Raw genomic sequence first — 57,671 nt, forward strand, 5'->3', positions numbered from 1 at the left:
GTGGCAGGAACCCTGCGCGGCGCTTTCGCCATCATCATCTCTCAGTTTTGGAAAAGTACGAAGGCAATGACGAACACGGAACAGGATCGCTGGTCGCGGGTGAAGGGACGTTTGCGGACGAGCGTCGGCGAGGACGTTTACACGAGCTGGTTCGCGCGGATGGATCTCGAGAGCGTGCACGATGAGAGCGTGCATCTGTCGGTTCCGACCCGGTTCCTCAAGAGCTGGATCCAGGCGCATTATGCCGAACGCGTGCTCTCCTGCTGGCAGGCCGAGATGCCCGAAGTGCATCGCATCGACCTCACCGTGCGCTCGGCGATCCGCGCGATGGCGCCCGCGAAGGAAGCGGCCGCGCCGGTCGAAGTGCGTCGTGTCGAGCGCCACGATGGCCGCCCCGCGCCTGAGCTGCGCTCGGTCGCGACCGCGCCGGTTTCCGCCAGCCATGACGCGCTCGGCGGCTCGCCGCTCGATCCGCGCCTGACCTTTGCCAGCTTCGTCGTCGGCCGCTCCAACACGCTGGCTCATGCGGCGGCGCGCCAGGTCGCGGAAGGACGCCGCGGCGATCCCGTGATGTTCAACCCGCTCTACATCCACGCCGGCGTCGGCCTCGGCAAGACGCATCTGCTGCAGGCCGTGACCTGGGCCGGCAATTCCGGCGGCGAGCGCAAGGTGTTGTATCTCACCGCCGAGAAGTTCATGTACGGCTTCGTCGCGGCGCTGAAGACGCAGACGGCGCTGGCGTTCAAGGAAGCGCTGCGCGGCATCGACGTGCTCGTGATCGACGATCTGCAGTTCCTGCAGGGCAAGTCGACGCAGGCCGAGTTCTGCCACACGCTGAATGCGCTGATCGATGCCGGCCGCCAGGTCGTCATCGCCGCCGACCGTCCGCCGTCCGATCTCGAAAGCCTCGACGACCGGGTGCGCTCGCGGCTCGCCGGAGGCCTCGTGGTCGAGATGGGTTCGCTCGGCGAGGAACTGCGGCTCGGCATCCTCAAGTCGCGCGTCGCCGCGGCCCGCGTCCACCACGCCAGCTTCGACGTGCCGGAGGAAGTGCTCGACTATCTGGCGCGCACCATCACCCACAACGGCCGCGACCTCGAAGGCGCGATCAACCGCCTGCTGGCGCACTCCAAGCTCAATAACCAGCCGGTGACGCTGGAGATGGCCGAGCGCGAGGTGCGCGACCTGATCCGCCCGCAGGAGCCGAAGCGGATCAAGATCGAGGACATCCAGCGCGTGGTCGCCCGGCAGTACAATGTCAGCCGCTCCGACTTGCTGTCGTCCCGCCGCACCGCCAACGTGGTGCGTCCGCGCCAGGTTGCGATGTATCTGGCCAAGACGCTGACCCTGCGTTCGCTGCCCGAGATCGGCCGGCGCTTCGGCGGCCGCGACCACACCACGGTGCTGCACGCGGTGCGCAAGATTGAGGCACTGGTCGCCAAGGACACGACGCTGTCGGAGGAAGTCGAATCGCTGAAGCGCCAGCTGCAGGAATAGGACTGCAGGAAAATAAGGCCGCCGCGACAGGCTGGCTCGTTCCATGGCCCTCCCCTTGCCAAAGGGGAGGGCTAAACTTTTTTCCGGCCCAAAACGTGGGGAACGGGGCCCGTTTCGCGCCCGTATCCCTTGCACCAGCGGCCCATCCGCGCCACCTTGCGGTCCCCCCGTGGGTTTGATCAAATCCGGTATTGATCCGGCTTTTCGGGTTTCCAATGCCGTGGTGCTGCCCTGAACGGCCGCCCGGCTTTTCCATCTGAGGGATCTGGCGGGTATTGCAATGAAGGTCACCGTCGAGCGCGCGCAACTCCTGAAATCGCTGGGTCACGTTCACCGCGTGGTCGAGCGCCGCAACACCATCCCGATCCTCGGCAACGTGTTGATCCGCGCCGAGGGCGCCAAATTGTCGCTGAAGGCGACCGACCTCGATCTCGAGGTGACGGAGACCTTGGCGGCCGAGACCGGAACCGCCGGCTCGACCACGGTGCCGGCGCACATGTTCTACGACATCGTCCGCAAGCTACCCGACGGCTCGCAGATCGTACTCGAGGCCGACGGCGACCGCTCGGTGCTCGCGGTGCGCGCCGGCCGCTCGCGGTTCACGCTGCAGACCCTGCCCGAGAGCGACTTCCCGGGCCTTGCCGCCGGCGACATGACGCATTCGTTCTCGCTGCCGGCGTCCGACATCAAGCGCCTGATCGACCGCACCCAGTTTGCGATCTCGACCGAAGAGACCCGCTACTACCTCAACGGCATCTATCTGCACGCCGCCGGCACCGCCAAGGCGGCGACCCTGCGCGGCGTTGCGACCGACGGCCACCGCCTGGCGCAGATCGACCTCGCGCTGCCCAAGGGCGCGACCGGCATGCCCGGCGTGATCGTCCCGCGCAAGACCGTCGGCGAGGTGCAGCGGCTGATCGAGGGCGACGACGCCGAGATCTCGATCGAGCTGTCGGACGGCAAGATCCGCTTCACGCTCGGCAATGTGGTGCTGACCTCGAAGCTGATCGACGGCACCTTCCCGGACTATGGCCGCGTCATTCCGCAGAACAACGACAAGGAACTGGTCGTCGACAAGAAGGATTTTGAGGCCGCCGTCGACCGCGTCTCGACCATCTCCAGCGAACGCGGCCGCGCGGTGAAGCTCGCTTTGTCCGCGGGCAAGCTGGTGCTCTCGGTCACCAACCCGGATTCCGGCAGCGCCACCGAAGAGATCGAGGTCGAGTACGCCTCCGACGCGCTCGATATCGGCTTCAACTCGCGCTATCTGCTCGACATCGCCGCCCAGATCGAGGGCGAGGTCGCGGTGCTCAAGCTCGCCGATCCCGGCTCGCCGACCCTGGTGCAGGACCGCGACAGCAAGGGCGCGCTCTACGTGCTGATGCCGATGCGGGTGTGACGCTACTTCTGTCGTCATGCACAACTGCACCCTCTCCCCTTGTGGGAGAGGGTGGCGCCAAAGGCGCCGGGTGAGGGGTTGGTGCCGCAAACACCTAGCCATCGATCGACCGATGAACGCCTCCGCACCTTCGCAAAGCGGATGCGCCACGCACCGACTGACGCGGAAGCGAAGATGTGGCGCCTGCTCCGCGATCGGCGCCTCTCGCACCTGAAGTTTCGAAGACAGGTCCCTTTTCGAAACTACATTCTCGACTTCGCGTGCTTCGAGAAGCGCCTTGTGATCGAGATCGACGGAGGTCAGCACGCTTCGTCACAAGGAGATGCAGCCAGGACCGACGCCCTTGCGGCGGAAGGCTTCCAGGTCTTGCGCTACTGGAACAATGACGTATTGCGGACGCCAGAGGCGGTGCTGGAAGACATTATCGCCAAGCTTGCCGAGCTGTGAGATACCCCTCACCCGTCGCCTCACTTCGTGAGGCGCCACCCTCTCCCACAGGGGGAGAGGGGAAGGAAGACAGATGACCCCGTCCCGCATTCATCGCCTGTCGCTGACGCATTTCCGCAATTACCGGGCGGCGACGCTGCAGGTCGCGGGCGACATGGTGGTGCTGGTCGGGCCGAACGGCGCGGGCAAGACCAATTGCATGGAGGCGGTCTCGTTCCTGTCGCCGGGCCGCGGCCTGCGCCGCGCGACCCTCGAGGACATCGCCGACAATCAGGGCGACGGCTCCTGGGCCGTCTCCGCCGAGGTCGAGGGCGCGCTGGGCCTCGCCACGCTCGGCACCGGCATTGATCCCCCGACCGGCGAGTCGAGCAACAGCCGGCGCTGCCGCATCGATCGCGAACCGGTGGGTTCCGCGACCGCGTTCGGTGACCACCTGCGCATCGTGTGGCTGACGCCGGCGATGGACGGCCTGTTCATGGGCGCAGCGTCCGAGCGCCGCCGCTTCTTCGACCGACTGGTGCTGGCGATCGATTCCGAGCATTCCAGCCGGGTCTCGGCGCTGGAGCGCTCGCTGCGCTCGCGCAACCGGCTGCTCGAGGTGCGCAACTACGACGACCATTGGTGTGATGCGATCGAGCGCGAGACCGCGGAGCTTGCGGTCGCGGTCGCCGCATCGCGCGGCCAGACCGCCGCCAAGCTCGCCGTGATGCTGCGCGAGCGCGGCGCCGCCTCGGCCTTCCCCTCCGCCGAGATCATGCTCGACGGCTGGATGGAGAATGCGCTGCTGCATGAGCCAGCAACGGCGGTGGAGGATCGCTACCGCGAGATCCTGCGCGCCAGCCGTCCCCGCGACGCCGCCGCCGGGCGCACGCTCGACGGCCCGCATCTGACCGATCTGCAGGTGGTCTACGCGCCGAAGAACATGCCGGCGCGCGACGCCTCGACCGGCGAGCAAAAGGCGCTCCTGATCGGGCTGGTGCTGGCGCATGCCACGATGGTCGCGGAGATGACCGGCATCGTGCCGCTGCTGCTGCTCGACGAGGTCGTCGCCCATCTCGATCCCAACCGCCGCAAGGCGCTGTTCGACGAACTCGCCAAGCTCGGCGCCCAGGTCTGGATGACCGGCGCCGATCCGGCCGCCTTCGTCGACATCGGCCCGCGCGGGGAGATTTTCGACGTCGAATCCGGCCGCGCGACACGGCGCGGCTGAGTACATGAAATCGGCTCGGAGAGGGGTTCGAATCCGCCTTCGAATCGGGCTTTTCAGAGCCTCCGGAATCGGCCCTCGAAAGTCTTGAAAGAGGCCTAAAAAATCCTATTTATTCAATAGTTTGTAGACGGTGACTTTGCGCTAGGCGCAACTCGTCTTTCATGGCACAAATAGCGGAATCAGCGCCTCATTTTGTGCAGCTGATTCGGGACATCCTCGAAGGCCTCACATGACTGAACCTGCCCGGCAGACCCCTGCCGAATCTGAGCATCCCATTCCGGCTGAATATGGTGCGGAATCGATCCGGGTGCTGAAGGGCCTCGACGCCGTCCGCAAGCGGCCCGGCATGTATATCGGCGACACCGATGACGGGTCCGGCCTGCATCACATGGTCTACGAGGTCGTCGACAACGCGATCGACGAGGCACTGGCGGGCCATGCGAGCCGCGTCCTGGTCACCCTCAATGCCGACAACTCCGTCACCGTGTATGACGACGGCCGCGGCATTCCGGTCGACATCCACAAGGGTGAGGGCGTCTCCGCGGCCGAGGTCATCATGACCCAGCTGCACGCCGGCGGAAAGTTCGACCAGAACTCCTACAAGGTCTCCGGCGGCCTGCACGGCGTCGGCGTCTCCGTGGTCAACGCGCTGTCCAGCAAGCTGGGCTTGCGGATCTGGCGCGACGACAAGGAGCACTACATCGAATTCGCGCACGGCGATGCCGTGGCGCCCCTCAAGGTGGTCGGCGATGCCCCGGGCAAGCGCGGCACCGAGGTCACCTTCCTCGCCTCGACCGAGACCTTCAAGAACGTCGAATACGATTTCGCGACGCTCGAGCACCGGCTGCGCGAGCTCGCCTTCCTCAATTCCGGCGTCCACATCGTGCTCTCAGACATGCGCCACGCGGTCGAGAAGCGCGAGGAGATGCACTATTCCGGCGGCGTCGAGGAGTTCGTCAAATATCTCGACCGCAACAAGAAGGCGATCGTGCCGGCGCCGATCATGGTGCGCTCGGAAGCCAACGGCATCGGCGTCGAAGCCGCGCTGTGGTGGAACGATAGCTACCACGAGAACGTGCTGTGCTTCACCAACAACATCCCGCAGCGTGACGGCGGCACCCATTTGGCCGGCTTCCGCGGCGCGCTGACGCGCCAGGTCAACGGCTATGCCGAGGCCAATGCGAAGAAGGAAAAGATCGCGCTGACCGGCGACGATTGCCGGGAAGGCCTCACCGCGGTGCTGTCGGTGAAGGTGCCCGATCCGAAATTCTCGTCGCAGACCAAGGACAAGCTGGTGTCCTCGGAGGTTCGACCGGTGGTCGAGAACGTCCTCAACGAGGCGCTCGCCGCCTGGTTCGAGGAGAATCCGAAGGAAGCCAAGGAAATCGTCGGCAAGGTGATCCAGGCCGCCGCGGCCCGCGAGGCTGCGCGCAAGGCGCGCGAGCTGACCCGCAAGAACCCGCTCAGCGTCTCCTCGCTGCCCGGCAAGCTCGCCGACTGCCAGGAGAAGGATCCGGCGAAGTCCGAACTGTTCATCGTCGAGGGCGACTCGGCAGGCGGCAGCGCCAAGCAGGGCCGCAACCGCGAATTCCAGGCAGTGCTGCCGCTGCGCGGCAAGATCCTCAATGTCGAGCGCGTGCGCCCCGACAAGATGCTGTCGTCGGAGCAGATCGGCACGCTGATCACCGCGCTCGGCACCGGCATCAGCGACGATTTCTCGGTCGACAAGCTGCGCTACCACAAGATCATCGTGATGACCGACGCCGACGTCGACGGCGCCCATATCCGCACGCTGCTGCTCACCTTCTTCTATCGTCAGATGCGCTCGATCATCGACGGCGGCTTTCTCTATATCGCCCAGCCGCCGCTCTATAAGGTCTCGCGCGGCAAGTCCGAGCAGTATCTGAAGGACGAGCGCGCGCTCGAGGATTATCTGATCTCGACCGGGCTCGACGAATGCGTGTTCAAGCCGGCCTCCGGCGAAGACCGCTCGGGCCGAGACCTGCTGTCACTGGTCGAAGACGCAAGGGTAATCCGCTCGGTGCTGCGCAATCTGCACAGCCGCTACAATCGCGCGGTCATCGAACAGGCCGCGATCGCGGGCGTGCTGAGCCCCAGGATCACCGGCGAGATCGCAACCGCCAACTCGGCGGCCGAGTACATCGCCAAGCGGCTGGACGCCGTGGCCGAAGAGGTCGAGCGCGGCTGGGTCGGCACTTTCACGGAGGGCCAGGGCTTCCACTTCGAGCGCACAGTGCGCGGTGTCAAGGAAGTGGCTGTGATCGACGACGCGTTTCTCGGCTCGGCCGACGCACGCAAGCTCGACGAATATGCGACCAGGCTGCAGGAGACTTACGTGCGGGCGGGCAAGCTCCGGCGTAAGGATTCCGAGCAGATCATCCATGGTCCGGTCGACCTGTTCGAGGCGGTGACCGACGCCGCCCGCAAGGGGATCTCGCTGCAACGCTACAAAGGTCTCGGCGAGATGAATCCGGAGCAGTTGTGGGAGACCACGCTGGACACCGAGGCGCGCTCACTGCTTCAGGTGAAGGTCAAGGAGGTCGACGAGGCCGACGACATCTTCACCAAGCTGATGGGCGACGTGGTCGAACCGCGCCGCGACTTCATCCAGGAAAATTCGCTCAGCGCCACCATCGACATCTGAGGACCTGCTCGCGGCGGCCAGGCGGACATGCGCCTTCCGATGCGATGGCCCGGCGAGAGTGACGTGTCCGTGACAAGGCGATCGGCACCGTCGCGCGGCTACCTTTCGGGTGGAAGCTGCGCCGGGAATTGTGTTACGGTGCCGAACAGCCATTGATTCCGTTACGGAATTTCGCGTGGCCAAGTTCGAATCCAAGTCTGAATCCAAGTCTTGATGCGTTAGGGGACATTCCGCGTGCCGCCGATCCAATACATCGTCGAAGGCGGCCGCCGCCTCTCGGGCACCATCGAGCCGTCGGGCAACAAGAACTCCGCGCTGCCGATCATCGCAGCCGCCCTGCTCACCGAGCATCCGGTCACGCTGACCAACGTGCCGCGCATTCGCGACACCGAAACGCTGGTCGAGCTGTGCCGTTCGGTCGGGGCCAGCGCCGAATGGACCGAGCGCAACACGCTGCAGATCCATGCCAAGGAGATCCGCGCCGCCGATCTCGATCCGGCGCTGTGCGCGCGAATCCGCGCCTCGATCCTGCTGGCAGGTCCGCTGCTCGCCCGCTGCGGCGAGGTCGCGTTGCCGCCGCCCGGCGGCGACGTGATCGGCCGTCGCCGGCTCGACACGCACTTTCTGGCCTTCGAGCAGCTCGGCGCCACGGTCACCGCGACGCACCGGCTCGAATTCCGCGCCTCGCGCCTGAAGGGCGCCGACGTGTTCCTCGATGAGCCCAGCGTCACCGCGACGGAGAACGCGCTGGTCGCCGCCGTCGCCGCCCGCGGCACCACCTATCTGCGCAACGCGGCCTCCGAGCCGCACGTGCAGGATCTCGCCAATTTCCTGGTCGCGCTCGGCGCGAAGATCGAAGGCATCGGGACCAATACCATCATCGTGCATGGCCAGGCGACGCTCGGCGGCACGACCTACGCGATCCAGCCCGACCATATCGAGGTCGGATCGCTGATCGGACTTGCCGCGGTGACCCGCTCGCCGCTGCGCATCGCGCGCGCCGGCGTCGAGCATCTGCGCTCGATCCGGATGGGCTTTGAGCGGCTCGGCATCGTCTGCGGCGTCGAGGGCGACGACCTCGTCGTGCCGTCGAACCAGACCATGAAGATCCAGGACGATTTCGGCGGCCACGTGCCGAAGCTCGAAGACCAGCCCTGGCCCGCCTTCCCGGCGGATCTGATGTCGATCGCGATCGTCACCGCGACGCAGTGCGACGGCGTCATCCTGATGCACGAGAAGATGTTCGAGTCGCGGATGTTCTTCGTCGACAATCTGATCGCGATGGGTGGCCGCATCGTGCTCTGCGATCCGCACCGCGCGATCGTGGCCGGTCCGAGCCGGCTGCGCGGCGCACCGATGAATTCGCCCGACATCCGTGCCGGTATGGCAATGCTGCTCGCCGCGGTGTGCGCCAACGGCACCTCCACCATCAACAATGCCGACCAGATCGAGCGCGGCTATGAGCGGATCGATGAGCGGCTCAACGCGCTCGGCGCCAAGATCAAGCGGATTCCCGCGCGATCGTGATCCGCGTCTAATTCGCGCTGGGATGATGCGCGAGCGACAACTCGGGATGCGATGACCTCTGCGTGAGATCGTCGCGTTTGGGCGGTTTAGCCATCCTTCCGGCCGGTTTACCGTGCTAGACGAGCTGTCATGACCTCCATCGACAAGATCGACCCGGCCGCGTCGCGCGCGGCCGTCGCCCCCTCCGGGGCGGTGTTTGCCGTCCCCCGCAAGCTGCTCACGGCCGAGCTCGCCGAAACGCTGAAGCTCGCGGTGCCGCTTGCGCTGACGCAGCTCGGGCAGATCGCGATGATGACGACCGATCTCGCCTTCATCGGCCGGCTCGGCAGCGAGAACGTCGCCGCCGCGGCGCTGGCGCATACCGTGTATTTCGTCAGCTTCACGATCGGCATGGGCATGATGTCCGCGGTCTCGCCGCTGGCCGCGCAGGCGTTCGGCGCCCGCAACCCGCGCGTGATGCGGCGCGCGCTCCGGGTCGGCCTGTGGGCCGGGTTCTTCATGATGCTGCCGCTGATGGCGTTGCCGTTCCAGGGCGAGCGCATCCTGCTCGCGCTTGGCCAGACAAAGGCCACCGCGCATCTTGCGCAGCAGTATCTGTTCGGGCTCGCCTGGGGCATCCTGCCGGCGCTGTGGTTCATCGCGCTCCGCGGCTTCATGAGCGCGGTGAACCGGCCCGAGCCGGTGCTGTGGATCACGCTCGCCGCGATCCCCGCCAATGCGCTGATGGTCTACCTCCTGCTCTACGGCAAATGGGGCATGCCCGAGCTGGGCATGTTCGGCGCCGGGCTTGCGACCACGATCGTCAATCTCGGCACCTTCCTTGCCGGCGTGTGGTTTGCGGCGCGCCGCCGCCCGTTCCGCAAGTACCACGTGTTCAGCCGCGTCTGGCGCATCGACTGGCCGCTGATGGGCAAGCTTGTCGCCGTCGGCGCGCCGATCTCGATCGCCTTCCTCCTGGAGTACGGCCTGTTCGGCGCCGCCGGCCTCTTGATGGGGCTGATCAGCACCACGGCGCTGGCGGCGCATCAGATCGCGCTGCAGATCGCGGCGATCCTGTTCATGGTGCCGTTCGGCGTCAGCATGGCCGCCACCGTGCGGGTCGGCCAGGCGGTCGGCCGCCATGATACCGACGCGGTGCAGCGTGCCGGCTTTGTCGCGGTGGCGCTGTCCGGCGTCTTCATGAGCGTCATGACGCTCGCGGTGATCCTGGCGCGCTTCGAGATCGCCGCGCTGTTCCTCGGCGAGGCCTCCGACACCACCGCGCAGCTCACCGCGGCGCTGCTGTTGATCGGCGCGACCTTCTTCATCGCCGACGGCATCCAGACCACCACCGCCGGCGCGCTGCGCGGCATGAACGACACCCAGGTGCCGCTGCTGTTCGCCGTCATCAGCTATTGGCTGATCGGCTTCGCATCGGCATCTGCGCTGGCCTTCTGGGCCGGGCTCGAGGCGCCCGGCGTCTGGATCGGGCTGTCGCTCGGCACCGCGGTCTATGCGACCCTCCTCATCTTGCGTTTCCGCCTGCTGGCACGCAGACTGGTTGGATGACGGTTGCGGGATGAGGGCCGACGAGGTCACGCCGAACGTGGATTCCGCCGCGCCGCCGTTCCACCCCCTGATCGTACCCGCGCTGCTGCGCAAGGCCGGAGGCTAGTCCATGACCCTGTCGGTCGATCTGTTCTTCTCGTTCCGCAGTCCGTACAGCTACCTGGCGCTGCCGAAGACGTTGAAGATGGTCGCCGACTACGATGTCGCGGTCAATTTGCGGCCGGTTTATCCGCTCGCGGTGCGCGTGCCCGGCTTCTTCAAGAAGACCAATCCGCAATTCGCCCGCTACGTCGTGCTCGACTCCAGCCGCGTCGCCAAGCACGAGAACATCCCGTTCCGCTTCCCGCGGCCGGACCCGATCGTGCAGGACATGACGACGCTCGACGTTGCCGAACACCAGCCCTACATCCACCGCCTGACCCGGCTCGGCGCTGCCGCGCAACTTGAGAGGCGGTCCCTCGCCTTCACTGCCGCGATCAGCCGCGTGCTGTGGGACGGTTCGGTGAAGGGCTGGCACGAGGACGATCATCTGGCGACGGCCGCGACCGCTGCCGGGTTCGACCTCGCCGCGATGGATGCCGCTGTGGCCGCCGACCCCGATCGTTACGAGCAGGTCATCAAGCGCAACGAGGACGCACACGCCGCCTCCGGCCATTGGGGCGTACCGACCTTCGTGTTCGAGAACGAACCGTTCTTCGGTCAGGACCGCATCGATCTCCTGATCTGGCGCATGGAGAGCAAGGGCCTGACGCGCCGCACGGCATAGTCCGGAATCATGCCGCGCTCTTCTCCGGCGTGTCGGCGACGATTTTCTCCGCAGCTTCGGCATTGGTGCACCAATTGCCGTGGCAGCGCTTGAGGTCGTTCAGATTCTGCCGCATCTGGTCGAGCGAAAAGCCAAGCGCGAAGAACCGCTCCATGGCATCGACCGGAAGGCCCCGGGTCAGGCCCTCGCTGCGCACAGCGGCAACCTCCTCGCTGTAGGCATGCAGCGCGGCATCGACCGGCGCCATGTCGGCCGGGCCGCTGCCGGCGCGCAGGGCGGTCGCGACCGCCACCATATAGGTCACGATCGCCTTGCTGACATCGGCCAATGGCCGCGCCAGCCTGGCCTGGATATCGGCCGGCAGCGGCACGACACAGGCCCGCCCGATCATCACGACGTCATGGCGCAGCCGCTGGATGGTCCGCAGCAGAGGGCCGGTGTCGGGCCCGGACGACAGATGCATGGTGCGTTCGCGTTCGGCTTCGAGGCCGGTCGCGTGCAGATTGGTCACCGCGGTGCCGATGCCGTCTTGGATCCGGTGCAGTGCGTCGTTGTCGAGCCCGCGGGTCAGGCCGGCGAGCAATTCGGCGAACGCCGCCGAGAGCAGTTCCAGCAGCTTCGATGCGTTGACCCTGATCTGGCTGACCGCGCGCGACGGCAGCACCAGGAACGAGATCAGAAGTCCGGTGAGCGCGCCCACCGTGACCTCGAGGACGCGGTCGATCGCCGAATCCAGCGGATTGGAGTGATGCATCGTCGGCAGCAGCAGCACGATCACCGCCGTCACCGTCGCCGAGTTCAGGCTGGGATTGAGCGCGGCGATGAAGGCCAGCGGCACGATCGCCAGCACCAGCAGGGCCAGCAGGCTGCCCTCGCCGGAATGCGGAATCAGGACCGCGATCGCGCCGCCATAGATGGCGCCGCCGATGGTGCCGAGCATGTAATCGCGGGTCGCCTTCAGCGAGCGGCCGACGCTCATTTGCGTGACGATCAGCGAAGTTAGCACCGCCCAGAGCGGCAGCATGAGGTTCAGCGCCACCGCGATGACATAGGCTGCGACGCCGGCGGACGCGATCCGGACCGCCAGCGCCAGCTGCGTCTTGCGGGTCCAAAGCTTGTCGAACATGCGTTTTGCGAAGGTCCTCATGCACCCTGATCCGCAATCAATGGAAAGGCCCGTGTTACATGACTTGAAGTCCAGCAACCCGAAGCATGGCTGCTGCCCGCGGCGGCAAGGTGGCTTGAAAGGCAAAACCTGCCCGCCTACCCTGCGCCGCAAAATTGAGGAAACACGATGGCCCACGAAACCGCAACGCTCGCCGCCTATGTCGCCGACCTGAAATACTCCGATATCCCGCCGGAGGTGCTGGAGCGCGCCAAGGTTTTGACGCTGGATTTCCTGGGCAGCACCATCCGCGCCCGCCGCGATGCGGAATCGACGCCCTCGCTGATGAAGATGCTGGAAGCGCTGGCGCTGGACGGCAAGGGCGAGGCCACCGTATTCGGCGACAGCAAGACCTGGACGCCGGCGGTGGCGGCGCTGCTCAACGGCGCGCTCGGCCATTCGCTCGACTTCGACGACACCCACGCCGATTCCTCGCTGCATCCGAGCGCACCGGTGGTGCCCGCCGCATTCGCGGTCGGCGAGATGGTCGGCGCGTCCGGCCGCGACGTGCTGACCGCGATCGTCGCCGGCTATGAAGTGTGCTGCCGGCTCGGCAACGCGCTCGATCCGACCTCGCATTACGCCCGCGGCTTCCACCCGACCGCGACCGCCGGCACCTATGGCGCCGCCGCCGCCGCGGCCAAGCTGTTCGGGCTTTCGAAGGAGCAGATCGTCTCCGCGTTCGGCGTCTCGGGCAGCCAGGCCGCGGGCTCGCTGCAATTTTTGGTCAACGGCGCCTGGAACAAGCGCTACCAGGTCGGCGCCGCCGCGATGAACGGCGTGATCGCCGCGACCCTCGCCCGTAACGACTTCATCGGCTCGAGCGACTCGGTCGAGGGCAAGCACGGCCTCTTGGTCGGCTACACCGATGATGCGCATCCGGACAAGGCGGTGGCGGGCCTCGGCAGCACCTACGAGACCCTGAAGATCGGCGTGAAGCCGTATCCGAGCTGCCGCTATACCCATGCCGCGATCGACGCGCTGATCGCGATGCGGCGCGAGCACAACCTGACGCCGAACCAGATCAGGAAGGTCGAGATCGGCCTGCATCGCAACGGCATCACGCTGACCGGCGACGCCGCCACCAAGCGCCACCCGACCTCGGTGGTCGGCGGCCAGTTCTCGATGTTCTTCACCGGCGCGATCGCACTCGACCAGGGCCATTTCGGCTGGGACGATTACGACCGGCTGGGCGACAAGGCGATCGACGCGCTCGCCGACAAGTTCGACGTGGTACAGGACGACCGCCTCGAGGTCGGCCGTACCCATCCGTTCGGCGCCCGCGTCTCGATTACGACAGATGACGGCACCCATGAGCGCCTCTATGCCGATCCCTCCGGCGAGCCGACCTCGTTCCCCGATGCCAAGGCGATGCAGCAGAAGTTCCTGACACTGGCCCGCCCGGTGCTCGACAAGCGCGCCGACCAGCTTGCGGATGCGATCCTGACGCTGGAGCGGTTCGACCGCGTGGAGAAGGCGACGCAGCTCGGAAGGCAGTAGGCGGGGCGCCACACCCACCACTGTCGTCCGAGCGTTGGAGCAGCACGCGCTGTGTTTAAACCCGTCATCCTGAGGAGCGCGCAGCGCGTCTCGAAGGATCGACGGCCACTGGCCGGGCCGTGCATCCTTCGAGGCTCGCTCCGCTCGCACCTCAGGATGACGGGGGGACGGGGTTGCGCATAGCACCCTCCACGCTTCGTCCGGGCGGCAGGTTCACCTCACTGTCGTTCCGGGGCGCGCGCAGCACGAGCGGCATCACGCGTGGCGAAACGGATTCCTGGCTCCTCCTTCGCATGCCCCGGAATGGCAGCTCACCTACTCCGGCCCATCAATAATCACAAAATCCCCGTCCGAGTATTTCTGCCGGATCGCCTTGGCGGCCTGATAGTCGGGGCAGGTGTAGCACTCCATCGCGGTGGCGCGATCCTTGAACTCGATGACGAAATTGCGCTGGCGCGTCGCGCCTTCCATCACCTCATAGGCGCCGTTGCGCACGATGAAGTTGGCGCCGTATCTGGCGAATACCGGCATCGCGGCGGCGAGATACTCGGGATAGCTGTTTTCATCGTGCACCGTAACGTGCACGATCCAGTAGGCTTTCGGCATGATGGTCTCCGGCTGAGGCGCTTCTTGAAGATCTGTGGCGCACCTCCTGCGAGATGCGCCACGGCATCAGAAAATTCCGGAGGCCGAGATTCAATTCACGATCGCGCGGGCGCTGTGTGACATGACAGTCAATTGCCGCCCGCGAGCCGCGCGCCGGTCGAAGTCGCCGTGACGACATCGCGAACCAGGTCGAACACGCCGTCCGCCTTGGGCGGCGAGTTTGGCGAACGACCGAGCCGCACGATGACGAGGTGCTGCGACGGCACGATGATCACATACTGCCCGATCGTGCCCTTGGCGAAGAACGCATCGCGCGGCATGCCGTGCTCGACGCGGTAGTTGGCGCCAAAACTGTCGCCGAGATTGGTCCAGAAGCCAGCGCCGATGCCGACCCAGGCGTTCGGCGTCGGCGATGCGGAGTACTTCACCCAGCCTTCGGGCAGGATGCGCTTGCCGCCGGCCATTCCGTCATTGAGGTAGAGCTGGCCGAGACGCGCCCAGTCGCGCGCGCTCGCCATCATCGCGCCCGATCCTTCCGGCGTGCCCGCAGCATCGAACTGCATCACGACATGGCGCATGCCGAGCGGATCGAACAGCTCCCGACGCGCGAAGCGCATCACGTCAGCGGCATGGCCGCCGGCCGCGTCGCGGATCAGATGCGAGAGGATGATGAAATTGCCGTCGTGGTAATTCCACGCTGCGCCCGGGGCGGTTTCGAGCGGAATGCTCTCGGCATACGCGGCCATGTCCGGCTCCATGAACTTCATCCGGTTGACCGGCTCGAGCGCGGATGCCAGCGAGGCCTGCAGCGAGCTGCCGAGCGCGAGGCCCGCGGTGTGGCGCAACAGCTGATCGACCGTGATCGCGTGCCGCGGATCGTTCGGCTCCCGCCACGCTGCGATCGGCACGGGCTTGTCGACCGCGAGCTTGCCGTCGCGCACCAGAATTCCGATCAGGGCCGAGATCACCGATTTGGTCGCGGAGAAGCCGAGCAGCGGCGTATCGGTGCCGATGCCGTCGGCGTAGCGTTCGGCGACGATGCGGCCGTCCTTCATCACGACAATTGCGCGGGTGCGCCGGAACGGCGGCTCGGCCGGCTCAGCGAAGGCGCGATCCAGCGCGGCCGCAAGCTGCGGGGTCTGCGGCGCGACAATCGCCGCACCCGCGATCTCGGGCAGCAGTGCGGCCTCCGGCTTCGCCGGCGGCAACGAAATTCCGGCCGACGCCTCGCCGTGTTCGAGCGTGCAGCCGACCCCTTCGCGATAGGCCGCATGGCTGCGGCCGAACCCGAACAGCGTCACGGTGACGTCCTTGCGCTGGCGGTCGACCTCGGTGTCCATCGCCCAGGTGATCAGGCCGGCCCCCGGCATCGCGTCGGTGGTCTCGGCCAGGTTTCGCTTCGGGTCGAGCCCGCTGACGAAGGTCTCCGAACAGATCACATTGGCGACAAACCCGGTCGCGACTTTCGGCACGTCGCGGGCGTGGGCGGCGGTCAGTGCCAGCGCACCGCAGGCGGTGGTGGCAATGAGAATGAAGGCGAGCTTTCGACGAGTCACGGGATCCTCCGGCATGCGAGAGTGCGTGGCGGGAGGAAGCAGGAACGGACGCGGAAAGGCTCACCGGATTTGGAAATCGGGCTAGCTGAAGGTTGAAAGAGGCTCGCCGATTTCGAAATTGTCTAGTGATTACAGGGCCTCATCGTGAGGGGCGCACGCTCGTCAGGCCCCTCTCCCCTTGCGGGGGAGGGTTGGGGAGAGGGGTGAGCCCCGGGGCGAGACAATCAATGCAAGCACCGTCGTCACAACCATCAGCCATCGAACCTCAGATGGAGAGACCACCCGTGGGGTACCCCTCTCCCTAACCCTCCCCCACAAGGGGGGAGGGAACCCTGCCGCCGGTGCGCCCCTCACATCAGCGGTCCCTTACGCCGCCGTCGCCTTCAGCTTCCGGTACTCCGTCGGCGTCACGCCTGTCGTCGCCTTGAAGGCGCGGTTGAAGGGACCGAGCGACTGGAAGCCGGCGTCCATGGCGATGGTGATGACGGGGACTTCGGCCTGCGAAGGATCGGCGAGCGCGGCCTTGGCCTCCTCGATCCGGTGGTTGTTGAGGAAGGCGTTGAAGTTGCGGTAGCCGAGCCGCTGGTTGATCAACCGCCGCAGCCGGTACTCGGGGATTTTCAGCCGGGTCGCCAAGGTCCCGATGGTGATGTTGTCGTGGCGATAGATGCGCTCGTCCGCCATCAGCCGCATCAGCCCGTCGACCAGCCTCTGGTCCGCCGCCTCCTCGGCCGCGGCCGGCTTCGTCAGCACGATGGCCTCCGCCGGCACCGTGAACAGATCGGCGCCGTCGACGCGCATCATCGCCCAGGTGATTGCGGCCACGATCGCGGTGAGCACGGCCGCGTTCAACAGGTTGGCCCATTCCACCGTCACGCGGCTGCCGGCATAGGCAATCTGGAGCAGCGCGTTCAATCCGCCGTACAGCGCAGACGCGGCAACGATGAAGACGCGGACACTGCGTCGACGCTCGACCAGATCTGCCGACCACGATCCGATGGTTTGCGCCACCGCAAGCGCGATGAAGACGAGCGTGAGCAAATTGACCATGGTGATCGCGATCCGCGCGTGACCGGCGGGTGCAATCCACATGCAATTGACGAAGCTGTAGGCCACGACCGCGGCCCAGATCAGGCCGTGCCACCAGCGCAGCACAAACGCATCATCGAACAGCGCGCGCGTGAACAGCCAGAACACCACGATATCGCCGGTCGAGAGCGCGATCAGTGGCGCATGCCAGTCCGAGACCGGCGGCCCGGCACCAATCGACGCGGTCACCGCATGCGCGGCCGAGCCAAGCGCGAAGGCGATCGCGAGCCGCCCAGCGAGCACCTTGCGGAAATCAGAGAACAGCGTCGCCGCAAGTACCAGCAGCAGCGCCACACTGGCGCTGCGCAGGCAAAGCTCTATCATCTCTGACGTCATCGATCCGATCGTTCGGGTTCGAAAGCGGCACACCGAACATCGGCCGATGCGCCGGCTTTTTCAAGAACCATTGCGCCTCCAGCGCCCGCGTGTCGTAACCCAGATATCGACGGCATCGCCTTCGAGCCTGCCCGGCCCCTCGTTCACGGCACCAAGCCGCCGCGCCACGGCCTGCGAGGCCACGTTGGCCGGATCGATGCAATGGATGATGCGGTCGACCGTGAAGTTCGCGAACACAAAGTCGATCGCGGCGCGCGCCGCCTCCACCGCATAGCCCCTGCCGCGGCACTCCTTCGCGATGCCCCAGCCGACCTCGAAGCCGGGCCATTCCGGCGGACAGTACGGCCCGACGCGGCCGATGTAGCGGCCGGAGGATTTCTCCTCGACCGCGAACATGCCGAAACCATACAGCGCCCAGTGGCCGGAGATGACGGCGGCGTTGCGCCAGCCCTTCAGCTCCGAGGTGACCGGCTGATGATCCGGCGTGATGAAGCGCGCCGTCTCGGGATCGGACAGCATCCGCGTATTCTCGGCGATATCAGACGCGCGCCACGGCCGCAGGATGAGCCGCGCGGTTTCGATCACCGGACCGTCGACCTGCAACAGTCTTGCGCCGGGCTTGATCAGAGAAACCATGACTGTCTCCGGTTTCCAAGATTATGCTGTTATCACGCGTACGCACGCGTCAGAAGTATGTCGTCGTCCCTGCGAAAGCAGGGACCCATAACCACCGATGTGTGTTGCTGGTAAGGGCTGGGGCCGCAGCTTTTGCGTATCAACTTGCATTCGTGGTTATGGGTCCCGGCTCGCGCGGAGCCTGTCATCGGGCGGCGCTTCGCGCCGACCCGTTGGCTTGGCCGGGACGGCGGATAGAGTATGATCGCGGCAAACGAGAAGGAGATTTTGCATGAGCTGGCAGCCCTCGACCGATCCCGAACTCGGCGATCCCAAGACCTGCGACGCGCTGGATCTGATCATCGTGCCGCGCACCCGCGATCTCGGCGACGGCTTTGCGGTGCGCCGCGCGCTGCCGCACGGCAAGCGGCAGATGGTCGGGCCCTTCATCTTCTTCGATCATTTCGGCCCGGTGCAATATCTCGCCGGCAAGGGCATGGACGTGCGGCCGCATCCGCATATCGGCCTCGCCACCGTCACCTATCTGTTCGACGGCAGCATCATGCACCGCGACAGCGAGGGCAACATCCAGGAAATCCAGCCCGGCGCGATGAATCTGATGACCGCGGGCCGCGGCATCGCGCATTCCGAGCGCACCCCCGACGTGCAGCGCCGCGACGGCCAGAAGATGCTCGGCCTGCAAAGCTGGATCGCGCTGCCGGCCGGCAAGGAGGAGATCGCGCCCTCGTTCCAGCATTATGGCGCGGGCGACCTGCCGATGATCTCCGAGCGCGACTTCACCGCGCGCGTCATCGCCGGCTCGGCATTCGGCATCTCCTCGCCGGTCAGCATGGTCTCGCCCTGGTTCTATACCGAGGTGACCGCGCAGGCCGGCACTTCGGTGCCGCTCGACCCTGACCATGAGGAGCGCGCGATCTATCTCGTCGACGGCGAGGTCGAGATTGCGGGCGACCGCCATGAGGGGCCGCGGCTCCTGATCTTCCGGCCCGGCGACCGCATCACGGTGAAGACGCTGCGCCCGACCCGCATGATGTTCCTCGGCGGTGACGCCCTGGAAGGGCCGCGCCACATCTGGTGGAATTTCGTCTCGTCGTCCAAGGAGCGGATCGAGCAGGCCAAACAGGACTGGAAAACCGGGCGTTTCGCGCAGGTTCCGCACGAACACGAGTTCATTCCGCTGCCGGAGTGAGCTATTTCCTGTGGCTCTTTGATTTGAGCATGATCTTTTCGGAAAACCGCTGCACACTTTTCCGGATCATGCTCTAGTCTTTCGCGCCCGCACGCCTCGTGTGCGGGCGCATGTCTTTGAACACCGCGACTTTGAGAAACCAGCCCGGAAAGACCACGCCCATGACCGCGATGCTATCCAGCGATTTGCCCCTGCCCCGGATCGGCCGCGGCAAGGTGCGCGATATCTACGCCGTCGGCGACGACCGCGTGCTGCTGCTCACCACCGACCGCATCTCGGCATTCGACGTGGTGATGGCGGAAACCATTCCGATGAAGGGCGCGGTGCTGACCCAGATCAGCGCCTGGTGGTTCCGGCAGCTCGAAGGCACCGTGCCGCATCATATGATCAGCGCCGACGCCGACGAGATCATCCGCGCGGTGCCCGAGCTGAAGAACCATCGCGCCGACATCCTCGGCCGCGCGATGCTGTGCAAGCGCACTACGGTATTTCCGATCGAATGCGTGATCCGCGGCTACATCTCCGGCTCGGCGTGGAAGGAATACGCTGCCGACGGCACCCTCGCCGGCGAGAAGCTGCCGGCGGGTCTCGTCGAAAGCCAGAAGCTCGAGCCCGCGATCTTCAGCCCGGCGACCAAGGCCGAGGCCGGCCATGACGAGAACATCACGGTCGCCCGGGTGCGCGAGATCGTCGGCGCGGACGTTGCCGCGACGCTGGAGAAGATGGCGCGCGATGTCTACGCTTACGGCGAGCAGACCAGCCGCGCGCGCGGCATCATCATCGCCGACACCAAGTTCGAATTCGGCCGCGACAGCGACGGCCGCATCATCCTGATCGACGAGGTGATGACGCCGGATTCGTCGCGCTTCTGGGCGGTCGACGCCTACAAGCCCGGCCAGCCGCAGCCGAGCTTCGACAAGCAGCCGCTGCGCGACTATCTCGACGTCGAGCGCCACGCCGGCCGCTGGAACGGCGACGCCCCGCCCCCGCCGCTGCCGGCCAGCGTGGTGGACGCCACCAGCAAGCGATATCTGGAAGCGTATCGCCGCGTGACGGGCAGTGAGCTGAAGGTTTAACGGCTGTCCTTCCCCTATTTATCACCGTCACCCTGAGGTGCTCGCGAAAGCAAGCCTCGAAGGGTCGACGGCCACCAGCGGGGCCGAGCATCCTTCGAGGCTCGCAAGAGCTCGCACCTCCAGCGACAACGGCAGAGCCGTTGCGCGGGGATGACGGGAAGAACGGTGTGCCTGCATCAACCGACAGCACCGCTTCCCTGGCCAGGTGAATCCAATTCACCCCGGTTGAAGACAAACCTTTTGTCGCGGCGTCCACCGCGCTGCACTCTCCGACCAAACGGAGAGCTTCACGATGCGGCAATTGACTTATATCGGCGGCAACAAGGTCGAATGGTGGGACGTTCCTGCGCCGAGACTCCAGGACGACCGCGACGCGCTGGTGCAGCCGCTGGCGGTGACGCGCTGTGATCTCGATCTTGCGATCGTGCACGGCCGATCTGGCCTCGCGGGTCCGTTCGCGCTCGGACACGAGACCGCGGGCCGCATCGTCGACATCGGCGGCGCCGTGAGGAATTTCGCGCCCGGCGATCTCGTAATCGTTCCGTTCCAGATCAGTTGTGGCGCCTGCGACCGCTGCCGGCGTGGCCACACCAATGCCTGCACGGCGGTGCCGTTTCGCTCCTCCTACGGGTTGAAGCCGGTCTGCGGCGTGGAATATGGCGGCGGCCTGTCCGACCTGATCCGGGTGCCGTTTGCTGATCACATGCTGGTCCGCCAACCGGAAGGCCATGACCTGTCGCAAACGGCGGGGCTGGCGGACGGCGCAACGGACGGGTTCAGCGCGGTGGCGCGCTGGCTCGCGCAACGGCCCGGCGCAGACGTGCTCGTGATCGGCGGTTTCGCCCAGTCGCTCGCATTGTTCGTGGTGCAGGCGGCGGTGGCGCGCGGTGCGGGCCGCGTCGTCTACCTCGACGACCACGCGCCGCGCCTCGCCAAGGCGAAGTCACTCGGCGCCGACATAATCGAAGCGCCGATCGGCCTGGCGATCGAACCGCCCGGCCTGTTCCCGATCGTGATCGATGCGGCCGCGACCGACGCCAGCATGCTGCTCGCAATTCGCGCAACCGAACCCAACGGCATCTGCCAGCGCATGTATGGCGACTTTGCCGAGACGTCGCCGGTCCCGCTCCGGCACATGTACGGCATCGGTGTCACGCTGAAGATCTCGCGCGTCAATGTCCGCGCCGAGCTGCCCGAATGCGTCGGCCATGTTGCGGCAGGCCATTACCACCCGGAGGAGGTGATCACCCGCCGCGTCCGCTTCGAGGACGCGCATGAGGCGATCGGCGACCCGACCATCCGCGTGGCCTTCGTTCGTGATGGCGTTGCCTGACGGAGACCGTTAGGTTGGCTCCAACCAACAAACGAAGGGAGCGCCCCATGTCCGATGCCGATACCGTGCTCGTCGAGCGCGATGGCCCGATCACCGTCATCTCCATCAACCGCCCGCACACCCGCAACGCCGTCGATGGCGCGACCGCGCGCAAGCTGTATGACGCATTCCTCGCCTTCGACGCCGATGCCGGCGCATCGGTCGCGGTGTTCACCGGGACCGGCGGCTACTTCTGCGCCGGTGCCGACCTGAAGGCGGCGGCGGCGGGCGATCCCGAGAAGAAGCGCGAACTCGGCGGTCACAACACGATCGCGCCGATGGGACCGAGCCGGCTGCGGCTGTCGAAGCCTGTGATCGCCGCGATCGAGGGTTTTGCGGTCGCCGGCGGCATGGAGCTCGCGCTGTGGGCCGACATGCGCGTGGTCGCCGAGGACGCGACTTTCGGCGTGTTCTGCCGTCGCTTCGGCGTGCCGCTGATCGACCTCGGCACCATCCGCCTGCCGCGGCTGATCGGTCATTCGCAGGCGATCGATCTGATCCTCACCGGACGCCCGGTCGGCGGCGCAGAAGCCCATCGCATGGGGCTCGCCAACCGGCTGGTGCCGAAGGGCGAGACTCGCGCGCACGCCATCGCGCTCGCCAAGGACATCGCGAAATTCCCGCAGACCTGCATGCGCGCCGATCGGCTGTCGGCGCTGCGGCAGTGGGACCTCGAGGAGGAAGAGGCGATCAGGAACGAGATGCGCGGCGGCCTCGACGTGATCGCGTCGGGCGAAACGCTTTCGGGTGCGACGCGCTTTGCCTCCGGCGTCGGCCGTCACGGCAGCTTCGGCAATGAGGGCGGCCACGGCTGATCCCACCGCACCCGCCTTTGCGTTCCGGCCGCCGACATGCTGAGTTGTCGGATCACTCCGAAAGCAGGAAGATGCCCGCACCATCGATCGCAACCGAGCTGAAGAGCTTCACGACAACCGATTTCCGCCTGGAGAACGGCAGCGTGCTGGGGGAGGTCACCATCGCGTACCGCACCGTCGGCACGCTGGCGCCCAACCGCGACAATGTCGTGCTGGTGACCCACGGCAACACCAGCGGGCCGCAGATGATCGATCCCGGCGGATCGACCGGCGAAGGCAGCTGGTGCGAGATCGTCGGTCCCGGCAAGGCCGTCGACACCAACAGCTACTTCGCGATCTGCCCGAACATGCTGGGCTCCTCCTACGGCTCGACCAATGCAGCGAGCATCGACCCGCGGACCGGCCAGCGCTACGGGCCGCGCTTCCCTGACATCACCGTCGGCGACATCATCGCCACCCAGCGGGCGCTGCTCGATGATCTCGGCGTCGACAAGCTCGTTGCGATCGTCGGCCCGTCCTATGGCGGTTTCCAGGCGCTGCAATGGGCGGTGAATTATCCCGACGCCATGCGCGGCATCGCTGCCGTCGTCACCGCGCCGCTGGTGCCGCGCGAGCGCGCCGAGGGCAATGTTGCGCGCCTGATGGCGGTGCTGTCGCAGGATCCGAACTGGAACGGCGGCGACTATTACGATCTCGGCGGCGTGCTCGAAAGCATGATCCAGATCCGTACCGTGACGCTGAAGAGCTATGGCGTCGAAACGCGGCTGCGCGATACGCTGACCGACCCCGCTGACATCGAGGCCGCGATCCGCGCCGAGGCGGCGGAATGGGCCAGAGGGTTCGACGCCAATTCGCTGCTGACGCTCGGCAAGGCGCTGCGCGGCTTCGACGTGACCGCGCAGTTCGCACGGATCAAGGCCAAGGTGCTCTATGTCCTGTCGCGGACCGACAAGCTATTCCCGCCGGAGCTGGCGCCGCAGGTGATGCCGGCGCTGAAGGCCGCCGGCGTCGACGCCGATTATTTTCTGCTCGACAGCGACTACGGCCACTCCGCATCGGGCCGCGACGCGCACAAATGGGCGCCGCGGCTACGCGCCTTCATGGACGGCCTCGGCTAAAGCGCGATGAGATTGGGTTGAATCGTCATCGCGCTTTAGCTCTTTGTTTGAGCATGATCTTTTCGGAAAACCGCTTCGCACTTTTCCGGATCATGCTCTAGGCAGTCGGTTCGCATCGATCCATCCGATCCGGGAACCCGTCCCCGCCCCTCCCCGCAACCGGGAGGGACGAAACTGCGCGCGTTGAGAATTGGTTGTCACAAAAATCCTGTTGTGGTCCTGCGCCGGGCTCGTCTACGACTGGCGGCGAAAGTTTCAGGACATTTTTTAACGTGATTAGTCGATCGCTTTATTTCGGCTCGCGGGCGCGGCGGGCCATGCACGACGTTCTGGGCGGCAGCGCGGCCAGCGTGCTCGGCATCACGTTCGGCCTGTCCTACGCGCTGCTGATCTTCGCGGGGCCATTGTCGCCGTATCTGTCATATGGCGTCGCGGCGACGTTCATCTCCTCGGCGGTGCTCGCGACCTTCATCGCGCTCGGCAGCTCGCTGCCCTTCGCCGTCGCCGGCCCCGACACCTCCACTGCTGCAGTGACAGGAATCCTGATGGCCTCGCTGGTCGAGCGCATCAGTGCCGCCAATCCGGCGGCGCCGTTGCTCACGCCGGTGCTGATCACGCTGGGGCTCTCGACCATCGTCACCGGCATCGTGCTGTGCTGCCTCGGGCTGACGCGGCTCGGCCGCGCCATCCGCTATGTGCCCTATCCGGTGGTCGGCGGATTCCTCGGCGCGACCGGCCTGTTGATCGTGCTGGGTGCGATCAGGGTGATCACCGGTTATCCCGTGCAGCTCAGCACGCTGTTCCATTTCACGAACATCATCACGATCTCCGAGCTCAGCGCCGCCTGCGCGATGGCGCTGGTGCTGTATCTGACCTGGCATCGCTCGCGCACCCCGTTTGGCCTGCCGATCATCCTGGTCGGCGGCGTGGTGGTGGCGCATCTCACGTTCTGGATCATCGGCCTGACGCCCGAGGAGGCGCATCTGACCGGCTGGACTTTCCAGCCGCCGCCGGCATCGACCTTCATGCTGCCGTGGCACGCGGCCGAGCTCGCGCAGTATCCGTGGTCGGCGGTCCCGGACCTGCTCGGCAACATGATCGCCGTCGTCTTCGTCACGGCGGCGAGCACATTGTTCAACACCACCGGCATCGAGGTCGCGGTGCATCGCGAGGCCAATCTCGAGCGCGAGCTCAACATCACCGGCTTCGCCAACATCCTGACCGGCGCGCTTGCCGGCTATGCCGGCTGCATCTCGGTCAGCCGTTCGATCCTGAATTTCTCCAGTGGCGGACGCGGCCGGCTGTCGGGCCTGACGGTTGCGGCGATCTCGCTGCTGATGCTGGCGGTGGCGCCACAGCTGCTTGGCTACATGCCTAAATTCGTGCTCGGCGGGCTCCTGATCTATCTCGGCGCCGACCAGCTGCACAAATGGATGATCGAGTCGCGCAAGCGGCTGTCGCAGACCGAATATTTCTCGCTGCTCGCGATCATCGTTATCATCGTGGCCTGGGGTTTCGTGCCCGGCATCCTGATCGGCATCATCATCGGCTGCGCCACCTTTGCGCTCAGCGCGGCGCGGGTCGAGGCGATCAAATACGGTTTTGACGGCTCGGAATACCGCAGCTCGCTGGATCGCTCGCGCGACGATCGGGATGTGCTGCAGGCGCATGGCGGCAAGATCCAGGGACTGACGCTGCAGAGCTACCTGTTCTTCGGCTCCGCCAACCGGCTCTACCAGCACGTCAAGGCGCTGCTCCGCGAGCACCCGGAGTGCCGCTATCTGCTGTTCGACTTCAAGCTCGTCACCGGCGTCGATTCATCGGCGGTCTACAGCTTTGCGCAGATCAAGCGCAGCGCGCACGAGGTCGGCGTCGAGCTGGTGCTGGTGCATCTGTCGGCCAAGGCCGAGCAGGTGCTGCGCGCCAGCGACTTCATCACCGAGGGTGTCACCGTGATCGACGAGCTCGATCACGCACTGGAGTGGTGCGAGAACCAGATCATCGCGCAACACCAGGAGCTCGCGCAGGAAGAGGCCGACCTGCGCGGCTGGTTCACGGGACTGCTCGACAGCGAGGGCGATGCCGACGCGCTGATCCGGCGCTGCCAGCGCATCGAGGTCGACGCCGGCGAGGTCATCGTGCGAGCCGGCGACGCCGCCGATTCCATGCACTTCATCCTGGATGGCCGCGTCGGCATCATGGTGCCCGCCGACGACGGCCGCTCCACGCGGGTGCGCAGCCTCGGCCGCTACACCACGATCGGCGAGATGGGCCTCGTCGCGCACACCCCGCGCAGCGCGACCATCCAGGCCGAGACGGCAAGCGTGCTCTATGTGCTGAACACCCACCAGTTCACGGCGATCCGCGACGAGGACCCCGAGCTCAGCCACAAGCTGCTGACATATTTCGTGTCCGTGATGGCGGAGCGGCTGACCTTTGCCAACCGCACCATCGCAGTGTTGCGGCGCTGACAGCGCGTAGCCCGGATGGAGCACAGCGCAATCCGGGGATCTCGCAAGTGACGACATAGTTCCCGGATTTCGCTTCGCTTCATCCGGGCTACGGCGACGAACTACAGCAACCCGCGGCTTTCGCTCGCCGCGAGCTCGGCCATCAGCGCCCTGTCGTCATAGCGCGCGAGCGAGAGGCTGCGGGCGAATGCGGGTGCGGGCGCGCCGACAACGGCGCGGGCGCAGAGATCGCCGGTGGCGCAGGCGCCCATCGTGCCGTAACCCGACAATGCGGTGGCCAGGAACACGCCCGGCGTCTTCGCAGCCCCGATCAATGGCCAGTTCTCTTTCGTCATCGGATAGTAGCCGCCGTAGTGCACGCGGTCGCGCGGCAGCGCGCCGAGATATTGCGCAAGGCGCGGCTGCAGCCGGCTCGCCGCGCGCAGAACGACTTCAGGGAAGTAAGGATTCAGCTCCGGCTCGCGCACTGGCTCGATGGTCTGCTCGGCATTGAAGGCCCAGCCGAGCTTGATCCATTCGCCATGATCGCCGCCATCGGGCCGGCAATGGATGCTGCCCGGCATCGGCGCCAGCAGCGGCGCGTATTCCGGCGCCGCCGACAGCGCCTCGCGCTCGTCATCGGACCAGGCGAGCGTCTGGCCGTCGAGATCGATCGCAAACGGCATCTTGCGATCGACCGCGCGGTTGCGGTCGGCGAAGGCGATCTTCTGCTGCAGCACGTTGACGATCGGCAGTTGCTCGCCATGCATCGCCGCGACATGCGCGGCGAACGGGCCGGCGGCGTTGACGATGAGATCGGCCTTGATGGTTTGCCGCGCGCCGTCGGCCAGCACCTCGACGGCGAAGCGATCGGTCTTCGCGATGCCGACCACCCTCGCCTGCTGGAATTGAACGCCAAGCGGGCGCATGGTTTCCAGCATGTACTGGCCGAGCTGTTGCCCGCTGATATCGCCCGCCCTGCGGATATGCAGCGCGGTTGCGATCTTCTTGTCGAAGGCCGGATAGTGCGTCTGGATCAGATCGCGGCCGAGCAGAACGTCGACGCCGTCGGGCGCGCTCTGCCAGTCCGCCGAATGCGGCGGCACATAGCCGCGACTTGTACCCTCATGCAGGCGGATCAGCTTGGCCGCTTGCTCGCCATAGCCGGTGTGGAGCTGCTGCAGCAGCTCCTCGGGCTTTTCCTCACGCGTGACCAGCAGATATCCGCGTCGCGTCATATGGATGCGGTTGTCGCTGCGGCGCGCGATCTCCTCCATCAGGTCCGTGGAATGGTTGGTGAAATCGGCCATCGTCGGATGCGGCCACCAGTTGCGGTAGTTCTCGCCCGATTGCGCCGAGGTCAGTGCCATCGGCTGGCCTTCGTCGACGATCAGCAGGCGCGAGCGCTTGTGCTGGACGGCGAGGTAATAGGCGGTAGCGATCCCGACGATGCCCGCACCGATCACCAGGATTTCGACGTCATTGGTCTTCACGCATAGTCTCCCAAAGTCCCGCAACGGGGCCTGCGATGATTCAAATTGTCCGTGCGGCAATCAGGCCGACCGTTCGGGGCCAGCATCGCGCAACGCCTGGCGCTGCGCCGAGCGCAGCGTCTTCTGCGTCTCCTCGATGTGGTCGCGCAACAGGCGGACGGCTTTCTTGACCTCGCCGTCGCGGCAGAATTCGAGCAGCCGGTAGTGCTCGCGCTGCGGACGCTCCTTGCCGGTCGCCTGCGACACCAGCGCCCGGGTGAAGCGGCCGACGTGGCCGTAATTCGCCTCGATCATGCCGAGCAGGCGCGGTCGGTTGCACGGCGCGTAGAGCGTGGCGTGGAATTTCCAGTTGAAGGCGCCCCATTGCGCCGGATCGGGTTCGGCGTCGTAGGCGCGGAGGATTTTCGTCGCCGCCTCGAGATCGATCTCGCCCATCGCGGGGATCGCCAGGCGCAAGGCGTGGCACTCGAGTGCGATGCGGATCTCGAGCAGCTCGATCACCTCGTCGATCGACAAATCGGAGACGACGGCGCCGCGGTTGGGCAGGAAGGTGACAAAACCCTCGGCCTCGAGTTGGCGCAGCGCCTCGCGCACCGGGATGCGGCTGGTGCCGAACCGCGCGGCGAGCTCGTCCTGACGGAGCTGCAGTCCGGGTGCGAGCTCGCCGGAGCTGATCGCGGCGCGCAGCGCCTCGCGCACGGCGTCCGGCGCGGAGCCGTGAGGTCCGGCCCCTCGTTGGCTGGCTGCGGCTACAGGTTCCATCCTGGCATTTCCTCTGGCGACCCGAGTCAAGATATCCGACCAAGCCAGCATTGTATAAAATCGGATTGCGGATTATGCAATCCTGTGTATAAAATCGTTGTCTATCATATCCAATATTGCTGGCGGCCGCGAGGACCTGATGAGCAGAGCACTTAAGCGACTGATCTATCTTGCCTTTCTTGCCGTTGCGGCATCCGCCCCGGCACAGGCCCAGTCGCCCGGCGGTACGCTGGCGAAGATCCGCGACACCGGCGAAATCCGGCTCGGGCACCGCGACGTCTCGGTGCCGTTCTCCTATCTCGACGACAACCAGAAGCCGGTCGGCTTTGCGATGGACCTCTGCGCGCGGATCGTCGACGTGGTGAAGACCGAGCTCAAGCTGCCGGCGCTGCAGACCAGGCTGCAGCCGATCCAGCTTTCCACCCAGATACCGCTGATCGAGAACGGCACCATCGACATCGTCTGCGGTCCCGCGACCAACACGCTGGAGCGGCAGAAGGTCGTCGCCTTCAGCACCACGATCTTCGTGTCGAGCATCCGCGCCGTGGTGCAGAAGGACGCACCGATCAGGACCTTCGAGGATCTCGGCGGAAGGCCGGTCTCGCTGACCTCAGGCTCGACCTCGATCGGACTGCTCAGCACGCGCGCCCAGGCGAAGAACTTTCAGACCAAGAACATCCTGACGCCGGATCATGCCGCGTCGTTCCTCGCGCTGACCACCTCCCGCAGCGACGCCTTCGTGATGGATGACATTCTGCTCGCCAGCCTGATCGCCGGCAGCCCCAATCCGTCCGACTGGCGCATCATCGACGACAGCCTGCGCACCGAGCCCTACGGACTGATCATCCGCAAGGGCGATCCGGAGTTCAAGGCGCTGGTCGACAAGACGCTGGTCACCATGATGAAGAGCAACGAATTCCAGGAGCTCTACGCGAAATGGTTCACGCGGCCGATTCCGCCGAAGAACGTGAACCTGAATTTCCCGATGACGGCGCCGCTGAAGGATGCCGTCGCCAATCCGAACGACAAGGGCGTGTGACCGGCGATCGCCGGATCGCCAGCTTCGTACTCTTCCGGATCATGCCCTAGAAATCGACCGTCATCGACAGCCACAGCGTCCGCGGCATGCCGCTGATCACATAGCCGGTTGGATTGCCGATCCAGTAGTGCTTGTCGAACAGATTGGTCAGGGACGCCCTGAACGTGGTCGGACGCCCCGCGAGAGTCGTCGCGTAACGCGCACCGATGTCGAAGGTCGTCCAGGCGGGGACGCTTTGGACGTTGTCGGCGCTGACATAGGCCCGGCTGGTGTAGATGGCACGCGCGGTCGCGGTGAGGCCCGGCACGAAAGGGGTGTCCCATTCGACGCCCAAATTGCCCTGCAGGTCGGGTGCACCGATCGCGCGATTGCCGTCGTAGAGGTGGCCTTGCGTTTGGGTGAGTTGGGCATCGAGCCAGGTCACGCCGCCGAGGACGCGGACGCCGGGCGCGACCTCGCCAAACGTATTGATTTCAACACCACGGTTTCTCTGCTGGCCATCGAGAGTGTAGATCTTGGTGATGGGATCGATCACACCGCTCGGTTGGCTGATCTGGAACGCCGAGAGGCTCGCGCCGAAGCCTCCGAGATCGAGCTTGGTGCCGACCTCCACTTGCCGCGTCTTGAAGGGGGCGAACACCGCATTGGTGTTCGCCGCGCCGGAAGGCGGCGTCGGCCCAGGCGTCAAGCCTTCGATGTAGTTGGCATAAAGCGAGAGCTGCTTGATCGGCCTCACCACCAAGGCGATCGAAGGCGACGTTGCGCTGTCGTCATAGTGCGTCGTTTCCAGCCCGCTCACGGGATCGAAGCTGCTCGCGATCACCTGCTGTTGGCGCGCACCCACGATCACTTGCAGCATGCCGCCCATGGTCGTGATGGTATCGGCAACGCCGACACTGCGCAGTCCGAGGAATCCCGACTTGCCCTCCGGGAACGTCGATACCGGCGTGCCCGCACTCGCCAACAAGGTCGGTCGGTAGATGTTGGTCAGGTAGGTCGCGTAGTTGGTCTGGCCGAGCCAATCGGTCCGGTCGAGCGCGCTGCCGCTGACGACCACCTCATGGCCGACGGGTCCGGTGTCGAAACGCGCACGGACGCCCGCCTCACCCGAGACGCCCTCCGACTTGCCGGTCTGGAATCGGGATGTGCCCCGCGCATCGCCCGCGGTGTTGAGAATCGTCGCACCCGGGTCTTCCTGCTTGTCGTAGCGGAATTGGTTGGCGCCGATCGCGCCAAACACGGTGACGTTGTTGCTGAGATCGTATTCGGCCCTGGTCAAGCCGGTCAGGCTCTGCGACCGCGCGTAGTCGAACGGCTGCGCGAGATTGATGCGCGGATCGGGCGCCTTCGGCATGGCGATGCCGGGCAGCGGCGTGTAGCCGCGCTGGGCCGCCTTCATCCAGTCGTCCTGGGAGATAATGTCCGCGGACCAGCGCAAGCGTTCGCCATGATAGTCGACGCCGAGCGAACCAACGCCGTTGCGCGTGGACTGCCGGTCGATCGCGGTGTTGCCGCCGTCGATCCCGCCATTGAAGCGAACGCCCCACTCCTTCTGTTCGCCATAGCGGCGTGCGAGGTCGAGCTCCGTTCCGAAACGTCCGTCGGAAATGTAGCCCGCGGTCAGGCGCGTGAGGTCTTCCGTCGCCCGCTTGGTCACGACGTTGACGGTGCCGCCGATGCTGCCTTGCGGAGCCATTCCGTTGAGGAAGGCACCCGGTCCCTTGAGCAGCTCAATGCGCTCGATCGGAGCCGGGTTGACGCGATAGGCCGGAACGAGACCGTAAAGCCCGTTCAAGGCGATTTCGCTGTTCTCGACCCGGAAGCCGCGGATGGTCAGCGCGTCGTAACGGTTGCTGCTGCCGATCGCAGCGCGCACCGACGGATCGGAATTCGTCAGCACTTCCGCAACGCTGGTTGCCTGCTGATCGCGGATCGTCTTCTCGGTGTAGCTCGTCAGGCTGTACGGCGTATCCATATAGTCCTTGTTGCCGAGCAGGCCGAGTTGTCCGCCGCGCGCAACTTGGCCACCGACATAAGGCACCGGCAACGCCGCCTGCTGCGCACCGGCTGTGGGCATTGCCGCGGGCGCCGGCGCGTGCGCACGCCTGCTCGCCTGATGCGATGCCGACGAGCGCGCCGCCCGTGACGACGACGGTCTCCGAACCGGCGCGGCGCGGTGCTGTGGCGCGGCCACGACGACCGGCGGAAGCGGCGCGGCACCGCTTGCGGGCGGCTGCTCCGGCGACTGTGCGAACGAAGGGACCGTGGTCAGGAAGAGCGATGCGCACGCGAGTCGGAATGCGCACGGAACGTTTGAAGTGACGAGCATGAAGTCCCCGGATTCTTGTTCTTGGTTTCGGCCCGAACATCGTCAGAGTTCGAGCACCACCGGGGCATAAGCAGCATGCGCTGCGACGCCAACTAGAACGTATCTAGGAAACGGGGATGAAGCTTGCTGCGCGAGGCGATATTGATGCGGCAGATTCTATGATTCTAATATTCTTCCGTTGCGTGGCATCGCGCGTACGCTGCTTGATTCTGCCAAAGCGCGATGAGATTGGGTTGAATCATCATCGCGCTTTAGCTCCTTGTTTGAGCATGATCTTTTTGGAAAACCGCTTCACACTTTTCCGGATTATGCTCTAGCTCGCTTCGAGATTAGAAAGATTCTTGATGCGGTCGTCGTCGCGATCGAAGCGACATCATTCGGCAGACGCGGTGATTTGTCGCACGCGGCAGACCAAGCGATCGACAATGGCGACTGACGGATTCGCCGGCATGTGTCCCCTCGCCGATGCAGGCGAAGGGACAGGTTACTCAGCGATCAGACGCCGGCCATCATCACGTATTTGATCTCGACATACTCATCCATGCCGTGGCGCGAGCCTTCGCGGCCGAGGCCCGATTCCTTGACGCCGCCGAACGGTGCGACCTCGGTCGTGATCAGGCCGGAGTTGACACCGACCATGCCCGACTCCAGTGCCTCGGCGACGCGCCAGACACGGCCGATGTCGCGCGAATAGAAGTAGGAGGCGAGGCCGAACGGCGAGGCGTTGCACATCGCGATCACATCCGCCTCGTCCTTGAAGCGAATGACCGGCGCGAGCGGGCCGAAGGTTTCCTCATGCGCCACCAGCGCGTCCGGCTTCACGTCCGACAATACGGTCGGCTCGAAGAAGCTGCGGCCGAGCGCCGAGCGCTTGCCGCCGGTCACGATCTTGGCGCCGCCCTTCACCGCGTCGGCAATGTGCCGCTCGACCTTCTCGATCGCTTCCATGTTGATCAGCGGCCCCTGCGCCACACCCGCTTCGGTGCCGTCGCCGATCTTCATCTCGGCAACCTTCTTCGACAGCTTCGTGACGAACTGGTCGTAGATCTTGTCCTGCGCGTAGAGACGGTTGGCGCAGACGCAGGTCTGGCCCATGTTGCGATACTTCGAGACCATGGCGCCCTCGACCGCCGCGTCGATGTCGGCATCGTCGAACACCACGAACGGCGCGTTGCCGCCGAGCTCGAGGCCGAGCTTCTTCACGCCGACCGACGCCTGCCGGTACAGGATCTTGCCGACCTCGGTCGAACCGGTGAAGCCGACGAAGCGCACCGCCGGATGTTCGCACAGCACCTTGCCGATCGGCGACGCATCACCGGTGATGATGTTGAACACGCCCTTCGGCACGCCTGCCTTCTCGGCCAGCGCTGCCAGCGCGAGCGCCGACAGCGGCGTCTCGTTGGCGGGCTTCAGCACCACCGTGCAACCGGCGGCCAGCGCCGGCGACACTTTTCGCGTGATCATCGAGTTCGGGAAATTCCACGGCGTGATGGCGCCGCAGACGCCGATCGGCTGCCTGATCGCGAGCAGGCGGGCATCCGGACGCTGGGTCGGAATGGTCTCGCCGTAGACGCGACGCGCCTCTTCCGCGAAGAATTCGACATAGGCGGCGCCGATATCGACTTCGCCGAGCGCCTCCGCCAGCGGCTTGCCCTGCTCGGAGGTCAGGATCAGCGCGAGATCCTCGCGGTTGGCGATGATCAGATCGAACCATTTGCGCAAGATGTTGGAGCGCTGCTTGGCGGTCAGCTTGGCCCAGGCCGGAAACGCGCGCTGGGCGGCCTCGACGGCCCTGGTGGCATCATCGGCGCTCAGCTGCGGGATCTTGATCAGCTCGGCGCCGGTCGCCGGATTGTTGACGGCGAATTCGGGGCTGCCAACCCAGGCGCCGTCGATGTAGCAGCGATCGCGCAGCAGCGACGGATCCTTCAGGCGACTTTGCAGGGAAGATGCTGCGGATTGCGTGGCGCGTGCGGCAACGGGCGGGGTCATGGCGTTACTCCTTGAATTTCTTTGGGAGGTATTCGCCGCCTATATAGGCGGAAAGCCGCTGCGATGCACTGGCGCCCGGCGCGACCCTGCTTGGACGCAAACGCGGCGCCGTTCGATGCTGCGCGTCGCCCCGAAATGACGCCTTTGTGTCAGATCGCGCCGCCCGACATGTAGGTTTCACGACGACCGATCATGCGTTCGGCCGCGGCCTTGGCATCCGCCTTGGTCGAGGTTGCGCAGGTCCGGTATTCGAGGTCGGCCTGCGCCCGCGCATCGCGGCGGCCGAACCACGACTTGGCGCCGGTCTGCAACAACGCCAGCGCATGGGCGACGTTATCGACGGCCTCGAACGAGTGCAGCGCGCCGGTACCCGCGTAGCGAACTTCGTACAGACCTGGGCTGATCGGCGCCTCGATATTCTCGCCGCGGCCCGGCCGCGGATAGCGCTTCCATTCACTCCATGTCGAAATCATTGCTGCGTCCCCGCAAGGCGCGAAATGACGAATCTTTTCGTCAAATCCATCCCAATCCGCCGCACCGTTTGTGCAGCGATCTGAATGCGTTAATGCAAAAAAACAGGTACGGAAATCAACTCGTGGATCACGTTACCGTGGCTGCCTTGCGGGGTCACCGGGACCCGTGCCGAGTCCACCGCAAAATCTGCGCGCGTGGTGAACACCGTCTCAGCGAGGCCGTTCCTATGCGGCCCGCCTTCACGACATCGCGACGTCATCGCATCGCACCCGCCTTGCGGGACCCCGAAAGCGGGAGGATGATCCGCCCCGTTTCAAAACAATAAACCCACCGGAGGACGCCCCCAATGCAGAGCAAGGCTCAGATCGATCAGGTATTGCGGCAGAAGAGCGAGGCAAAGGAGATTCCCGGTGTGGTCGCCGTCGCGGCCACCGGCAAGGACGTGATCTATGAAGGCGCGTTCGGCAAGCGCGACCTTTCCAAGAGCGATGCCATGACGGCGGACAGCGTGTTCTGGATCGCCTCGATGACCAAGGCCGTGACATCCGCGGGCGCGATGCAGCTCGTCGAGCAGGGCAAGCTCTCGCTCGATGAGCCGATCGGCAAGCTGCTGCCCGATCTCGCCGCCGTGCAGGTGCTCGACGGCTTCGATGCCAAGGGCGAGCCGAAGCTGCGCCCGGCGAAGGCGCCAATCACGCTGCGCAAGCTGATGACCCACACCGCCGGCTTCTGCTACGACTTGTGGAACGCCGATATGGGGAAATACATGGAGAAGACCGGCACGCCCGGGATCATCTCCTGCCTGAATGCCGCGCTGAAGACGCCGCTCGCGAGCGATCCGGGCACGCGCTGGGAATACGGCATCAATATCGACTTCGTCGGCAAGGCAGTGGAAGCCGCATCCGGCAAGAAGCTCGATGCGTATTTGCGTGACAACATGTTCGCGCCGCTCGGCATGAGCGACACCGGCTTCAAGATTTCAGACAACATGCGTAAGCGGCTGGTCGGCATGCATGCGCGCGGCGAGGACGGCACGCTGACCGCGATCCCGTTCGAGCTCGAGCAGAACCCTGAATTCCACATGGGTGGCGGCGGCCTCTATTCCACCGCGGCCGACTACATCAAGTTCTGCCAGATGATCCTCAACAAGGGCAAAGGCAACGGCACCCAGCTGCTGAAGCCGGAGACCATTGCGGCCATGGGGCAGAACCAGATGGGCGATCTCAGCGTCAGCAAGATGACGACGGCGGCGCCGCCGTACACCAACGATGTCGACCTCTATCCGGACCAGGTGAAGAAGTGGGGCCTGAGCTTCCTGATCAACACCGCCAAGACGCCGGAAGGCCGCAGCGCCGGCAGCCTCGCCTGGGCGGGCCTTGCCAACACCTATTACTGGATCGATCCGTCGCGCGACGTCTGCGGCGTGATCTTGACCCAGCTGTTGCCGTTCGCCGACAAGCACAGCCTGGAAGCCTTCGCAGGCTTCGAGAAGGGCATCTATGCCGGCCTCGATGCCGGCAGCGGACAGCGGGCGGCCTGAGGTTCCAGTCAGGCAACAAGAAATCCCTCCCCCACGGGGAGGGATTTTTCGTACCCGCCATAGGTCGGGCCTGTCCTGCCGGCGCCAAACGACTAAGATCGCGCAAAAAAGCGTGACAACACGAACACGACCACGAGGAGGACGAGCTTGGCACCCACGCCCAAGGGAGATAGCAAGGCAGACAGCTATGTCTGCGGCATTTCCGATACGCCGCTGCTCGGTGAAACCATCGGCCGCAGCCTCGACCGCGCACGCGCGCGCTGGGGCGAGCGCGAGGCGCTGGTCTCGCCCAGCCACAATGTGCGCTGGACCTGGAACGAATTCGCCGACCGTGTCGAAGCGCTCGCGGCAGGCTTTCTTGCGCTCGGGCTGCAACGCGGCGAGCGGATCGGTATCTGGTCGCTGAACCGGCCGGAATGGACGCTGACGCAATTCGCTGCCGCCAAAGCAGGTCTGATCCTCGTCACCATTAATCCGGCCTATCGCTTGAGCGAGCTCGAATTCGCGCTCGGCAAGGTCGGCTGCGCCGCGATCGTGACCGCGACCGCGTTCAAGACCTCGGCCTATATGGAGATGCTGAACACGCTGCTGCCCGAGCTTGCGAGCGCCACACCCGGCCATCTGCGCTCGGCGCGGCTGCTGCAATTGCGCGCCGTGATCCAGATCGGCGGACCGGCGGCACCGGGCACGATTCCATTCGATGCGGTGTCGCAGATGGGCGATGAGCGCCACCGCGAGCAGCTCGCGGTGCTCGGTGAGAGCCTGCAATTCGACGATCCCGTCAATATTCAATTCACCAGCGGCACCACCGGCTCGCCCAAGGGCGTGACGCTGACCCACCACAACATCCTCAACAACGGCTACTTCACCGGCCGCGCCATGCGCCTGACCGAGCAGGACCGCATCTGCATCCCAGTGCCGCTCTATCACTGCTTCGGCATGGTGATGGGCAATCTCGCATCCGTCACGCTCGGCACCACCATGGTCTATCCCGGCGAAGGTTTCGATCCGCTGGCGACGCTTGCGACCGTCGCGCAGGAGAAATGCACGACGCTGTACGGCGTGCCGACCATGTTCATCGCCGAGCTCGACCATCCGGAGTTCGCGCGCTTCGACCTGTCGTCACTGCGCACCGGCATCATGGCCGGCGCGCCCTGCCCGATCGAGGTGATGAAGCGCGTCAACACCGAGATGAACATGCGCGAGGTGACGATCGCCTATGGCATGACCGAGACCAGCCCGGTGAGTTTCCAGAGCGCGACCGACGATCCGCTGGAGCGGCGCGTCTCCACCGTCGGCCGCATTCATCCGCATGTCGAGGTCAAGGTCGTCGATCTCGACGGCAAGGTGGTGCCGCGCGGCGAACGCGGCGAGCTCTGCACCCGCGGCTACAGCGTGATGCTCGGCTACTGGGACGAGAAGGAAAAGACCGGCGAGGTGCTCGACGCCAATGGCTGGATGCACACCGGCGATCTCGCCGTGATCGACGACGAGGGCTATTGCAACATCGTCGGCCGCATCAAGGATTTGGTGATCCGCGGCGGCGAGAACCTCTATCCTCGAGAGATCGAGGAATTCCTCTACCGCCATCCGAAGATCCAGGACGTGCAGATCTTCGGCGTCGCCGACGCGCGCTATGGCGAGGAACTGTGCGCCTGGGTTCGCGTGCGAGCCGGCGAGACGCTGACCGCCGACGAAGTCCGCGCGTTCTGCCAGGGCCAGATCGCCCACAACAAGATCCCGCGCTATGTCGAGTTCGTCGAGGAATATCCGATGACGGTGACCGGGAAGATCCAGAAATTCGTGATGCGCGATGCGGTGGAGCAGCGGCTGGGGTTGAAGGCCGCGAAGACGGCGTGATGCCTCTCTTCTTCCTCGCCCCGCTCTCTTGTCCGCCGAAGCCCGCCTTCGGGCGAAGGCGGATGCGGGGAGAGGGCTGGGGTGAGGGGCCGTCTCCGCAAACTCGATGAAGATGAGTACGCTCAGACTCCCCCTCACCCGGATCGCATCTTACGATGCGATCCGGCCTCTCCCCGCAAGCGGGGCGAGGCAAGAAAGAGCTCCGCGCTTACACCAGCAGCCCCTGCTGCTTCGCCAGATCCTTCAGCGACACCAACGGCCGGGCGCCGATGTGCTGGATCACTTCGGCCGCGGCAAGCGCGCCGAGGCGGCCGGCATTCTCGTGGCCGACATTGCGGACGAGACCGACCAGGAAGCCGGCGGCGAACAGGTCGCCGGCGCCGGTGGTGTCGACCAGTTTGTCGATCGGAGAGGCGGGCGCCGATACGACGCCATCGCCCGAGATCACCACGCAGCCCTTCTCGCTGCGGGTGACGACGCCGAGTTTGGTGTCCTTGCCGAACTGCTTCAGCGCGGTGTCGAAATCCGAGGTCTGGTACAGCGAGTGCAGCTCGGACTCGTTGGCGAACACGAGATCCACGATGCCCTTGCGCATCAGATCGAGGAATTCGTCGCGGTAGCGATCGACGCAGAACGAATCCGACAAGGTCAGCGCGACCTGGCGCCCCGCGCCATGCGCGATATCAGCCGCCTTCACGAAGGCGTCCTTGGCGTTCTTCGGATCCCAAAGATAGCCCTCGAGATAGATGATGCTCGCGGCTGCGATCTGGGCCGGATCGATGTCGTCTGGCGTCAGGTCCTGCGCGGCGCCGAGATAGGTGTTCATGGTGCGCTCGCCGTCCGGCGTCACCAGGATGTAGGAGCAGCCGGTGGCCGGACCGCTCTTGGCCGGCGCGGTGTCGAAGGTGACGCCGGCGGCGCGGATATCGTGGACGTAGAGCTTGCCGATCTGGTCGTCCTTGACCTTGCCGACATAGGCGGCGCGGGCGCCGAGATTGCCGACGCCGACGATGGTGTTCGCGGCCGAACCGCCCGACATCTCAGTCGCCACGCCCATGTCGCCGTAGATCGCGGTGGCGCGCGCCTCGTCGATCAGCTGCATCGAGCCCTTGGTCATGCCGTGACGGGCAAGGAACCCCTCGTCGGTCTGCACCAGCACGTCGAAGATCGCGTTGCCGATCCCGAGAACGTCATATTTTGCGTCAGCCATAGACCTGCCCTGTGTTAACGCCACCCAACAAGAGCCGCGACCTATCACGTTACGCCTCGGGGCAGCAAGGGAAGCTCTACGTTCCGTCATCCGGAGGAGCGCGAAGCGCGTCTCGAAGGATGCACGGCCCGGCTGATGGCCGTCGACCCTTCGAGACGCGCGTGCCGCGCTCCTCAGGGTGACGGGTCCAACAGGGTGCTGCTGGCAGCAGGGCTCGTGGCTGGTATAGATGCCTCATGTTCCGTTCCTTCCTCACCGTCTCCACGGGAACGCTGGCCTCGCGACTGCTCGGCTTCGTGCGCGATTCCGTGATCGCGGCGCTGCTCGGCGCGGGGCCGGTGGCGGATGCGTTCCTGGCGGCATTCCAGCTTGTTAATGTGGTGCGGCGGCTGCTGGCCGAGGGCGGATTGAATGCCGCCCTGGTGCCGGCCTGGCTTAAGGCGCGCGACACGGAGGGCATGGCCGCGGCAACCGCCTTTGCCGGCCGCGTGCTCGGCACCGTCAGTGCCGCGGTCATCGCGGCCGCGCTCGTGATCGGCGTGCTGATGCCGCTGGTGATCGCGGCGATCGCGCCGGGCTTCGTCGGCCGCGATACGCTGCAACTCGCGGTCGACAACGCGAGGCTGATGCTGCCTTATCTTGCCTTCGCCGGCCCCGTCACCGTGATGATGGCGCTGCTCAATGCGCAGGGACGCTTCGCGCTGACCGCGTTCTCGCCGTTGCTGTTCAACATCGCGCTGATATCAGTGATGGCCGTGCTGCTGGCGCGGCAGCAGGACCCGGTGCAGGCCGCGCTTGTCATGGCGGCGACGATCGGCGTCGCCGGCTTCCTGCAACTGTCGATGCTGGCGCTGCGCGGTGCAAAACTCGCCGCGCCGCTCCGGATCTCCTTCGATCCTGACATGCGCGGCTTTCTCGGCCGCGCGGTCCCCGGCATGGTCGCGAGCAGCGCGCCGCAATGGCTTGTCGTGGCGGGCGCCGTGATCGCGTCGACCTCGCCATCCGCGGTGTCCTGGCTCTATTTCGCCAACCGCCTGCTCGAACTGCCGCTCGGCATCGTCGGCGTCGCCATGGGTACGGTGCTGATCCCGGAGATGACGCGCGCGGTGCGCAGCGGCGAATCCAGCGCAATCGCGGACGCGGAATCGCGCGGGCTGGAACTCGCGGTCGGGCTCGCTTTGCCCGCAACGCTCGGCCTGATGGTGCTGAGCGAACCGATCGTGCGGATGCTGTTCGAGCACGGCGCGTTCACCGCGGAGGATACCGCGGCCACCGCGCAGGCCCTGATCTGGCTGACACTCGCGCTCCCGGCGCATGTGCTGGTGAAGGCGCTATCGCCGGCGTTCTTTGCCCGCGAGGACACGATGACGCCGCTGTTCGCAACGCTGAAGGCCATCGTGGTGGCAATCGCGGCGGCCTTCGTGCTTGGCCATGTGTTCGGCGCGAGCGGAATCGCCGCCGGCATCGCGCTCGGCGCCTGGAGCAATGCGCTGGCGCTGATCCGCAAGGGCGCCGCCACCTTCGGCTTCTCGATCGATGCCGCGGCGCGCCGCCGGCTGCCGCGCATCCTCGCGGCGGCGCTCGCGATGGGCGTCCTGCTCTGGCTCGCCGAAGGCGCGCTGCCGACAGCCGGCAGCCACGGTTTCGTGCAGGCAGCCTCCCTCCTCGTGCTGATCACGGCCGGGATCGCCGGTTACGGGCTGTTCTTGCAGCTTTTCGGCGTCACCGGCTGGCGCGACGCGGTTAACGCCGTCAGGCAAAGACGCCCCGCCTGACTTGCGCGCGCCGGGCTTAAGTGGCAAACGACGCGGCAAAATCGGCCATTTCCGGGAATCGAGACCATGGCGTTCGTTGAACGGGTTTTCTCAGGCGTCCAGCCGACGGGCAATCTGCACCTCGGCAACTACCTCGGCGCCATCGTCAACTTCGTGAAGATGCAGCAGACCCATAACTGCATCTATTGCGTCGTCGACATGCACGCGATCACGCAGGGCGTCGAGGTCTGGGGCGGCCCGGCCGAGCTCGCACGCAACACCCGCGAGGTGACCGCGGCCTTCATCGCCTCGGGTATCGATGCCAAGAAGCACATCGTGTTCAACCAGAGCCAGATCGCCGGCCACGCCGAGCTGACCTGGATCTTCAACTGCGTCGCACGCATCGGCTGGCTGAACCGCATGACACAGTTCAAGGAGAAGGCCGGCAAGGACCGCGAGAACGCCTCCGTCGGCCTCTACGACTATCCGGTGCTGATGGCTGCCGACATCCTGCTGTACCGCGCCACCCACGTGCCGGTCGGCGAGGACCAGAAGCAGCATCTGGAGCTCTCGCGGGATATCGCGCAGAAGTTCAACAACGATTTCGGCGATTCGATCCGCGGCCACGGCTTCAATGAAGGCCTCTACTTCCCGCAGCCCGAGCCGCTGATCACGGGGCCCGCGACGCGGGTGATGAGCCTGCGCGACGGCACCAAGAAGATGTCGAAGTCGGATGCGTCGGACAATTCCCGCATCAACCTCACCGACGACGCCGACACCATCGCGCAGAAGATCCGCAGGGCGAAGACCGATCCGGAGCCGCTGCCGTCGGAGGAAAAGGGCCTCGAGACCCGCCCCGAGGCCGACAACCTTGTCGGCATCTATGCGGCGCTCGCCGGCACCACCAAGCAGGAGGTGCTGACGCAGTTCGGCGGCGGGCAATTCTCCACGTTCAAGAACGCCCTGGTCGAGGTTTGCGTCGCAAAACTGGCGCCGATCGCCTCCGAGATGAAGAAGCTGATGGCCGATCCCGGCCATGTCGATGCGATCCTGGTCGACGGCGCCAACCGTGCACGGATCATCGCCGACGAGACCATGCGCATGACAAAGGACATCGTCGGCTTCATCCGCCCGCGCTGACATCGCCGGCAGAACTGCGCGCTCCCTCTCCCCAACAGGGAGGGAGTGTGGCACCATGGGTTGGTTTGGCCAGCACCGGGACATGCATGACCACCCAGCGACGCAGCTACGAGACAGGTCACAAGCCGAAATGCCTCGTCATCGTTGACGACACGGCGGAATGGGACCGTGCGGTTTATTACGCCAGCCGGTGGGCGATCCGGGTCGGCGGCGGCGTCGTGATGCTGCGGGTGATCGAGACCGAGGACCAGAACCAGCAATGGCTCGGGGTGGCCGATATCATGCGCGCGGAGGCCGAGGAGGCCGCGAACGAGGCGCTCGACCGCGCCGCCGGCCGCGCCAACGGGATCGCCGCGATCACTCCCGAACGGGTGATTCGCGAGGGTGACCCGACCGAGCAGATCCTCGACGTGATCGACAAGGACGTCGACATCGCGATGCTGGTGCTCGCCGCCAATCCCGGCGCCGAGGGGCCCGGACCGATCATCACCACGATGGCCAAGACCATGGGGGCGTTCCCGATCCCGGTGACCATCGTGCCCGGCGGCCTGACCGACGCCGAGATCGACGCCCTGTCGTAGCGCAATATGAGCGCCGAAGGCTCCAGTGCATGGATACGGGCCTGGAACCGCGGTTTTGGCGCTTGATCGCAGGCTTTTTAGTTGCCATTTGATGGGGGAACCCAACGCGCCGGCCTTGAACCGGCGACGCCGGAGACAGCAAATGTTCATTCAGACCGAAGCTACGCCCAATCCCGCCACCCTGAAGTTCATCCCGGGCCGCCTGGTGCTCGACAGCGGCACCATGGAATTCTCGTCAGCCGAGACCGCCGCCCGCTCGCCGCTCGCCGAACGGCTGTTCGCCGTGTCAGGCGTCACCGGCGTGTTCTACGGCGCCGACTTCATCACCGTGACCAAGGCAGACGGCGACTGGCAGCACCTCAAGCCCGCGATCCTCGGCGCCATCATGGAGCACTACATGTCGGGTGCGCCGCTGCTCGCCGACGGCACCGCAGCCAGCGACGACGCCCTCGACGAGGAAGGAGAGTTCTTCGACGAGGCCGACGCCGAGACGGTCGAGCAGATCAAGGACCTGATCGAGACCCGCGTGCGCCCGGCGGTTGCCAATGACGGCGGCGACATCACCTTCCGCGGCTTCAAGGATGGCATCGTCTATCTCAACATGAAGGGCTCCTGCGCCGGCTGCCCGTCATCGACCGCGACCCTGCAACACGGCATCCAGAACCTGCTCCGGCACTTCGTGCCCGACGTGCAGGAAGTCCGGCCGATGTGATGGAGCGGCGAATGGCGCGTGGCAGATCGCGAATAGCGTTCTCCTCCAGCACTCTGTTCGCCATTCCGCATTCGCTATTCGCCCTCCCATGATGATCCTCGCGATCGATACGGCGCTCGACGCCTGCTCCGCGGCGGTGCTCGACACCACCTCCGGCAATACCATCGCGATCGAATCGCAGACGATGCAGCGCGGCCATGCCGAGGCGCTGATGCCGCTGATCGCACGGGTGATGAAGGAGAGCGGCATCGGTTTTGCCGGGCTTGACCGCATCGCCGTCACCACCGGCCCCGGCAGCTTCACCGGCCTGCGCGTCGGCCTCTCGGCGGCGCGCGGCATCGCGCTCGCAGCTTCCAAGCCGGTCGTCGGGCTGTCGACGCTCGCCGCCTATGCCGCGCCCGTGGTTGCCGAGAATGGCGCATCGGCGATCCTGTCGGCGATCGATGCGCGGCACGATCACGTCTATTTCCAACTGGTCGGCGGCGACGGCAGCTTGATGCTCAAGCCGAAGGTCGCGCCGATCGCGGAAGCCCTCGAGGCCGCACAGTTCGGCGCGCTGCATCTGGTCGGCAACGCCGCAAATATCCTCGCCGAGCGCTGGCCTGCGGATGCAGCTCCGCCGGTCAAGGTCGACAGACAGCCCGCGCCCGACATCGCCTGGGTCGCGTGGGTCGGCGCCGCGGTGGATCCCGACACTGCGCCGCCGCGTCCGTTCTATCTGCGCGCCCCTGATGCGAAGCCGCCGAAGGATCGCCTCGTCATCAGCGCGCCGCCAACGACATGACCGGCTGGCTGTCGCGATGGTGGGGCGGCGGCACGCCCGCGGTCGAGCCCGCCTCCCTGCGGGATGCGGCGCGGCTCGCGCAATTGCACGGCGCGTCGTTTCATCGCGGCTGGGGCGAAGGCGAATTCGAGACGATGCTGACCGAGCGCAACACGCTGGTGCACCGGCTGCGGCAGGGCCGCAAGGTGATCGGCTTCGCGGTGTCGCGGATGGCGGCGGACGAAGCGGAAATCCTGTCAATTGCGATCGATTCCAATCAGCGCGGGCGCGGCCTGTCGCGCGATCTGCTGCTGACCCATCTCGGCCATCTTGCCGGCCGCGGCATCCGCACCATCTTCCTCGAGGTGGAAGAGAACAATCAGCCGGCGCGACGGCTCTATGAAAGGGCCGGATTCGGTGTGATCGGCCGCCGCGAACGCTATTACAAGCAGCCCGGCGGGGAACATTTGAACGCGCTTCTGATGCGGCGCGACTTGTCGTAACATCGGCGCGATGGCAGAACAGCGCCCTGCGTTGCCACCCAAGGTTTTGAAGAATTCGGCTCTGGACCCATGACCACGGTGAAAATCCCGCCTGCGCAGAAAAATACCGGCATCGAGGCGCGCTGCGCCGCGACCGGCATGCGCATGACCGAACAGCGCCGCGTGATCGCGCGGGTGCTGGCGGAAGCCATGGATCACCCTGATGTCGAGGAGCTCTACCGCCGCTGCGTGGCGGTCGACGACAAGATCTCGATCTCGACGGTGTACCGCACCGTCAAGCTGTTCGAGGACGCCGGCATCATCGAGCGTCACGACTTCCGCGAGGGCCGCGCGCGCTACGAGCAGATGCCCGAGAGCCATCACGACCATCTGATCAATCTGCGCGACGGCAAGGTGATCGAGTTCACCTCCGAGGAAATCGAGAAGCTGCAGGCCGAGATCGCGCGCAAGCTCGGCTACAAGCTGGTCGATCACCGACTCGAGCTCTATTGCGTGCCGCTCGACGACGACAGCAAGTCGTAAGCCGGGTGAGTTTCGAACTCGTCATCTTCGATTGCGACGGCGTGCTTGTCGACAGCGAGGTGATCTCCTGTCGCGCGCATGCGGACACGCTGACGCGGCACGGCTTTCCGATCACGCCCGACGGCGTGCTGAAGCGCTTCCTCGGTGTGTCCGACCGCGAGGCGCGGCGGATCGTCGAGAGCGAGATCGAACGCGCGCTGCCCGAGACCTTCGAGGCCGAGGTCAAGCACGCGACGCTCAGTTTCTATGCCGACGATCTCAGCGCGATCGCGCATGTCGGCGAGGCGATCGCCGCACTCGATCTGCCGAAATGCGTGGCATCGAGCGGCACGCCGGAAAAGATCCACCACGGCCTGACTTGCGCCGGGCTCTACGACCAGCTCGCGCCGCATATTTTCTCCGCCACCCAGGTCAAGCGCGGCAAGCCGGCGCCCGATCTCTTCCTGTTCGCGGCCACCCGGATGGGCGCCAGCCCGGCGCGCTGTATCGTGATCGAGGACAGCGTGGCCGGCGTCACCGGCGCCCGCGCCGCCGGGATGACCGTGCTCGGATTTCACGGCGGTAGCCACTGCACGGCGGAACATGAGGACATGCTGCGCCAGGCCGGCGCGGCCATAACCTTCGCCGATATGCGCCAATTGCCCGATTTGATCGCCCGGGCCGGCCAAAAACACCGGTCGATCGCTGGATTTTCCTCGGTTTAGGCTATATTTGAGCAACGGCGCCGTGATGGCGCCGTTTCCATTTTCGCACTCAGGGTTCCATGACGACGCCGCGCAAGCTGCACATCAAGTCCTATGGCTGCCAGATGAATGTCTACGATGCGCAGCGCATGGTGGACACGCTGGCCGGCGAGGGCTTTGTCGAGACCGCGAGCGCCGAAGACGCCGACCTCGTGATCCTCAACACCTGCCATATCCGCGAGAAGGCGTCGGAAAAGGTCTATTCCGAACTCGGGCGGCTGCGTGTCGCCAAGGATGAGGCCGCGCGGGCGGGCCGCGAGATGAAGATCGCGGTCGCGGGCTGCGTCGCGCAGGCCGAAGGCGCCGAGATCGTCCATCGCGCACCGACCGTCGACATCGTGGTCGGGCCGCAGAGCTATCATCATTTGCCTGCGCTGCTGAAGCGCGCCGAGGAAAACGGCCGGGCGCTCGAAACCGAATTCCCGGTCGAGGACAAGTTCGGCTTCCTGCCGCAGCCGAAACCGGACGCGATCCGCGCCCGCGGCATCTCCGCCTTCGTCACGGTGCAGGAAGGTTGCGACAAGTTCTGCACCTTCTGCGTGGTGCCCTATACGCGCGGCGCTGAAGTCTCGCGGCCGGTCGCCAAGATCATCGACGACGTGAAGCAGCTCGCCGACAACGGCGTGCGCGAATTCACGCTGATCGGACAGAACGTCAATGCCTATCACGGCGAAGGCCCCGACGGCCGCGTCTGGCCGCTCGGCAAGCTGCTGCAGCGGCTCGCCGAGATTCCCGGCGTCACGCGGCTGCGCTATTCCACCAGCCATCCGCGCGACGTCGACGACAGCCTGATCGCGGCGCATCGCGACTTGCCCGAGCTGATGCCGTTCGTGCACCTGCCGGTGCAATCCGGGGCGGACCGGATCCTGGCCGCCATGAACCGCAAACATACCGCCGATGACTACCGGCGGGTCATCGACCGGTTCCGTGCCGCGCGGCAAGACATTGCTTTTTCATCAGATTTTATCGTCGGCTTCCCGGGCGAGACCGAGGAAGAATTTTCCGCCACCCTCGCGCTTGTCATGCAAATCGGGTACGCTGCGGCGTATTCATTCAAGTATTCGCCACGGCCGGGCACGCCGGCGGCGGAGATGCGGGAGACGGTGTCAGCAGCCGAGATGGACGAGCGCTTGGGGCGGCTTCAGGAATTGATCGACGGCCAGCAATCGGCCTTCAACCGTGCTGCGATCGGCACAATTGTCGATGTGCTGTTCGAGCGCGCCGCGCGCAATCCGGGCCAGATCGTCGGCCGCACCGCCTATCTGCAGCCCGCTCATGTGATGGCGCCACCCGACATCATCGGCCAGGTCCTCCCGGTGAGGATCGACAGCCTCGAGCGCTACAGCCTGATCGGCGAGCTTGCGACGCCCGCAGCGCCGCGCCCTATTTCGCAGACCATTGGAGCCTGAAATCCTTGCCCAAAAGCGCATCGGATTCGTCTTCACTCGCTCCCAGCCGCAAGCCCGACCGCGACATGCAAATGCCACCTGAGACCCGGCCACCTGAGACCCAGGTCGTCATCGATTTCGACGACAACCGTGCCGCATCCGCGCTGGTCGGCCCCTATGGACAGAATCTGGCGCTGATCGAGCGGCGGCTCGGCGTCGTGGTCGATTCCCGCGGCAACCATGTCACCATCGCGGGCTCCCGCGACGGCTGCGATGCGGCGCGGCGCGTGCTGGAGACGCTCTACGCCCAGGCCGTCGCAGGGCACGATCTCGATCAGGGCGAAGTCGAAGGCGCGATCCGCGCCGTGATCGCGCAGGGCTCGCTATTCGAATTCGACAACAAGACCGCCAAGCCGACGTTTGAAACGATCAATCTGCGCAAGCGTCCGGTGCGTGCCCGCACCGCGGCGCAGGATTCCTACATCCGCGCGCTGAAGCGGCATGAACTGGTGTTCGGCATCGGCCCGGCCGGCACCGGCAAGACCTGGCTCGCGGTCGCCCATGCGGCGCAACTGTTCGAGCGCAAGGAAGTCGATCGCATCATCCTGACGCGGCCCGCGGTCGAGGCCGGCGAGCGGCTCGGCTTCCTGCCCGGTGACCTCAAGGAGAAAGTCGATCCGTATCTGCGCCCGATCTATGACGCGCTGTACGACCTGATGGATGCCCGCGTCGTCGAGCGCGCCCTGCAGGGCAACGAGATCGAGATCGCGCCGCTCGCCTTCATGCGCGGCCGCACTTTGACCAACGCCGCCATCATCCTCGACGAGGCGCAGAACACCACGACGATGCAGATGAAGATGTTTCTGACGCGTCTCGGCGAAAACAGCCGGATGATCGTCACCGGCGACCCGTCGCAGATCGACCTGCCGCATGGCCAGGCCTCGGGGCTCACCGAAGCCGTGAAGCTGCTCGACGGCGTCGAAGGCATCGCGCAGGTGCATTTCAAGGCCGAGGACGTCATCCGGCATGAATTGGTGGCGCGCATTGTGGCCGCCTATGAGGGATTGCCGCAAAAGCCGGCAAACGCCAGATCTTGAGACCAATAGCTTCGGCCGCGAGCCCGCGCGATGCGGGTTCCGGCCATAACGCAGATTTTGAAACGAACGTGTCCGCTTTTCCTGCAACCGAGGTTCTCGTCACCGCAGACTGCTGGCAGGCCGAGCCCGACGCCGACGCAGTGATTCACCGCGCCATCGAGGCTGCCGCCGCAATGGCCGATGCCGACGTCGCCGATGCCGAGCTTGCGGTGATGCTGACCGACGATGCCGGGATCCGTACCCTCAACGCCAACTGGCGCAGCATCGACAAGCCGACCAATGTGCTGTCGTTTCCGGCGCTGCAGCCGGAAGGCACCGGCGGACCCGACGACGCCCCGCGCATGCTCGGCGACATCGCGATCGCCTATGAGACGACGCGGCGCGAAGCCGATGAGGAACAGAAACCGTTCGACCATCATTTGAGCCATCTGGCGGTGCATGGCTTCCTGCACCTGATCGGTTACGACCACGAGAACGACGACGATGCCGAGGATATGGAGGCGCTCGAGCGCGATATCCTCGCCTCCCTCGGCATTCCCGACCCCTATGCGGATCGGAACGCCTGACATGCCGGATTCCGAGCCGACCCATGACAATCCGCGCAACGTGAGCAACCTGCCCGCCGTCGTGCATGAGGGCGAGGTGCAGCGCCCAGCGGCCGAAGGCTGGCTGGTGCGCGCGATTCGCACGCTGTTCGGCTGGAAGGCCGGCTCGGTGCGCGACGATTTGCAGGTGGTGCTCGACGCCTCGACGCCCGACGATGTCGGCTTCTCGGCGATCGAGCGCACCATGCTGCGCAACATCCTGTCGCTGAACGAGCGGCGGATCGCCGACGTCATGGTGCACCGCGCCGACATCGTCGCGGTCAAGCGCGACATCCCGCTCGGCGAATTGATGAGCCTGTTCGAGAGCGCGGCGCATTCGCGGCTCGTCGTCTACAACGAGACCCTCGACGACCCCGAGGGCATGGTCCACATCCGCGACCTGCTCGCCTTCATGACCGCGAAGGCGCGCGTCACCGACGCGACCAAGACGAAGCGCAAGAAGCCGTTCCCGGCCGGGCTCGACCTGCGCAGCGTCGATCTCGCGCTGCCGCTGGCGGACGCCCACATCATCCGCAAGCTGCTCTACATCCCGCCCTCGATGCGCGCGATCGACCTGCTGGCGCAGATGCAGGCCTCGCGCATCCATCTCGCGCTGGTGGTCGACGAATATGGCGGCACCGACGGGCTGGTGTCGATCGAGGATATCGTCGAGCAGATCGTCGGCGAGATCGACGACGAGCACGATTCCGACGAGCCGCCGTCCATCGTTCGCCAGCCGGACAACTCCTTCATCGCCGACGCGCGCGCCAGCCTCGACGATGTCCGCTCGGTGATCGGCGAAGACTTCGTCACCGGCGAGGCCGGCGAGGAGGTCGAGACGCTGGGCGGCTATCTGGTGTCGTTCGTCGGCCGCCTGCCGGTGCGCGGCGAGGTGATCTCGGGGCCCGGCAATTACGAGGTCGAGGTGCTCGACGCCGATCCGCGCCGGGTCAAGCGCGTGCGGATCACGACGCGCAAGGAACGGCCGGCGCCGCGCAAGGAACGCGAGCGGCGCCGCGAGCAGGCACCGGACTCCGGCAACCCGCAGGCGAGTGACAACATGCCGCCGCCCGGCGAGGGAGCCGGTCCGCAGTGAGGCTCTCCGACAAGCTCCGATCGATCGGCCTTGCCGTCATCCTGACCTGGGGATGGAAGCGCGCCGTGCTCGCGGTCGGGGCCGGCGCGTTGTCGTCGCTCGCGATGGCGCCATTCAACGCCTGGCCGGTGCTGTTCCTGACGTTTTCCATCGCGGTCTGGCTGGTCGACGGCGCTGCCGCCGGACGCTGGCGCGGTGTGCCTGCCGCGGCGCTGTCCGGCTTCTGGTTCGGCCTCGGCTATTTCGTGCCGGGACTGTACTGGATCGGCTACGCCTTCTTCGTCGATGCCGACACCTTCGCCTGGTTGACGCCGTTCGCGGTGCTCGGCCTGCCCGCCTACCTCGCGCTGTTCACCGCCTTTGGCTTCGCGCTGGCGCGGCTGCTCTGGCCGCGCGACGCTTCGCGCGTGCTCGCGCTGGCGGTCGGCCTGACGATCTCGGAATGGCTGCGCGGGCACATGCTGAGCGGCTTTCCCTGGAATGCGTTCGGCTACGCGCTGACCGAGCCCCTGGCGCTGGCCCAGACCGCGTCGCTGATCGGGCTGTGGGGCATGACGTTCCTCAGCGTTGCGATCTTCGCAAGCCCGGCCGTCTTGATCGACGGCGCCTCGCGCGGCCGCAAGCCGTGGCGCGCGCCGGTCGCTGCGGTGCTGGTTCTCGCCGCGATGCTGGCGTTCGGTGCGGTCCGCCTCTCGCAGCAGCCGACCAGCATGGTCAGCGGCGTCAAGCTGCGCATCATGCAGCCCGATCTGCAGCAGGACGCCAAGTTCAACTACTCCGCCAAGGCGGCGGTGATGCAGAAATATCTCACATTGTCGGATCGCGCCTCCGGGCCGCATTCGACCGGCGTGAGCGACTCCACCATCCTGATCTGGCCGGAATCCGCGTTTCCGTTCTTCCTGACCAAGGAAGCCGACGCGATGGCGCAGATCGCCGACCTGCTGCCGAAGGGAACCGTGCTGATCACCGGTTCGGTACGCGCGCCCGATCTGCCGCCGGGCGTCCGCGTCACGCGCGCCTACAATTCGATCTACGTCATCGACCATGACGGCAGCGTGCTCGCGGTCTACGACAAGCTGCACCTAGTGCCGTTCGGAGAATATCTGCCGTTCCAGGACTGGATGGAGAAGATTGGCTTCGTGCAGCTCACCAAGGTGCAGGGCGGCTACATTCCCGGCACGATCCGCCGCCCGCTCGACGTTCCGAATGCGCCGCGCGCGCTGCCGCTGATCTGCTACGAGGCGATCTTCCCCGGCAATGTCGTCAGCCGCGACGATCGTCCCGGCTGGATCGTCAACGTCACCAATGACGGCTGGTTCGGCATCTCGACCGGCCCCTATCAGCATCTGCAACAGGCCCGGCTGCGCTCGATCGAGGAAGGCCTGCCGCTGGTGCGCGCCGCGAATACGGGCATCTCGGCCATCATCGACCCGCTCGGGCGGATTGTCGCCCAGCTCGGGCTCGGCATCGAAGGCGTGCTCGATGCCGGCCTGCCGGCGGCCATCGCCCCGACGATTTATGCGCGTGTCGGCAACATCCCCGCCGCAGTGATTGTGTTAGTTGCCCTCGCAATCGTCTTGCGGAGGCGTTTTATCAGGCGAAAGCCCTGACGGCGCTTATCGCCGGTTGTCACACGAACCCGAAAAAGTGTCGAAATTTACCTCAGTGTGATTCCACCTGTTGACAGATCGACCGTGCACTTCGCATTGTACGGGTCCACGCGAAATCACAAGCCAAGTCAGCCCCTTTGCGCAAATTGTCCGCATTTCGTCCCGATCCTCCTTGCAGGATTTGACGGCACCGGCGCCTGAGGCATACTCCACGTCCAACTTGCCTCACCCCCCGGGCGCGCAATCCCTTAGGAGAGTTGGAAATGTCCACCAAAGCGCCCAATCCTGTTGACAAATATGTCGGCAGCCGTGTCCGCATGCGACGCATCATGCTCGGCATGAGCCAGGAAAAACTGGGCGAGGCGTTAGGCCTGACGTTCCAGCAGGTGCAGAAATACGAGAAGGGCACCAACCGCGTCGGCGCCAGCCGGCTGCAGCAGATCTCCGAGATCCTGCAGGTGCCGGTATCTTTCCTGTTCGACGGCGGCCCAAGCGGCGTCAAGACCGCCGACGGCTTCAGCGAAGGCTCCTCGCCGGCCTATGTGTCCGATTTTCTGGCAACCGCCGAAGGCCTGGCGCTGACCCGCGCATTCACGCGGATCGCGGACGCCAAGCTCCGCCGCAGCATCGTCGAGCTGGTCGAGCAGATCGCGGCACGCGAGGCGGCCGAACAGGTCTGATCCGGCCATATCCGTTTGAGAGATCGTCAAATCTGGAATATGTCATTCCGGCGCACGCTAGGGCACGGCGAGATTTGTTGAATCGTCGCCGCGCTTTAGCCCTTTGTTTGTGCATGATCTTTCCGGAAAACCACTTCACGCTTTTCCGGATCATGGTTCGGCGCGTGCGCTGAATGACAACGCGAATTCACAGGCGACGGCAACAGCATGTCCAGCAATCCGTTCGAAACCACTGGGATCCTCGATGGCATCCGCCGCTGGGTCGAGATCGAATCGCCGACGGAGCGGCCGGACCAGGTCAACAGACTGGCCGACCTCGTTGCCTCTGAATATCGGGACCTGCCGGCCACCGTCGACCGCGTTGCGGGACGCGATGGCTGCGGCGATCACCTGGTCACGCGCTCGTCCTGGGGGCAGGACGCGCCGGGCATTCTGGTGCTGAGCCATCTCGACACAGTTCATCCGATGGGATTCATCGAACGGTTACCATTCAAGATCGAAGGCGACAGCGCGTTCGGCCCGGGCATCTACGACATGAAGGGCGGCGCCTATCTCGCCTACCACGCGTTCCGGCGGATCTGCGCCGATGACGCGCGCCCGCCGCTCGGCATCACCCAGCTCTACGTCTCGGATGAGGAAATCGGCAGCCCGACCTCGCGCGCGCTGATCGAGGCCGAGGGACGCAAGGCCAAATACGTGCTGGTGACCGAGCCGGCGCGCGACGGCGGCAAGATCGTCACCGGGCGCAAGGGCGTCGCGCGCTTCGACGTCGCCATCAAGGGCGCACCGGCGCATGCCGGCACGCGCCCCGAAGACGGCCGCAGCGCGATCCGCGAACTCGGCAATGTGATCCAGACGCTGGAGGCGATGAACGACCTCAAGCGCGGCGTCACCGTCAATGTCGGCGTGGTGCGCGGCGGCACCAAGCCGAACGTGATCGCCGAAGAGGCTTACGCCGAAGTCGACATGCGCGTGCCGACCATGGCCGACGCCGACGAGCTGGTGCCGAAGATCCTCGGGATCACCTCGCGCACCGACGGCGTCACCGTGAAGGTGACCGGGGAATTGAACCGCCCGCCCTATGAGAAGAGCAACGCCGGCGCCGCGCTCTACGAACACGCCAGGGAGCTTGCAGGCGAGCTCGGCTTCGAGCTGCTCGATGTGTTCACCGGCGGCGGCTCCGATGGCAATTTCACCGCGCCGGATACCGCAACGCTCGACGGCCTCGGCGTCGACGGCAAGGGCGCACACACCCATTACGAGCAGCTCTACATCTCGTCGATCGAGCCGCGCGCGCGACTGCTCTACCGGCTCTATCAGACGCTGCGATGACACCGGCTCCGAACGACAGCGACGATCGCGATTCTTCCGATGACGGCGCGATGGCCCATTCGCGCGGCTCGTTCTTCGGGCGGCGCAAAGGCCACAAACTGCGCGCGCACCAGGCCGACCTGATCGACACCCTGCTGCCGCATCTTTCAGTCGACATCTCGGCGGCCGCGCCCGCGGCGCTGACCGAATTGTTCGATGACGGCATCGAGAATGTCAGGCTCGAGATCGGCTTCGGCGGCGGCGAGCATCTGATCGCGGAAGCGCAGGCATTTCCAAAGACCGGCTTCATCGGCTGCGAGCCCTATGTCAACGGGATGGCCAAGATCCTGACCCAAATCGAGGCGCACAATATCGGCAACATCCGCCTGTTCGCCGGCGACGCCGCCGAGCTCCTGGCCTGGGCGCCTGCGCGTTCGCTGACGCGCGTCGATTTGATTCATCCCGATCCCTGGCCGAAGCGGCGGCACTGGAAACGGCGCTTCGTGCAGGATGCAACGGTTGCGGCGATGAGCCGGCTGCTGCCCCCGGGCGGCGAATTCCGCTTCGTCTGCGACATCGACGATTATTGCGCCTGGACGCTCGCGCATCTGATGCGCTCGCCCGATTTCGCCTGGCTCGCCGAGCGCGCGATCGACTGGCAGCAGCCGTGGCCGAATTACACCATGACGCGCTATGGCGCCAAAGCCGAGCGCGAAGGGCGCAGGGCAGCGTATCTGCAATTCAAGCGCTTGCCTTGATGCGTCATTCCCCGGTGCGCAATTGCGCACCTGAGGGCGTGCGAAGCACGGGCCCGGAATGAAGAAAAATACTATCCCTGCCCCATCATCCGCGCCTTCCTGACGTCGGTCGCCTCCCACACCATGCGCTTGCCGCGTTCGCGACCGAGCAGCTCGATCGGATCGTGATTGTCGATGTGACCGAACTGGCCCTTGTAGACGCTGTAGCCGCACAACTCCTGCAAGCGGCGCGGAAAGCGGGCCGCGGTCTCGCGCGGAATTCCGAGCTGCAGATTCTCCTGCTGGCGCATCCAGCCCCAGCAATAGGCGCAGGAGAACGCAAAGCGCCTGGCATCGCTGGTGTTGGCGCCGCCGCCATGCCACAGCGCGCTGTCGAACAGCATCACGCTGCCCGCCGGCATGATCGCGGTGACGGCGTCGTATTCCTTGCCGTACTCCGGCGACGAATCGAATTTGTGGCTGCGCGGAATGATCCGCGTCGCGCCGTTGTCGTCGCGGAAATCGGACAGCGCCCAGATCGCATTGATCGTGATCGGAATGTGCGGCCGCGGCAGCGGGATCAACTGGGTGTCTTCGTGGATCGGCTGCGCCTCCTGGCCGGGGCCGAGCACCAGCGAACAGAACGACGACAGCAGGCATTCCTTGTCGAGCACGCGCTCGACCACCGGCAGCGCGTTGTCATGCAGCGGCACCTCCCAGAACAAATCGTCATAGGTCAGGAGGTTGTTGATACGCAGCGTCTTGAAGCCTTCGAACGAGGTCCGGGCGAGGCCGAGATTGTGCTCGCTCTCGATCCGCTCTACCGCCGCCTTCAATCCTTCGACCAGATCCGGCGAGGCGGCGCGCTCGATCACGGTGTATCCGTCGTCGCGGATCCGCTCGGCGTGCGATTGAATGTCGGCGTCCGTCAGCATGGCAATCTCCCCGTCGGCGCCGTGTCGCGCCTTGCGCAAAGCATAGCGGAACGATTTTGGGTTTGGGAAGTGCGCACTCTGATCCGTCATGCTGAGGAGGCCGCAAAGCGGCCGTCTCGAAGCACGACGGCCCGGCTGCAACAGCGTGGCCGTGCATCTTTCGAGACGCGCTACGCGCTCCTCAGGATGACGGAATGAAGAGTCCCCTTGCGTACCTAGCGCGACTTCCAGAAATCCACGACGCGCTGCGCGGTCGACGGCATCAGGCGGACGAAGTTCACCCGCGCGCCTTCGATATCGGCCGGCGACGGCACGCGGTTCGGCCCGAGGCGCATCAGGATCAGGGCGCGCACGGTCGGCCATTCGAAGCCGATCGTCTTGCTGGCGATCAGGATCGGATCGTAGCGATCGCCGGCGATCAGGCGATCGAGCGTGACGATCTTCACGCCGGTCATCGCCGCGAGCGCCGCCACGCATTCCTCGTATTTGAAGGCCTTTGCGAAGCCTGCCACCGCGGCCTCGTTCAATTCGCCGGCGCGATGCAGCGCCAGGATGGTGCGCTGCGCGGCCGCGAAATCGCGGCCCTCGACCTGCGCGACGACGCCTTCGATCTCGTTCAGCGCCAGCTTGATCTCGGCCTGCCGTTCCGGCTTGGCAACGACGTGCAAGCGGCGGCGGATCACGTCGATCGAGCCGGCCAAGAGGCTCTTCAGATGCACGGGCGGAAGATCGTCGCGGCGGCCGATCCGCAAGGTCAGCACGCCATCCTGGCCGGCGCGCCGCACCAGCGTTGTGAAGGAAGCGTCCGAGAACGCCGCGCCGGCATTGCCGGCCGCGCATCGGATCACATCGCGATCGCCGCGACGGACGATGACATCGGTCAGCGCGGTCGAAAGCTTTGACCGCTCGGCCATCGCCAGCAGATGGCCCTGGCCCTTGGCATTGGCGATCTCGACCAGCACCTTTTCGTCAATCACCGGCGACTGGCGCAGCACCGGCCCCGCGATCGCGACCTCGTCCTCGCGGGCGAGTTGCCCGACCAGATGCCGCGGCGCATTGGCGAGCGGCGCGAGCCGTTCGGCGAGATCGATCCGCGCGGCAAGATCGGCATGCGGGACCAGACTGGTCAGCACCCCGTCAAACAGGTCGATATGATCGGGGCGGAAGCTTGCGGCGCCCTGCAGGAACAGCTCCCCGAGCCGCCGTGCGGCCTCGGCACGGCGCCTGGGGTCGCCGCGGCGAACGATATCGTCGAGTTCCGGGATCAGCGCGGGGGCTGTCGTCATGAGCCTTGTCCAACCGGCGAGTTCTGCCGATTTTCGGCAATCTATGGCCCCGTTCGTAAACGGAGGGTTAGGTCAAAGCTGCACTCCCCGGCGCCCGCAAAATTGCCTTCCGGTAGGCTCGGAGGCCTTGCCGGACCCCGGCAAAAGGGCTATATCCAGCGCAACTTATGGTATCTCATACGATCGCGTAGGAGAGTGGGCCCCCCGGGACCCGCTCTTTTTTATTACCTGACGGGACCCAGCGAGGCCGGATCCGGTTTGGGTAGCGTTAGCGGCCCCTTAAGGCCATCTGAACAACACAACAGACCTCAGACAAGCTTAGATCTAGACAGCCTTTGACACTGGATATGACCGATCCGACCGCCACGCCCGTGGACACCGAACTGCTCGCCGAGCCGCGGCTCGTCGTCGAGCCCGGGGTCGCGGCGCGCGTCGCCGCGGTCGCGGTCCCGGTGCTGCAGGGCATGGGCTATCGCCTGGTGCGCATCAAGGTCTCGGGCGACGCCGGCTGCACCGTGCAGATCATGGCCGAGCGCCCCGATGGCTCGATGCAGCTCGAGGATTGCGAGGCGATCTCGCGCGCGCTGTCGCCCGTGCTCGACGTCGCCGACCCGATCGAGCGCGCCTACCGGCTGGAAATCTCCTCGCCCGGCATCGATCGCCCGCTGGTGCGCCGCTCCGACTTTGAGCGCTACACCGGGCATCTCGTGAAGATCGAGATGGCGGTGCCGCATCAGGGCCGCAAGCGGTTCCGCGGGCTGCTCGCCGGCGTCGAAGGCGATGCGGTGCGCGTCAAGCGCGACGATCCGCGCCCGACCGAAGACGCCGAGGTTCTCCTGGTCATGGAGGACATCTCGGACGCGAGGCTAGTGCTGACCGACGAGTTGATCGAGGAATCGATGCGCCGCGGCAAGGCCGCCGAGCGCGAGCTGCGCCGCGAACTCGGCCTCGCGCCGCCGCAGCCGGCCCACGCCAAGAACAGCGATCCCGCGAAGAGCCAGAAGCCGAAACCCAAGCCTGGTGACAAGCCTGCTCACAAGCCCGGCAAGAAGCCGGCTCCGACCAACACCAAAAAGCACCGCCTGGCGGCCGAGCGCGCGCGCCGTGGCGAGATCGATCCATTCGAAGGAGACTAAGCCATGGCAGTCAGCGCCAACAAACTCGAACTGCTGCAGATCGCAGACGCAGTTGCGCGCGAAAAGTCGATCGACCGCTCCATCGTGATCGCGGCGATGGAAGACGCCATCGCCAAAGCCGCCCGCGCCCGCTACGGCAGCGAGACCGACGTCCATGCCGAGATCGACGCCAAGAAGGGCGAGCTGCGGCTGACCCGCCACATGTTGGTGGTCGATGTCGTCGAGAACTCCTCGAACCAGATTTCGCTGCAGGATGCGCAGCGCGCCAATCCGGGCGCCCAGGTCGGCGACACCATCGCCGACACGCTCCCGCCGCTGGAATATGGCCGCATTGCCGCACAATCCGCCAAGCAGGTGATCGTGCAGAAGGTGCGCGAGGCCGAGCGCGACCGGCAGTACCAGGAATTCAAGGACCGCATCGGCGATA

At 65.6% G+C, this 57,671-nt stretch carries 50 protein-coding genes (1 of these 50 running past the window's edge); 37 read left to right on the plus strand and 13 right to left on the minus strand.

Going from position 1 to position 57,671, the window contains the following annotated elements:
- Positions 1-66: 66 nt before the first annotated feature.
- From dnaA to XH92_RS00040, 8 genes are all read left to right on the plus strand, one after another.
- On the plus strand, positions 67-1,497 hold the full coding sequence (gene dnaA, locus XH92_RS00005; RefSeq protein WP_194457410.1) for a chromosomal replication initiator protein DnaA: 1,431 nt from the start codon (positions 67-69) through the stop codon (positions 1,495-1,497).
- Between the two features lie 280 nt (positions 1,498-1,777).
- Positions 1,778-2,896 (plus strand): DNA polymerase III subunit beta, encoded by a 1,119-nt coding sequence (dnaN, locus tag XH92_RS00010; protein ID WP_194457411.1) that lies wholly within the window; start codon positions 1,778-1,780, stop codon positions 2,894-2,896.
- A gap of 81 nt (positions 2,897-2,977) precedes the next feature.
- Positions 2,978-3,343: an endonuclease domain-containing protein gene (locus XH92_RS00015; protein ID WP_194457412.1), complete on the plus strand. Its 366-nt coding sequence runs from the start codon at positions 2,978-2,980 to the stop codon at positions 3,341-3,343.
- Positions 3,344-3,416: 73 nt separating this feature from the next.
- Positions 3,417-4,553, plus strand: coding sequence for a DNA replication/repair protein RecF (gene recF / locus XH92_RS00020; RefSeq protein ID WP_194457413.1), 1,137 nt, complete (start codon positions 3,417-3,419; stop codon positions 4,551-4,553).
- A gap of 229 nt (positions 4,554-4,782) precedes the next feature.
- Positions 4,783-7,218, plus strand: a complete 2,436-nt coding sequence (gene gyrB / locus XH92_RS00025; protein ID WP_194457414.1) for a DNA topoisomerase (ATP-hydrolyzing) subunit B — start codon at positions 4,783-4,785, stop codon at positions 7,216-7,218.
- A 234-nt stretch (positions 7,219-7,452) separates the two neighbouring features.
- On the plus strand, positions 7,453-8,745 hold the full coding sequence (gene murA / locus XH92_RS00030; RefSeq protein WP_194457415.1) for a UDP-N-acetylglucosamine 1-carboxyvinyltransferase: 1,293 nt from the start codon (positions 7,453-7,455) through the stop codon (positions 8,743-8,745).
- A 129-nt stretch (positions 8,746-8,874) separates the two neighbouring features.
- Positions 8,875-10,293: an MATE family efflux transporter gene (locus XH92_RS00035; RefSeq protein ID WP_194457416.1), complete on the plus strand. Its 1,419-nt coding sequence runs from the start codon at positions 8,875-8,877 to the stop codon at positions 10,291-10,293.
- A gap of 109 nt (positions 10,294-10,402) precedes the next feature.
- Positions 10,403-11,059 (plus strand): 2-hydroxychromene-2-carboxylate isomerase, encoded by a 657-nt coding sequence (locus XH92_RS00040; RefSeq protein ID WP_194457417.1) that lies wholly within the window; start codon positions 10,403-10,405, stop codon positions 11,057-11,059.
- A gap of 7 nt (positions 11,060-11,066) precedes the next feature.
- Here the strand turns inward: XH92_RS00040 and XH92_RS00045 are convergent, their stop codons facing one another.
- Positions 11,067-12,206, minus strand: a complete 1,140-nt coding sequence (locus XH92_RS00045; protein ID WP_194457418.1) for an aromatic acid exporter family protein — start codon at positions 12,204-12,206, stop codon at positions 11,067-11,069.
- Between the two features lie 147 nt (positions 12,207-12,353).
- Between XH92_RS00045 and XH92_RS00050 the strand changes: the two genes are divergently transcribed.
- Entirely contained in the window at positions 12,354-13,724 is a 1,371-nt protein-coding gene (locus XH92_RS00050; protein WP_194457419.1) for an MmgE/PrpD family protein, read from the plus strand.
- Between the two features lie 315 nt (positions 13,725-14,039).
- On the opposite strand, the gene XH92_RS00055 is transcribed toward XH92_RS00050, so the two are convergent.
- The 4 genes from XH92_RS00055 to XH92_RS00070 form a co-directional block, all read right to left on the minus strand.
- Positions 14,040-14,330, minus strand: a complete 291-nt coding sequence (locus tag XH92_RS00055) for a DUF1330 domain-containing protein (RefSeq protein ID WP_194457420.1) — start codon at positions 14,328-14,330, stop codon at positions 14,040-14,042.
- Positions 14,331-14,458: 128 nt separating this feature from the next.
- On the minus strand, positions 14,459-15,886 hold the full coding sequence (locus XH92_RS00060) for a serine hydrolase (RefSeq protein WP_246788153.1): 1,428 nt from the start codon (positions 15,884-15,886) through the stop codon (positions 14,459-14,461).
- A 366-nt stretch (positions 15,887-16,252) separates the two neighbouring features.
- A complete protein-coding gene (locus XH92_RS00065; RefSeq protein WP_194457422.1) occupies positions 16,253-17,311 on the minus strand; it encodes a helix-turn-helix domain-containing protein in 1,059 nt (352 codons plus the stop codon).
- A gap of 60 nt (positions 17,312-17,371) precedes the next feature.
- Positions 17,372-17,947, minus strand: coding sequence for a GNAT family N-acetyltransferase (locus tag XH92_RS00070; protein WP_194457423.1), 576 nt, complete (start codon positions 17,945-17,947; stop codon positions 17,372-17,374).
- Between the two features lie 271 nt (positions 17,948-18,218).
- Between XH92_RS00070 and XH92_RS00075 the strand changes: the two genes are divergently transcribed.
- The 6 genes from XH92_RS00075 (at position 18,219) to XH92_RS00100 (ending at position 25,988) form a co-directional block, all read left to right on the plus strand.
- Entirely contained in the window at positions 18,219-19,136 is a 918-nt protein-coding gene (locus tag XH92_RS00075) for a pirin family protein (protein WP_050406223.1), read from the plus strand.
- A gap of 161 nt (positions 19,137-19,297) precedes the next feature.
- On the plus strand, positions 19,298-20,212 hold the full coding sequence (locus XH92_RS00080; RefSeq protein ID WP_194457424.1) for a phosphoribosylaminoimidazolesuccinocarboxamide synthase: 915 nt from the start codon (positions 19,298-19,300) through the stop codon (positions 20,210-20,212).
- A 292-nt stretch (positions 20,213-20,504) separates the two neighbouring features.
- Entirely contained in the window at positions 20,505-21,545 is a 1,041-nt protein-coding gene (locus XH92_RS00085; protein ID WP_194457425.1) for a zinc-binding dehydrogenase, read from the plus strand.
- Positions 21,546-21,592: 47 nt separating this feature from the next.
- Entirely contained in the window at positions 21,593-22,399 is an 807-nt protein-coding gene (locus tag XH92_RS00090) for a crotonase/enoyl-CoA hydratase family protein (RefSeq protein WP_194457426.1), read from the plus strand.
- A gap of 71 nt (positions 22,400-22,470) precedes the next feature.
- Positions 22,471-23,517, plus strand: coding sequence for an alpha/beta fold hydrolase (locus tag XH92_RS00095; RefSeq protein ID WP_194457427.1), 1,047 nt, complete (start codon positions 22,471-22,473; stop codon positions 23,515-23,517).
- A gap of 317 nt (positions 23,518-23,834) precedes the next feature.
- Positions 23,835-25,988 carry an SLC26A/SulP transporter family protein gene (locus XH92_RS00100; protein ID WP_194457428.1) on the plus strand — a complete coding sequence of 718 codons (2,154 nt, stop codon included), beginning with the start codon at positions 23,835-23,837 and terminating at the stop codon, positions 25,986-25,988.
- 101 nt (positions 25,989-26,089) lie between these two features.
- On the opposite strand, the gene XH92_RS00105 is transcribed toward XH92_RS00100, so the two are convergent.
- Positions 26,090-27,460, minus strand: a complete 1,371-nt coding sequence (locus tag XH92_RS00105; RefSeq protein ID WP_194457429.1) for an FAD-binding oxidoreductase — start codon at positions 27,458-27,460, stop codon at positions 26,090-26,092.
- 60 nt (positions 27,461-27,520) lie between these two features.
- On the minus strand, positions 27,521-28,222 hold the full coding sequence (locus XH92_RS00110) for a GntR family transcriptional regulator (protein WP_194457430.1): 702 nt from the start codon (positions 28,220-28,222) through the stop codon (positions 27,521-27,523).
- Between the two features lie 139 nt (positions 28,223-28,361).
- Between XH92_RS00110 and XH92_RS00115 the strand changes: the two genes are divergently transcribed.
- On the plus strand, positions 28,362-29,261 hold the full coding sequence (locus XH92_RS00115; RefSeq protein ID WP_194457431.1) for an amino acid ABC transporter substrate-binding protein: 900 nt from the start codon (positions 28,362-28,364) through the stop codon (positions 29,259-29,261).
- 46 nt (positions 29,262-29,307) lie between these two features.
- On the opposite strand, the gene XH92_RS00120 is transcribed toward XH92_RS00115, so the two are convergent.
- Complete coding sequence (locus XH92_RS00120; RefSeq protein ID WP_210345529.1) at positions 29,308-31,338, minus strand: TonB-dependent siderophore receptor; 2,031 nt, start codon at positions 31,336-31,338, stop codon at positions 29,308-29,310.
- Between the two features lie 368 nt (positions 31,339-31,706).
- Between XH92_RS00120 and XH92_RS00125 the strand changes: the two genes are divergently transcribed.
- A complete protein-coding gene (locus tag XH92_RS00125) occupies positions 31,707-31,907 on the plus strand; it encodes a hypothetical protein (RefSeq protein WP_194457433.1) in 201 nt (66 codons plus the stop codon).
- Between the two features lie 178 nt (positions 31,908-32,085).
- On the opposite strand, the gene XH92_RS00130 is transcribed toward XH92_RS00125, so the two are convergent.
- Both XH92_RS00130 and XH92_RS00135 read right to left on the minus strand, forming a co-directional pair.
- Positions 32,086-33,582 (minus strand): NAD-dependent succinate-semialdehyde dehydrogenase, encoded by a 1,497-nt coding sequence (locus tag XH92_RS00130; RefSeq protein WP_194457434.1) that lies wholly within the window; start codon positions 33,580-33,582, stop codon positions 32,086-32,088.
- Between the two features lie 149 nt (positions 33,583-33,731).
- Positions 33,732-34,055, minus strand: coding sequence for a hypothetical protein (locus tag XH92_RS00135; protein WP_194457435.1), 324 nt, complete (start codon positions 34,053-34,055; stop codon positions 33,732-33,734).
- A gap of 347 nt (positions 34,056-34,402) precedes the next feature.
- On the opposite strand from XH92_RS00135, the gene XH92_RS00140 reads away from it, so the two are divergent.
- Together XH92_RS00140 and XH92_RS00145 are read left to right on the plus strand one after the other, a co-directional pair.
- The gene (locus XH92_RS00140) at positions 34,403-35,596 is read left to right on the plus strand and encodes a serine hydrolase (RefSeq protein ID WP_194457436.1); all 1,194 of its coding nucleotides are present in this window, start codon (positions 34,403-34,405) and stop codon (positions 35,594-35,596) included.
- 147 nt (positions 35,597-35,743) lie between these two features.
- The gene (locus XH92_RS00145; RefSeq protein WP_194457437.1) at positions 35,744-37,456 is read left to right on the plus strand and encodes an AMP-binding protein; all 1,713 of its coding nucleotides are present in this window, start codon (positions 35,744-35,746) and stop codon (positions 37,454-37,456) included.
- 208 nt (positions 37,457-37,664) lie between these two features.
- Here the strand turns inward: XH92_RS00145 and XH92_RS00150 are convergent, their stop codons facing one another.
- Positions 37,665-38,666, minus strand: coding sequence for an adenosine kinase (locus tag XH92_RS00150; protein WP_194457438.1), 1,002 nt, complete (start codon positions 38,664-38,666; stop codon positions 37,665-37,667).
- A gap of 236 nt (positions 38,667-38,902) precedes the next feature.
- Between XH92_RS00150 and murJ the strand changes: the two genes are divergently transcribed.
- The 16 genes from murJ (at position 38,903) to trmB (ending at position 53,908) form a co-directional block, all read left to right on the plus strand.
- The gene (murJ, locus tag XH92_RS00155) at positions 38,903-40,441 is read left to right on the plus strand and encodes a murein biosynthesis integral membrane protein MurJ (protein ID WP_194457439.1); all 1,539 of its coding nucleotides are present in this window, start codon (positions 38,903-38,905) and stop codon (positions 40,439-40,441) included.
- A 66-nt stretch (positions 40,442-40,507) separates the two neighbouring features.
- On the plus strand, positions 40,508-41,560 hold the full coding sequence (gene trpS / locus XH92_RS00160) for a tryptophan--tRNA ligase (protein ID WP_194457440.1): 1,053 nt from the start codon (positions 40,508-40,510) through the stop codon (positions 41,558-41,560).
- An 86-nt stretch (positions 41,561-41,646) separates the two neighbouring features.
- Positions 41,647-42,141 carry a universal stress protein gene (locus XH92_RS00165; protein WP_050406209.1) on the plus strand — a complete coding sequence of 165 codons (495 nt, stop codon included), beginning with the start codon at positions 41,647-41,649 and terminating at the stop codon, positions 42,139-42,141.
- Between the two features lie 142 nt (positions 42,142-42,283).
- A complete protein-coding gene (locus XH92_RS00170) occupies positions 42,284-42,853 on the plus strand; it encodes a NifU family protein (RefSeq protein WP_194457441.1) in 570 nt (189 codons plus the stop codon).
- Positions 42,854-42,941: 88 nt separating this feature from the next.
- The gene (gene tsaB / locus XH92_RS00175; RefSeq protein WP_194457442.1) at positions 42,942-43,637 is read left to right on the plus strand and encodes a tRNA (adenosine(37)-N6)-threonylcarbamoyltransferase complex dimerization subunit type 1 TsaB; all 696 of its coding nucleotides are present in this window, start codon (positions 42,942-42,944) and stop codon (positions 43,635-43,637) included.
- A complete protein-coding gene (gene rimI / locus XH92_RS00180; protein ID WP_029082422.1) occupies positions 43,634-44,119 on the plus strand; it encodes a ribosomal protein S18-alanine N-acetyltransferase in 486 nt (161 codons plus the stop codon). Before tsaB ends, rimI begins: the two co-directional genes overlap by 4 nt.
- 69 nt (positions 44,120-44,188) lie before the next feature.
- Positions 44,189-44,641 (plus strand): Fur family transcriptional regulator, encoded by a 453-nt coding sequence (locus tag XH92_RS00185; RefSeq protein ID WP_050629064.1) that lies wholly within the window; start codon positions 44,189-44,191, stop codon positions 44,639-44,641.
- Positions 44,642-44,646: 5 nt separating this feature from the next.
- Positions 44,647-45,345 (plus strand): HAD family hydrolase, encoded by a 699-nt coding sequence (locus XH92_RS00190; protein WP_194457443.1) that lies wholly within the window; start codon positions 44,647-44,649, stop codon positions 45,343-45,345.
- A gap of 59 nt (positions 45,346-45,404) precedes the next feature.
- Positions 45,405-46,793 (plus strand): tRNA (N6-isopentenyl adenosine(37)-C2)-methylthiotransferase MiaB, encoded by a 1,389-nt coding sequence (gene miaB / locus XH92_RS00195; RefSeq protein WP_194457444.1) that lies wholly within the window; start codon positions 45,405-45,407, stop codon positions 46,791-46,793.
- A 5-nt stretch (positions 46,794-46,798) separates the two neighbouring features.
- Positions 46,799-47,869 carry a PhoH family protein gene (locus XH92_RS00200; RefSeq protein WP_371817911.1) on the plus strand — a complete coding sequence of 357 codons (1,071 nt, stop codon included), beginning with the start codon at positions 46,799-46,801 and terminating at the stop codon, positions 47,867-47,869.
- A 68-nt stretch (positions 47,870-47,937) separates the two neighbouring features.
- Positions 47,938-48,435, plus strand: coding sequence for an rRNA maturation RNase YbeY (gene ybeY, locus XH92_RS00205; protein WP_194457446.1), 498 nt, complete (start codon positions 47,938-47,940; stop codon positions 48,433-48,435).
- A 1-nt stretch (position 48,436) separates the two neighbouring features.
- Positions 48,437-49,549 carry a hemolysin family protein gene (locus tag XH92_RS00210; RefSeq protein WP_194457447.1) on the plus strand — a complete coding sequence of 371 codons (1,113 nt, stop codon included), beginning with the start codon at positions 48,437-48,439 and terminating at the stop codon, positions 49,547-49,549.
- Entirely contained in the window at positions 49,546-51,159 is a 1,614-nt protein-coding gene (gene lnt / locus XH92_RS00215; RefSeq protein ID WP_194457448.1) for an apolipoprotein N-acyltransferase, read from the plus strand. Before XH92_RS00210 ends, lnt begins: the two co-directional genes overlap by 4 nt.
- A gap of 263 nt (positions 51,160-51,422) precedes the next feature.
- Positions 51,423-51,839, plus strand: coding sequence for a helix-turn-helix domain-containing protein (locus tag XH92_RS00220; protein ID WP_021082652.1), 417 nt, complete (start codon positions 51,423-51,425; stop codon positions 51,837-51,839).
- A 207-nt stretch (positions 51,840-52,046) separates the two neighbouring features.
- Positions 52,047-53,171 carry a M20 family metallopeptidase gene (locus XH92_RS00225; RefSeq protein ID WP_194457449.1) on the plus strand — a complete coding sequence of 375 codons (1,125 nt, stop codon included), beginning with the start codon at positions 52,047-52,049 and terminating at the stop codon, positions 53,169-53,171.
- On the plus strand, positions 53,168-53,908 hold the full coding sequence (trmB, locus tag XH92_RS00230) for a tRNA (guanosine(46)-N7)-methyltransferase TrmB (RefSeq protein WP_194457450.1): 741 nt from the start codon (positions 53,168-53,170) through the stop codon (positions 53,906-53,908). The genes XH92_RS00225 and trmB overlap by 4 nt, the downstream gene beginning before the upstream one ends.
- Before the next feature lie 71 nt (positions 53,909-53,979).
- Here the strand turns inward: trmB and XH92_RS00235 are convergent, their stop codons facing one another.
- Positions 53,980-54,822, minus strand: a complete 843-nt coding sequence (locus XH92_RS00235; protein WP_194457451.1) for a phytanoyl-CoA dioxygenase family protein — start codon at positions 54,820-54,822, stop codon at positions 53,980-53,982.
- A 215-nt stretch (positions 54,823-55,037) separates the two neighbouring features.
- Positions 55,038-56,108: a DUF2336 domain-containing protein gene (locus XH92_RS00240; protein ID WP_194457452.1), complete on the minus strand. Its 1,071-nt coding sequence runs from the start codon at positions 56,106-56,108 to the stop codon at positions 55,038-55,040.
- A gap of 347 nt (positions 56,109-56,455) precedes the next feature.
- Here XH92_RS00240 and rimP point away from each other — a divergent pair, with 347 nt between their 5' ends.
- Both rimP and nusA read left to right on the plus strand, forming a co-directional pair.
- Positions 56,456-57,244: a ribosome maturation factor RimP gene (gene rimP, locus XH92_RS00245; protein WP_194457453.1), complete on the plus strand. Its 789-nt coding sequence runs from the start codon at positions 56,456-56,458 to the stop codon at positions 57,242-57,244.
- 3 nt (positions 57,245-57,247) lie between these two features.
- Positions 57,248-57,671 carry the 5' end (the start) of a transcription termination factor NusA gene (nusA, locus tag XH92_RS00250; protein WP_194457454.1) on the plus strand. Its footprint extends 1,190 nt past the window's final position, so 424 of the gene's 1,614 nt are visible here — the first part of the coding sequence; the start codon lies at positions 57,248-57,250; the stop codon falls past the right edge of the window.

The sequence above is a fragment of the Bradyrhizobium sp. CCBAU 53421 genome (genome assembly GCF_015291625.1).
Taxonomy (GTDB): Bacteria; Pseudomonadota; Alphaproteobacteria; order Rhizobiales; family Xanthobacteraceae; genus Bradyrhizobium.

What these genes read in the sequence shown, in the direction of transcription:
- XH92_RS00045 (WP_194457418.1), bottom strand. Translation starts at nt 12,206, where the DNA reads ATGAGGACCTTCGCAAAACGCATGTTCGACAAGCTTTGGACCCGCAAG.
- XH92_RS00065 (WP_194457422.1), bottom strand. Translation starts at nt 17,311, where the DNA reads ATGACGTCAGAGATGATAGAGCTTTGCCTGCGCAGCGCCAGTGTGGCG.
- XH92_RS00240 (WP_194457452.1), bottom strand. Translation starts at nt 56,108, where the DNA reads ATGACGACAGCCCCCGCGCTGATCCCGGAACTCGACGATATCGTTCGC.
- XH92_RS00185 (WP_050629064.1), top strand. Translation starts at nt 44,189, where the DNA reads ATGACCACGGTGAAAATCCCGCCTGCGCAGAAAAATACCGGCATCGAG.
- XH92_RS00150 (WP_194457438.1), bottom strand. Translation starts at nt 38,666, where the DNA reads ATGGCTGACGCAAAATATGACGTTCTCGGGATCGGCAACGCGATCTTC.
- XH92_RS00220 (WP_021082652.1), top strand. Translation starts at nt 51,423, where the DNA reads ATGTCCACCAAAGCGCCCAATCCTGTTGACAAATATGTCGGCAGCCGT.
- tsaB (WP_194457442.1), top strand. Translation starts at nt 42,942, where the DNA reads ATGATGATCCTCGCGATCGATACGGCGCTCGACGCCTGCTCCGCGGCG.
- XH92_RS00090 (WP_194457426.1), top strand. Translation starts at nt 21,593, where the DNA reads ATGTCCGATGCCGATACCGTGCTCGTCGAGCGCGATGGCCCGATCACC.
- XH92_RS00085 (WP_194457425.1), top strand. Translation starts at nt 20,505, where the DNA reads ATGCGGCAATTGACTTATATCGGCGGCAACAAGGTCGAATGGTGGGAC.
- XH92_RS00165 (WP_050406209.1), top strand. Translation starts at nt 41,647, where the DNA reads ATGACCACCCAGCGACGCAGCTACGAGACAGGTCACAAGCCGAAATGC.
- XH92_RS00035 (WP_194457416.1), top strand. Translation starts at nt 8,875, where the DNA reads ATGACCTCCATCGACAAGATCGACCCGGCCGCGTCGCGCGCGGCCGTC.
- gyrB (WP_194457414.1), top strand. Translation starts at nt 4,783, where the DNA reads ATGACTGAACCTGCCCGGCAGACCCCTGCCGAATCTGAGCATCCCATT.
- murJ (WP_194457439.1), top strand. Translation starts at nt 38,903, where the DNA reads ATGTTCCGTTCCTTCCTCACCGTCTCCACGGGAACGCTGGCCTCGCGA.
- trmB (WP_194457450.1), top strand. Translation starts at nt 53,168, where the DNA reads ATGACACCGGCTCCGAACGACAGCGACGATCGCGATTCTTCCGATGAC.
- miaB (WP_194457444.1), top strand. Translation starts at nt 45,405, where the DNA reads ATGACGACGCCGCGCAAGCTGCACATCAAGTCCTATGGCTGCCAGATG.
- rimP (WP_194457453.1), top strand. Translation starts at nt 56,456, where the DNA reads ATGACCGATCCGACCGCCACGCCCGTGGACACCGAACTGCTCGCCGAG.
- XH92_RS00125 (WP_194457433.1), top strand. Translation starts at nt 31,707, where the DNA reads ATGAAGCTTGCTGCGCGAGGCGATATTGATGCGGCAGATTCTATGATT.
- XH92_RS00055 (WP_194457420.1), bottom strand. Translation starts at nt 14,330, where the DNA reads ATGCCGAAAGCCTACTGGATCGTGCACGTTACGGTGCACGATGAAAAC.
- XH92_RS00120 (WP_210345529.1), bottom strand. Translation starts at nt 31,338, where the DNA reads ATGCCCACAGCCGGTGCGCAGCAGGCGGCGTTGCCGGTGCCTTATGTC.
- XH92_RS00075 (WP_050406223.1), top strand. Translation starts at nt 18,219, where the DNA reads ATGAGCTGGCAGCCCTCGACCGATCCCGAACTCGGCGATCCCAAGACC.
- XH92_RS00070 (WP_194457423.1), bottom strand. Translation starts at nt 17,947, where the DNA reads ATGGTTTCTCTGATCAAGCCCGGCGCAAGACTGTTGCAGGTCGACGGT.
- XH92_RS00080 (WP_194457424.1), top strand. Translation starts at nt 19,298, where the DNA reads ATGACCGCGATGCTATCCAGCGATTTGCCCCTGCCCCGGATCGGCCGC.
- recF (WP_194457413.1), top strand. Translation starts at nt 3,417, where the DNA reads ATGACCCCGTCCCGCATTCATCGCCTGTCGCTGACGCATTTCCGCAAT.
- XH92_RS00100 (WP_194457428.1), top strand. Translation starts at nt 23,835, where the DNA reads ATGCACGACGTTCTGGGCGGCAGCGCGGCCAGCGTGCTCGGCATCACG.
- XH92_RS00135 (WP_194457435.1), bottom strand. Translation starts at nt 34,055, where the DNA reads ATGATTTCGACATGGAGTGAATGGAAGCGCTATCCGCGGCCGGGCCGC.
- XH92_RS00170 (WP_194457441.1), top strand. Translation starts at nt 42,284, where the DNA reads ATGTTCATTCAGACCGAAGCTACGCCCAATCCCGCCACCCTGAAGTTC.
- XH92_RS00235 (WP_194457451.1), bottom strand. Translation starts at nt 54,822, where the DNA reads ATGCTGACGGACGCCGACATTCAATCGCACGCCGAGCGGATCCGCGAC.
- XH92_RS00225 (WP_194457449.1), top strand. Translation starts at nt 52,047, where the DNA reads ATGTCCAGCAATCCGTTCGAAACCACTGGGATCCTCGATGGCATCCGC.
- dnaA (WP_194457410.1), top strand. Translation starts at nt 67, where the DNA reads ATGACGAACACGGAACAGGATCGCTGGTCGCGGGTGAAGGGACGTTTG.
- trpS (WP_194457440.1), top strand. Translation starts at nt 40,508, where the DNA reads ATGGCGTTCGTTGAACGGGTTTTCTCAGGCGTCCAGCCGACGGGCAAT.
- XH92_RS00040 (WP_194457417.1), top strand. Translation starts at nt 10,403, where the DNA reads ATGACCCTGTCGGTCGATCTGTTCTTCTCGTTCCGCAGTCCGTACAGC.
- XH92_RS00210 (WP_194457447.1), top strand. Translation starts at nt 48,437, where the DNA reads ATGCCGGATTCCGAGCCGACCCATGACAATCCGCGCAACGTGAGCAAC.
- XH92_RS00130 (WP_194457434.1), bottom strand. Translation starts at nt 33,582, where the DNA reads ATGACCCCGCCCGTTGCCGCACGCGCCACGCAATCCGCAGCATCTTCC.
- XH92_RS00110 (WP_194457430.1), bottom strand. Translation starts at nt 28,222, where the DNA reads ATGGAACCTGTAGCCGCAGCCAGCCAACGAGGGGCCGGACCTCACGGC.
- rimI (WP_029082422.1), top strand. Translation starts at nt 43,634, where the DNA reads ATGACCGGCTGGCTGTCGCGATGGTGGGGCGGCGGCACGCCCGCGGTC.
- XH92_RS00140 (WP_194457436.1), top strand. Translation starts at nt 34,403, where the DNA reads ATGCAGAGCAAGGCTCAGATCGATCAGGTATTGCGGCAGAAGAGCGAG.
- XH92_RS00050 (WP_194457419.1), top strand. Translation starts at nt 12,354, where the DNA reads ATGGCCCACGAAACCGCAACGCTCGCCGCCTATGTCGCCGACCTGAAA.
- dnaN (WP_194457411.1), top strand. Translation starts at nt 1,778, where the DNA reads ATGAAGGTCACCGTCGAGCGCGCGCAACTCCTGAAATCGCTGGGTCAC.
- XH92_RS00115 (WP_194457431.1), top strand. Translation starts at nt 28,362, where the DNA reads ATGAGCAGAGCACTTAAGCGACTGATCTATCTTGCCTTTCTTGCCGTT.
- XH92_RS00095 (WP_194457427.1), top strand. Translation starts at nt 22,471, where the DNA reads ATGCCCGCACCATCGATCGCAACCGAGCTGAAGAGCTTCACGACAACC.